This window comes from Methylobacterium sp. WL64 (assembly GCF_008039945.1).
Classification (GTDB): domain Bacteria; phylum Pseudomonadota; class Alphaproteobacteria; order Rhizobiales; family Beijerinckiaceae; genus Methylobacterium.
Genome location: NZ_VRVA01000005.1, coordinates 111,215 through 155,472 on the forward strand (window position 1 = coordinate 111,215; position 44,258 = coordinate 155,472).

The 44,258-nt window shown below is 69.9% G+C and carries 42 protein-coding genes (1 of these 42 cut by a window edge); 21 read left to right on the top strand and 21 right to left on the bottom strand.

The annotated features are described in order from the left end of the window. The 3 genes from FV242_RS04655 to katG form a co-directional block, all read right to left on the bottom strand. Positions 1-393 carry the 5' end (the start) of a DNA repair exonuclease gene (locus FV242_RS04655; RefSeq protein WP_147938096.1) on the bottom strand. 846 nt of this gene lie to the left of the window's left edge, so 393 of the gene's 1,239 nt are visible here — the first part of the coding sequence; its start codon is at positions 391-393; the stop codon falls past the left edge of the window. Positions 394-704: 311 nt separating this feature from the next. Further along, positions 705-1,724, bottom strand: a complete 1,020-nt coding sequence (locus FV242_RS04660; RefSeq protein ID WP_147938097.1) for a helix-turn-helix domain-containing protein — start codon at positions 1,722-1,724, stop codon at positions 705-707. Positions 1,725-2,092: 368 nt separating this feature from the next. After that, positions 2,093-4,414 carry a catalase/peroxidase HPI gene (gene katG, locus FV242_RS04665; protein WP_147938098.1) on the bottom strand — a complete coding sequence of 774 codons (2,322 nt, stop codon included), beginning with the start codon at positions 4,412-4,414 and terminating at the stop codon, positions 2,093-2,095. Between the two features lie 438 nt (positions 4,415-4,852). On the opposite strand from katG, the gene FV242_RS04670 reads away from it, so the two are divergent. Then, positions 4,853-5,632 (top strand): endonuclease/exonuclease/phosphatase family protein, encoded by a 780-nt coding sequence (locus FV242_RS04670; protein ID WP_246692489.1) that lies wholly within the window; start codon positions 4,853-4,855, stop codon positions 5,630-5,632. On the opposite strand, the gene FV242_RS04675 is transcribed toward FV242_RS04670, so the two are convergent. The 5 genes from FV242_RS04675 to FV242_RS04695 all read right to left on the bottom strand — a co-directional run bounded on the left by FV242_RS04675 (position 5,550) and on the right by FV242_RS04695 (position 8,936). After that, positions 5,550-6,986 (bottom strand): phospholipase D-like domain-containing protein, encoded by a 1,437-nt coding sequence (locus FV242_RS04675; RefSeq protein WP_147938099.1) that lies wholly within the window; start codon positions 6,984-6,986, stop codon positions 5,550-5,552. The genes FV242_RS04670 and FV242_RS04675 overlap by 83 nt on opposite strands. Before the next feature lie 66 nt (positions 6,987-7,052). Then, on the bottom strand, positions 7,053-7,367 hold the full coding sequence (locus FV242_RS04680; RefSeq protein ID WP_147938100.1) for a hypothetical protein: 315 nt from the start codon (positions 7,365-7,367) through the stop codon (positions 7,053-7,055). Positions 7,368-7,487: 120 nt separating this feature from the next. Beyond that, positions 7,488-8,294, bottom strand: a complete 807-nt coding sequence (locus tag FV242_RS04685) for an enoyl-CoA hydratase (RefSeq protein WP_147938101.1) — start codon at positions 8,292-8,294, stop codon at positions 7,488-7,490. Positions 8,295-8,360: 66 nt separating this feature from the next. Continuing rightward, on the bottom strand, positions 8,361-8,576 hold the full coding sequence (locus tag FV242_RS04690) for a hypothetical protein (RefSeq protein ID WP_147938102.1): 216 nt from the start codon (positions 8,574-8,576) through the stop codon (positions 8,361-8,363). 81 nt (positions 8,577-8,657) lie between these two features. Next, positions 8,658-8,936, bottom strand: coding sequence for a hypothetical protein (locus FV242_RS04695; protein ID WP_147938103.1), 279 nt, complete (start codon positions 8,934-8,936; stop codon positions 8,658-8,660). Between the two features lie 169 nt (positions 8,937-9,105). Between FV242_RS04695 and FV242_RS34315 the strand changes: the two genes are divergently transcribed. After that, complete coding sequence (locus FV242_RS34315) at positions 9,106-9,330, top strand: hypothetical protein (protein ID WP_187278327.1); 225 nt, start codon at positions 9,106-9,108, stop codon at positions 9,328-9,330. A 76-nt stretch (positions 9,331-9,406) separates the two neighbouring features. On the opposite strand, the gene FV242_RS04705 is transcribed toward FV242_RS34315, so the two are convergent. Beyond that, entirely contained in the window at positions 9,407-9,889 is a 483-nt protein-coding gene (locus tag FV242_RS04705; RefSeq protein ID WP_147938105.1) for an AMP-dependent synthetase, read from the bottom strand. A gap of 273 nt (positions 9,890-10,162) precedes the next feature. Here FV242_RS04705 and FV242_RS04710 point away from each other — a divergent pair, with 273 nt between their 5' ends. Further along, positions 10,163-10,618 carry a hypothetical protein gene (locus tag FV242_RS04710; RefSeq protein ID WP_187278328.1) on the top strand — a complete coding sequence of 152 codons (456 nt, stop codon included), beginning with the start codon at positions 10,163-10,165 and terminating at the stop codon, positions 10,616-10,618. Between the two features lie 4 nt (positions 10,619-10,622). Here the strand turns inward: FV242_RS04710 and FV242_RS04715 are convergent, their stop codons facing one another. Then, positions 10,623-11,312: a uracil-DNA glycosylase gene (locus FV242_RS04715; RefSeq protein ID WP_147938106.1), complete on the bottom strand. Its 690-nt coding sequence runs from the start codon at positions 11,310-11,312 to the stop codon at positions 10,623-10,625. Between the two features lie 241 nt (positions 11,313-11,553). Between FV242_RS04715 and hemH the strand changes: the two genes are divergently transcribed. Both hemH and FV242_RS34320 read left to right on the top strand, forming a co-directional pair. Continuing rightward, positions 11,554-12,636, top strand: coding sequence for a ferrochelatase (gene hemH, locus FV242_RS04720; RefSeq protein WP_147938107.1), 1,083 nt, complete (start codon positions 11,554-11,556; stop codon positions 12,634-12,636). A gap of 94 nt (positions 12,637-12,730) precedes the next feature. Beyond that, a complete protein-coding gene (locus tag FV242_RS34320) occupies positions 12,731-12,889 on the top strand; it encodes a hypothetical protein (RefSeq protein ID WP_187193581.1) in 159 nt (52 codons plus the stop codon). A 245-nt stretch (positions 12,890-13,134) separates the two neighbouring features. Here FV242_RS34320 and FV242_RS04725 read toward each other — a convergent pair whose 3' ends face one another. Next, on the bottom strand, positions 13,135-14,049 hold the full coding sequence (locus FV242_RS04725; protein ID WP_147905777.1) for a peptidylprolyl isomerase: 915 nt from the start codon (positions 14,047-14,049) through the stop codon (positions 13,135-13,137). 249 nt (positions 14,050-14,298) lie between these two features. Here FV242_RS04725 and secA point away from each other — a divergent pair, with 249 nt between their 5' ends. The 7 genes from secA to FV242_RS04760 all read left to right on the top strand — a co-directional run bounded on the left by secA (position 14,299) and on the right by FV242_RS04760 (position 27,304). Then, a complete protein-coding gene (gene secA, locus FV242_RS04730; protein ID WP_147905778.1) occupies positions 14,299-17,196 on the top strand; it encodes a preprotein translocase subunit SecA in 2,898 nt (965 codons plus the stop codon). Between the two features lie 13 nt (positions 17,197-17,209). Beyond that, on the top strand, positions 17,210-17,881 hold the full coding sequence (gene bioD, locus FV242_RS04735) for a dethiobiotin synthase (RefSeq protein WP_147938108.1): 672 nt from the start codon (positions 17,210-17,212) through the stop codon (positions 17,879-17,881). A 270-nt stretch (positions 17,882-18,151) separates the two neighbouring features. Further along, entirely contained in the window at positions 18,152-20,101 is a 1,950-nt protein-coding gene (locus FV242_RS04740; protein WP_147938109.1) for a potassium transporter Kup, read from the top strand. A gap of 140 nt (positions 20,102-20,241) precedes the next feature. Then, positions 20,242-21,642, top strand: a complete 1,401-nt coding sequence (ahcY, locus tag FV242_RS04745) for an adenosylhomocysteinase (RefSeq protein WP_147938110.1) — start codon at positions 20,242-20,244, stop codon at positions 21,640-21,642. A 395-nt stretch (positions 21,643-22,037) separates the two neighbouring features. Continuing rightward, the gene (locus FV242_RS04750) at positions 22,038-24,587 is read left to right on the top strand and encodes a PAS domain-containing sensor histidine kinase (RefSeq protein WP_147905782.1); all 2,550 of its coding nucleotides are present in this window, start codon (positions 22,038-22,040) and stop codon (positions 24,585-24,587) included. Positions 24,588-24,881: 294 nt separating this feature from the next. Further along, positions 24,882-26,114 (top strand): MFS transporter, encoded by a 1,233-nt coding sequence (locus FV242_RS04755; RefSeq protein ID WP_147905783.1) that lies wholly within the window; start codon positions 24,882-24,884, stop codon positions 26,112-26,114. 131 nt (positions 26,115-26,245) lie between these two features. Continuing rightward, on the top strand, positions 26,246-27,304 hold the full coding sequence (locus tag FV242_RS04760) for a GSU2403 family nucleotidyltransferase fold protein (RefSeq protein ID WP_147938111.1): 1,059 nt from the start codon (positions 26,246-26,248) through the stop codon (positions 27,302-27,304). A gap of 24 nt (positions 27,305-27,328) precedes the next feature. Here the strand turns inward: FV242_RS04760 and tolB are convergent, their stop codons facing one another. The 4 genes from tolB to tolQ all read right to left on the bottom strand — a co-directional run bounded on the left by tolB (position 27,329) and on the right by tolQ (position 31,269). After that, positions 27,329-28,687 (bottom strand): Tol-Pal system beta propeller repeat protein TolB, encoded by a 1,359-nt coding sequence (gene tolB, locus FV242_RS04765; protein ID WP_246692246.1) that lies wholly within the window; start codon positions 28,685-28,687, stop codon positions 27,329-27,331. Between the two features lie 81 nt (positions 28,688-28,768). Further along, the gene (gene tolA, locus FV242_RS04770) at positions 28,769-30,070 is read right to left on the bottom strand and encodes a cell envelope integrity protein TolA (RefSeq protein ID WP_147905785.1); all 1,302 of its coding nucleotides are present in this window, start codon (positions 30,068-30,070) and stop codon (positions 28,769-28,771) included. 10 nt (positions 30,071-30,080) lie between these two features. After that, a complete protein-coding gene (locus tag FV242_RS04775) occupies positions 30,081-30,527 on the bottom strand; it encodes an ExbD/TolR family protein (RefSeq protein ID WP_147905786.1) in 447 nt (148 codons plus the stop codon). A gap of 25 nt (positions 30,528-30,552) precedes the next feature. Beyond that, positions 30,553-31,269, bottom strand: coding sequence for a protein TolQ (tolQ, locus tag FV242_RS04780; protein ID WP_147905787.1), 717 nt, complete (start codon positions 31,267-31,269; stop codon positions 30,553-30,555). 328 nt (positions 31,270-31,597) lie between these two features. Between tolQ and FV242_RS04785 the strand changes: the two genes are divergently transcribed. Next, positions 31,598-32,386, top strand: a complete 789-nt coding sequence (locus tag FV242_RS04785; RefSeq protein ID WP_147938112.1) for an HpcH/HpaI aldolase/citrate lyase family protein — start codon at positions 31,598-31,600, stop codon at positions 32,384-32,386. Between the two features lie 9 nt (positions 32,387-32,395). Here FV242_RS04785 and ybgC read toward each other — a convergent pair whose 3' ends face one another. The 3 genes from ybgC to ruvB form a co-directional block, all read right to left on the bottom strand. Further along, positions 32,396-32,842 carry a tol-pal system-associated acyl-CoA thioesterase gene (gene ybgC, locus FV242_RS04790; protein WP_147938113.1) on the bottom strand — a complete coding sequence of 149 codons (447 nt, stop codon included), beginning with the start codon at positions 32,840-32,842 and terminating at the stop codon, positions 32,396-32,398. A 143-nt stretch (positions 32,843-32,985) separates the two neighbouring features. Further along, positions 32,986-33,711, bottom strand: a complete 726-nt coding sequence (locus tag FV242_RS04795) for a DUF4142 domain-containing protein (RefSeq protein ID WP_147905790.1) — start codon at positions 33,709-33,711, stop codon at positions 32,986-32,988. Positions 33,712-34,076: 365 nt separating this feature from the next. After that, complete coding sequence (ruvB, locus tag FV242_RS04800; protein WP_147854170.1) at positions 34,077-35,126, bottom strand: Holliday junction branch migration DNA helicase RuvB; 1,050 nt, start codon at positions 35,124-35,126, stop codon at positions 34,077-34,079. A 269-nt stretch (positions 35,127-35,395) separates the two neighbouring features. On the opposite strand from ruvB, the gene FV242_RS04805 reads away from it, so the two are divergent. Then, entirely contained in the window at positions 35,396-35,635 is a 240-nt protein-coding gene (locus FV242_RS04805; RefSeq protein ID WP_147905791.1) for a hypothetical protein, read from the top strand. A 110-nt stretch (positions 35,636-35,745) separates the two neighbouring features. Beyond that, positions 35,746-36,078, top strand: coding sequence for a hypothetical protein (locus FV242_RS04810; RefSeq protein ID WP_147938114.1), 333 nt, complete (start codon positions 35,746-35,748; stop codon positions 36,076-36,078). Here FV242_RS04810 and FV242_RS04815 read toward each other — a convergent pair. Then, positions 36,050-36,406, bottom strand: coding sequence for a hypothetical protein (locus FV242_RS04815; RefSeq protein WP_147938115.1), 357 nt, complete (start codon positions 36,404-36,406; stop codon positions 36,050-36,052). The two genes, FV242_RS04810 and FV242_RS04815, sit on opposite strands and share 29 nt — an antisense overlap. A 78-nt stretch (positions 36,407-36,484) precedes the next feature. Between FV242_RS04815 and FV242_RS04820 the strand changes: the two genes are divergently transcribed. Both FV242_RS04820 and FV242_RS04825 read left to right on the top strand, forming a co-directional pair. Next, positions 36,485-37,381, top strand: a complete 897-nt coding sequence (locus FV242_RS04820) for a diguanylate cyclase (RefSeq protein WP_147938116.1) — start codon at positions 36,485-36,487, stop codon at positions 37,379-37,381. A gap of 214 nt (positions 37,382-37,595) precedes the next feature. Then, positions 37,596-38,264 (top strand): response regulator transcription factor, encoded by a 669-nt coding sequence (locus FV242_RS04825; protein WP_147905795.1) that lies wholly within the window; start codon positions 37,596-37,598, stop codon positions 38,262-38,264. A gap of 304 nt (positions 38,265-38,568) precedes the next feature. On the opposite strand, the gene FV242_RS04830 is transcribed toward FV242_RS04825, so the two are convergent. Further along, positions 38,569-39,792 carry a DNA topoisomerase IB gene (locus FV242_RS04830; protein WP_147938124.1) on the bottom strand — a complete coding sequence of 408 codons (1,224 nt, stop codon included), beginning with the start codon at positions 39,790-39,792 and terminating at the stop codon, positions 38,569-38,571. Between the two features lie 236 nt (positions 39,793-40,028). On the opposite strand from FV242_RS04830, the gene FV242_RS04835 reads away from it, so the two are divergent. The 4 genes from FV242_RS04835 to FV242_RS04850 all read left to right on the top strand — a co-directional run bounded on the left by FV242_RS04835 (position 40,029) and on the right by FV242_RS04850 (position 43,414). Further along, positions 40,029-41,192 (top strand): glycosyltransferase family 4 protein, encoded by a 1,164-nt coding sequence (locus FV242_RS04835; RefSeq protein WP_147938117.1) that lies wholly within the window; start codon positions 40,029-40,031, stop codon positions 41,190-41,192. A gap of 2 nt (positions 41,193-41,194) precedes the next feature. Further along, positions 41,195-41,854 carry a methyltransferase gene (locus FV242_RS04840; RefSeq protein ID WP_147938118.1) on the top strand — a complete coding sequence of 220 codons (660 nt, stop codon included), beginning with the start codon at positions 41,195-41,197 and terminating at the stop codon, positions 41,852-41,854. Positions 41,855-42,067: 213 nt separating this feature from the next. Next, positions 42,068-42,640 carry an NAD(P)H-dependent oxidoreductase gene (locus tag FV242_RS04845; protein ID WP_147905798.1) on the top strand — a complete coding sequence of 191 codons (573 nt, stop codon included), beginning with the start codon at positions 42,068-42,070 and terminating at the stop codon, positions 42,638-42,640. Positions 42,641-42,787: 147 nt separating this feature from the next. Next, on the top strand, positions 42,788-43,414 hold the full coding sequence (locus tag FV242_RS04850; RefSeq protein ID WP_147938119.1) for a cytochrome b: 627 nt from the start codon (positions 42,788-42,790) through the stop codon (positions 43,412-43,414). A gap of 104 nt (positions 43,415-43,518) precedes the next feature. Here FV242_RS04850 and FV242_RS04855 read toward each other — a convergent pair. Next, positions 43,519-44,258, bottom strand: a 740-nt coding sequence (locus FV242_RS04855; protein WP_246692596.1) for an AprI/Inh family metalloprotease inhibitor, incomplete at its 5' end; no start/stop codon positions are given.

The following is a 44,258-nucleotide window of genomic DNA, read 5'->3' on the forward strand; positions in this document are numbered from 1 at the left end:
GGCGACCCGCACGGCCTCGAGACGCAGGGTCTCGGCTCGGGCCGCCGGGAACACGTGCACCGAGGGCGGCAGGGTGATCGAGCGGGTGATCACGCTCTCGGCGTCGTGGTTGCCGCGGACCAGGAGGGTCGGGATGCCGGCCCGGTCGAGGCGCGCCACCTGCCGGGCGAAGAACAGCCCGATCGTGTTGTCGGCCCAGTCGCCATCGTAGATATCCCCGGCAACCACCACGAAGGCGACCCGCCGCTCGATCGCCTGCGTCACCAGATCCTCGAACGCCTGCCGCCCGGCCGTGGCGAGACGCCGGGCGAGCTCCGCGTCCCGGGTCGCGAGGCCTGAGAGCGGGCTGCCGAGATGCAGGTCCGCCGCGTGGATGAAGCTGAAGCCCGACATCGGTCTCCGGGGCGCAATCGGTGAGCGGGGGTCTTAGGCCGCCGGGGCGTGCGGCCTCAAGCGTGGCGCTCCGATTGCTGCACAGGCACGAAAAGCCGGTGACCGTCCTGAGAGGCTGGGCACGATCGGCCCGGCAAACGTGATCTCCCAGCGGGGTACATTCCTGACCGGGTGCTTCCGGGCAAGGAATGCCTGTGCCGGACATCGGCCGGGGCTTCCGCCGGCGCCGACCGGTCGGCCCGAATCATTGGGAGCGCCAAGTGGGCGCCGTCTCACGGCGTCGGTCTATCCGGCACGCCGCCGTGCGGGCATCACGTTTCGCGCAGCCACTTCCAGACGTGTTGCTCCGTCCCCTGGCCGCCGATCCGTTGGGCCACCCGGCGCTCGCCACGCCAAGCCTGCGGTGGGGCGCCGTAGCGGTTGCGGAAGCTGCGGCTGAGCTGCGAGATGGTGTTGAACGCGAACACCTCGGCCAACCGGCTGATGGTGCGCCGCTCCATCGGATCGGCGAGGGCGTCGCGCACCGCCCGCAGGCGCTCGCCCTGCACGAAATGCATCACGCCGCCCTCCGGCTCGAACAGCCGGTAGAGCGTGGACCGCGAGACCTGCATCTGCTCGGCGATGAACTCGGGCGACAGCGTCGGCCGCGACAGGTTTTCCTGCACGATGACCCTGGCGAGCGCGAGCAGGGCGCCATTGAGCTCGCGACCTTCCAGCACGTCCGCGGCCTGCGAGCGATCGAGAAGGCGGTGCAGGAAGGCCACGAACTCATGGGCGAGAGCCGGGGCCTCGTCGGCGCGCGTGGTCGGCAATCGGCGGTAGATGTCCGAGATGCGCGCGGCCAGCAACCGGTTGCGGGTCGCATCGAAGAGCAGGCCGTGCTCCTCGAGCGGCAGCCCGTGGAGGCGGTTGCAGGGTACGGCGATGCCGATCGCATCGGCTCGGTCGAGCATCCCGTCGAGCAGATGACGGCGGCCGATGAGGGTCACGGTGCCGGGCGAGGCCGAGACCGGCTTGCCACCGACAGTGCCCTGGAAACGGCCGGATCGGTAGAGCTGGACGATGTAGTGGTCGGGACCGGCCTCGACGCGTCGGCGGTCCCGCTGGAGCCGCTGGGTCGAGAGCAGCGTGCGATGCGCGACGAGGTCATCGATCGGGTACGCGATGTTGCTGCCGAACGGCAACGGGGCCGAGGGCGTCGTCGGACTGACCGCGTACATCGGCGCCAGGAGGGTGCGCCATCGCTCGAAGGCCTCCCCGGGCGGCAAGCCCGAGGTCGTCAGGAAGAAGTGCGGCAGACCCGGCTCAGCCGTCGTGTCGTCTGCACTCACGCGGCCCGATCCATCACTATCCGACCCGTGCAACGGCGGAGGTTGATCATTCGGCCCTCGGTGGGGCAACTCAAATGCGTGTGTGCAGTCCGCGGAGCGCGAAAGTGTCGCAAGCAGGGCGTCCCTTCGAGGCCGGCGCGAAGACCCGTCCTTTCGTCCGCCGATCCAGAAACGGCGGCGGCGTCCCCGGATCCGCCCCGCTGACTGTTCCGATCCTCGCCTGAGACCATGATCCGGGCGTGTCACGTCCGTCCGATCGCACCGACGACGTAACGGTGCCGTGACACCGGCTTTGCCGTCACCCGTTTGGCGATGCCCCCGTCACACCCGGCGGTGCGACGGGGGCACGGAGTGTTGCGCCGCGTCGTTCAGGCCGCCATGGGCCCGTAACGGCGGTGGCCCTTCACGTCGTAGCGATCGAGCATCATCACCTTGTCCCAGACCCGCACGAAGTCCGCCACGAACCGCTGCTGACCGTCGCGGCCGGCATAGGCGTCGGCGATGTTGCGCAGTTGCGCGTTCGCCCCGAAGACGAGGTCGTTGCGCGTCGCCTCGAACCGGGCCTGCCCGGTCTCACGGTCCTTGAGGACGAAGGACGTCCCGTCCGAATCGACCTTCTCCCAGACAAGGTTCGTGTCGGTCAGGGTCCGGAAGAAGTCCGTCGTCAGCACGCCCACCCGATCGGTGAAGATGCCCTGGTTCGATCCGTCGTGGTTGGCGTTGAGGGCCCGTAGGCCGCCCGTCAGCACCACCCATTCCGGGGCGGTCAGCGTCAGCAGGTTGGCCTTGTCGAGGAACATCTCCTCCGGCGACAGGCGCGGTGCCATGTCCCTGAACCCGCCGTCGACGTAGTTGCGGAAGCCGTCGACGAGGGGCCTCAGCCACTCGAACATCTCGATGTCGGTGAGGTCCTGCGTGGTGTCGACCCGGCCGGGCGTAAACGGCACGCGCGTCTCGACGCCCGCATCCCGGGCAGCCTTCTCGACGGCGGTACAGCCGGCGAGCACGATGAGGTCGGCCAGCGAAACCTGCTTGCCGTCTCCGCGCCCGCCGTTGAACGTGGCCATGACACCGCGCAGCGCCTCGACCACGGGTGCGGCCCGGCGATTGACGGCCCAGTCCTTCTGCGGGGCGAGGGCGAGACGGCCGCCGTTGGCGCCGCCGCGCTTGTCGCTGTCGCGGTAGGTCGAGGCCGCCGAGAAGGCGGTGAAGGCCAAGTCAGAGACCGAGACGCCCGTGGCCAGGATCGCTTGCTTCAGGGCGGCGATCTCGGCTTCCCCCACCGGGGCGTAGGCGGCATCGGGAATCGGATCCTGCCACAACAGGCCGTCCTCGATCGTCACCTCCGGGCCGAGGTAGCGGTGCTTGGGGCCCATGTCGCGGTGGGTGAGCTTGTACCACGCCTTCGAGAAGGCCTGCGTGAAGGCGTCGAAGTCGTTGAGGAACTTCTCGCAGACCTTGCGGTACTCCGGATCGACCTTGAGGGCGATGTCGGAGGTCATCATCATGAGCGGGTGCATCTGCCCCGCGACATGGGCGTCGGGGGTTTTGGGTGCATTCGGGTCCTTCGGGGTCCATTGCAGGGCGCCGGCCGGGCTCTTGGTCTGCTCCCAGTCGAACTTGAAGAGGTTCTCCAGGTAGGCGTTGTCCCACTGGGTCGGGTCGGGGGTCCAGCTGCCCTCGATGCCGTTGGTCATCGTGTCCTTGCCGGCCCCCGTGCCGTTCGGGTTGTGCCAGCCGAGCCCCATCGCCTCCATCGGCGCCATCTCCGGCGGCGGCCCGATCTCCTTGGCGGGGGTCATGCCGTGGCTCTTGCCGAAGGCATGGCCGCCGGCGATCAGCGCCACGGTCTCCTCGTCGTTCATGGCCATGCGGGTGAACGTCACCCGGATATCGTTGGCCGAGCCCTGCGGATCCCCGTTCGCGTAGGGCCCCTCGGGGTTGACGTAGATCAGCGCCTGGTGCGAGGCGGCGAGTGGGTTCTCCAGGTCGTAGTCGGCGTCGCCGTTCTTGCCGCGCCAGCGCTGATCGCGGTTGACCATCTCGTCGAAGCTCGACACCGAGCCCATCTCGACCACCTCGGGACCCCAGTAGGTGGCGTCGTCCGCCTCCCAGGCGTCGAGACGTCCGCCGGCAAAGCCGTAGGTCGGCAGGCCCATGATCTCCAGGGCGCAATTGCCGGTGAGCACCATCAAGTCGGCCCAGGACAGGGCGTTGCCGTACTTGTGCTTGAGCGGCTGCAGGAGGCGGCGCGACTTGTCGGTATTGCCGTTGTCCCACCAACTCGAGATCGGCGCGAAGCGCTGCATCCCGGTGCCGGCTCCGCCCCGCCCGTCCGCGATGCGGTAGGTTCCGGCCGAGTGCCAGGCCATGCGGATCATCTGCGGGCCGTAATTGCCGTAATCGGACGGCCACCAGGCCACCGACGACGTCAGGAACTGCTTGATGTCGTTCTTCAGCGCGTCCAGGTCGATCGTCCGGAAGGCGCCGGCGTAGTCGAAATCCGGCCCCAGCGGATCGGCCGCCAGCCCGTTCTGGTGCAGGAGCTCGACCCTGAGCCGGTGCGGATACCAGTTCTCCAGGGCGGGACGGCTGCCGAAGGCCCCGCCGACGCGGTCGCCTCCGAACGGGCATTGACCCGCCATCGGGTACGACTGGGTATTGGTCTTGTCGATCGTCGTCGTGGTCATGAATGTCCCCCCTTGGCGCAGGACCGGCGTCACTGGACCGCTCGGTCCGCCAGCCTGTCGCCGACAGCAGCGATCGGCGTGCCGCTCTCGCGAACGGCCGCGCAGGAACGATGCTGCACCGCAAGCGACATCAGCCGCCCGCCTCGAAAATCAAGGTGCCGACGCCACCCATACCGGTACGCCGGCTGGCCGTACGCCTCAGGAAGACGCACCTCACGATTGCGCGAGTCAATGGCGCACAATGGAAGCGTCGGCCATCACTCGGCCGATCCACGCTGCCGACCGGCAGGACGCCATGCGTGCCGACGGTGGGGAAACCGCGCAGCCGCCCGTGGCAAAAGCCGATTGGCCTCGCACCGGAGCGAACGCCTAAGCCCCCGGCGCGTTGAAGCGCGGCGGTGGCGACGGAGCCCGCCGGTGAGGTACGAGTCCGGCCCGATGAACAGCTTCGCCCATCCGGACCGCTCCGGCCTCGCCCCGGCCCTCCCGATCCGGCCGGCCGAGCGCAGCCGCCGGCCCTTCAAGATCGTGAGCTGGAACCTGCTCCGGCGCACCGGCGCCGCGGTGGACGACGTGGCCGCCCTGGTCGCCCAGGAGAAGCCGGACTTGCTGCTGATGCAGGAGGCGACCCGGGCGATCGGCTTCCTGCGCGACCGGATCGGCGGTCACTACGCCTGGGCGCCGCTGCCGGGGCGGATCCACGGGCTCGCCATGTGGAGCCCGAAGCCGTTCGCGACGCCGCCCCGGGTGATCGAGCTCCCGGCCGGCGCCCTGGTGCACCGGGTCTGCCAGGTGCTCGATCTCGGCGAGTTCGGTGTGGCCAACGTCCACCTGTCGCACGGGCAGATGCTCAACCGCCGCCAGCTGCGCCGGATCGTCGGCGAATTGCCGCCGCGGGCCGCGGTGCTCGGCGACTACAACATCGTCGGCCCGGCGCTGATCCCGGGCTTTCGCGACGTCGGCCCGCGGAGACCGACCCACGCGATGGTCGACGTGCTGCCACTGCGGCTCGACCGCTGCCTGGCCCGCGGCCTGATCTGCCACGAGCACGCGGTGCTGCCGCGCGGGCCCTCGGACCATAAGCCGATCGTGGTCCATCTCGGGCCGGCGCCGGAGGCGCACGCCCCCGCGCGCCTCAAAGGTATGGCAGCAGCAGTCGCACGCCTGCGTCGCGCAGACGGATCGGCAGGGCGCGGGCGGCGAGAACCTCACGGCTGAGCCGCGTCTCCATCTTGCCGCGCATGAAAGTATCGAGCCGGGCCGCGAGGTCGGCATCGATGATCTCGACGTTCAGCTCGAAATTGAGACGAAAGCTGCGCATGTCCCAGTTGGCGCTTCCGATGAAGCACCAGACGTCGTCAACGACCATCACCTTGGAGTGATCGAACGGCGGCTCGTCGAGCCAGACCCGCACGCCGGCCCGGAGCAGCGGATCGAGATGCGCCCGGGTCGCCCAGTCGATGAACGGATGGTCGCTCACCCGCGGGATGATCAGGTCCACGGTGATGCCCCGGGTCGCCGCCTGGGCGAGGGCGCCGGTCACCAGCTCGTCGGGCAGGAAGTACGGGGTGACGAACCGGACGGTCCGGCGGGCGCAGGACAGCGCCTGGAGGATCACCTGCTCGATCTTCTCGACGTCGGCATCCGGCCCCGAGGTAACGACCCGGGCGACGCTGGTCCCGACCGGCGCGAGGTCGGCGACCCACGGCTCGGAATCGAGGATCTCGCCGTCCACGAAGGCCCAGTCGGCCGCGAACGCCACGGCCAGCTGCTCAACCACCGGCCCCCGGAGCCGGTAATGCGTGTCGCGGATCGGGTGCTCCGGCTTGAGCGCCACGCGGTTGGGCTGTGAGATGTTCAGCCCACCCGTGAAGGCGACGCGCCCGTCGATGATCAGCAGCTTCTTGTGCGAGCGCAGGTTGAGGAACGGCATCCGCCAGGGCAGGGCGGAGTGCATGAACAGGGCCGCCGGCACCCCGAGGCTGGTCAGGCGATGATAGACCGGTGCCCGGAAGTAGCCGCCGCCGATCCCGTCGATGATCACCCGGACCTTGACGCCGCGGGCCTGCGCCTCCGCCAGCGCCGTGCAGAATTCCCGGCCGACGGGATCGTCGCGGAAGATGTAGCTCGACAACCCGATGCTGGCCTTCGCCGCGCGGATCTCCGCCAGCATGGCCGGGTATCCGGCGTCGCCGTTGCGGAACATCTCGACGTGGTTGCCCGAGAAGGCCGGCAGGCCGGTGATGCGCCGGATCGCCCGGTCGAGGGGCCAGAGCGTCTCTGGCACCACGGCATCATCGGTGTCGGGGAGCTGCGTCGCGTCGGTGGGCTTGGTGCGCAGCTTCCGGGCCCGCCGGGAGACGCGGTTGATGCCGAAGGTCAGGTAGAGGGCGGTGCCGAAAATCGGCGAGAGCCAGGCCAGCCCGATCCACCCGACCGCGACACTGACCCGGCGCTTGCGCAGCAGGGCGTGCAGGGTGACGCCGAGCGCCAGGGCAATGCCGATGAGCGCCGCGACATCCGCCCGCAACAGGGCGGTGGACTGCAGCCATCGATACAGCGCGTCTTCCAAGGTCTCGGCATCCGGTTCGTGTCAGACGCCGCCGGATATAACCGAAGGAAACGTGGGCGAGCGGATTTAATACGCCCGCAGGGATGGCTGCGCGCCGCCATCGGCGGCACCGAGCGGGCGGGCACAGCGATAGGGGCCGCTGCCGTCCAGCGCCGCGTACAGGATCCGGCCACCATCCGCGATGCACCGCGCCTTGGCCTCGGCATAGGGCCGGTGGAAGCTCCAGATCGTGATCATCGGCCCGACGGTGCCCAGGCAGACGCCGCCGAACAGCAGGGCCGCGGCCCAGGTCGCGCGGTCGGGCCGCGGACGCGGCGGCCGGGGCGGCGGCATCGCACCGACGAAGGCGAGCGTCAGTCCGAACAGGTCGAGGGTGCTCATCAGCCGTTCCGCGAGGACGTGCCGAGACCGGCAGGACAGGGTGTGCCCCGATCCTAGGGCAGGGCGGAGCTCGAGCCTACGCGTCGCGAGGCACCGGGCCTGCGTCGTATCGCGCCGGGCTCACGGCTCCCAGCGCGGCGTCCGCTTGGTCAGGAACGCGTCGATGCCTTCCTGGGCGTCGGCCATCATCATGTTCCGGGTCATGACCTCGGCGGTGTAGCCGTAGGCCTCTTCCAGGCCCATCTCGATCTGGCGGCCGAACGCCTCCTTGCCGACCGCCAGAACCCGCCGGGCCTTCCCGGCGATCTTCCGGGCCATGGCGGCCACCGCGTCTTCCAGATCCGCGGCCGGCACGGCGCGGTTGACGAGGCCGATTCTGTGCGCCTCCTGCGCGTCGATCGGCTCGCCGACCAGCAGCATCTCGAGGGCGGCCTTGCGCGACACCGCCCGCGACACGGCGACCATCGGGGTCGAGCAGAACAAGCCGATCTGCACGCCCGGCGTGGCGAACCGGGCCTCCTCGGCGCAGATCGCGAGGTCGCAGGTGGCGACGAGCTGGCAGCCGGCTGCGGTCGCGATGCCGTGGACCTGGGCGATCACCGGCTGCGGCAGGCGCGTGAGGCTCAGCATCAGGCGGGCGCAGGTGCGGAACACCGCCTCGGTCGCCGCTCGCGAAGGATCGGCGCGCATCTCCTTGAGGTCGTGGCCGGCGCAGAAGGCCGGGCCGGCGCCGCGCAGGATCACCACGCGCACCCCGGCATCCTCCCGGATCGCGTCGAGTTGCGCTTGAAGGGCGCCCATCAGGGCCATCGACAGGGCGTTGCGCGCCTGGGGACGGTTCAGCGTGAGGGTGGCGACGCCGTCGGCATCGTGGCGCAGCAGGACGGGGGCGTCTGCGGGTGCTTGGGCGGTCAGGGCTGCGGACATTCCGGGATCCTCACTTGAGCTGAGTCGCGCGAAGGGGCGCACATGTGCTCCCGCGGCCGATGCGGGTCATCGTTGCCTGGGGCCGATGCCCCCTGGGATCCGGTTGCGATCGGCATGGCCACGATCGTCTATGAGCGTTTCCTCGCCGGCAACGTGTCCCATGGTGACGGGGATGGCGGTCATGGCCCAGAGCGGCGAGATGCGGTTGGCCAGCTTCGTATCATCATTTTCGCGGCTCAAGATCAGTTTGCTTCGCTTGCCGCTCGAGCTTTTCCCGATCACGTTGCAATCGGAAACAGCGCTAAGCCCTTGATTCGACGTGCTCGCTAACGCCGAACCGGCCTCCACTTCGGCGGCGAGCGCTCAAGTGTCGAAGACCGAGACACGGTGGGCGACCCGCCGAGCGTCCAGCAGATGTTCCGAGTTGCGGGCCCAACGCCGCTCGAGGTCGGCCGGCCGAACAGGATGGCCGCCGCGCTTCACGCGCTCGGCCACGCGGGTCCGCGATTGGAGGAGGCGCGCGATCCCGACGAAGACGAGGTTGATCTGGAAGCCCGGTGCGCGGGTCTCGGCCGGGGAAGCGCGCTGGCGTCGACCGGCCGAGGTCGTTGCGAGGCCGAAAGTCTGCCGCCCGTCTCGCAAAGCCCGGCCATGCTCGATGGCGAGGCGGCTCGCACCGGCAGCAACGCGAAGGCGTCCGGATTTACGGCCGCGATTGGTCCAACTGCATAACGGCGGGCCGGGATTGATTTGCCAGCAGCAGTCGGCCCGGCAAAACCCCGGCGCTGCGGTGTCATAGATCGCGGATGACTTGGTCGCCTGCGACATCGAACCGGACCCGTTGCGGCCGTCCGTCCGGGTATTCCTTCACGAGCAAGTCTTCGGGCGTATCGTCCTCGACGGAGCAGACGGGAAACCCGGCCTGCCGATGTTCGCGAGCCGCGGAGCCAACGTCGTCGCGGACGCTCAGGAGATCTCGCCGGAGGGCGTTGCTCGAATCACCGGGCTTCGTGGCCTCGATCGCCGTCATGCGTGAACGCTTCGATCGGATCTGTGATGCGCGTATCACCGATCCGCAGCAGATGCCTCACGGCGCCGAAGCCAATCGCTCCTCAATCCTGCTCGGCCAGGGCGAGATCCAGGCTGGCGAAGTCGGCGCCGGGACCGTTCCACCACACGGACGGATAGGAGGCGAGGCGGCCCATCACGCCGGCATAGGCCTCGGCCAGGACCGTATCGGCGATTACCAGCGTCGCGGCCGAGAGGGCCAGGCTGTCGGCGAGGGCCTCGCCGCGCCGGCTGCCGTCGATGGCGACGACCCGGATCCCGAGCCGGGCCAGGCCGAGCCGCATCGCCTCCGCCTGGCCGAGGTCGCGGACGAGGAGCGCTACGGTCGCGCCGGCCCGGAGGCCTTCGCCGTAAGCCCAATGCGCGACCCGGTTGGGGCAGATCGCCGGGGCGGTCTGCGCGTGGTGCGGATGCCGATCCCCGGAAGCGCCGCCGGAGCGGAGGCGCCGGCCCGGATCACGGGTGGCCGGATTGGGAACCGGCGTCGGGACGGAGATGTCTGCGACAGTGGAGTTCACGCCAAACATACGCTGCGAACCGCCTGGATCTGGTTAAACGGTGGACCTTGGCGTGACGCGAGCCGGTTAACACTCTGTCTCACGAACGCAGATCATCGGAACACTGGGCTGTTTTCCGGTCCGCGGACCCCTGCGACTGCGCCTATGCCGAATCGTTGATGAACGGCCGACCGCAATTTGCATGCGAATTCGGTCGCATTGGCGATGTGCCCGGTCCGGCCTATGTCCGGCTCCACGCGGGCGGCCCGGAAGAGGTCGCCCCGGACCGAGGAACACCGTCCCATGAACCGCCCCACGCGCCGGGTCGCCCCCAACGCCACAGCCCTCTCCCTGACGCTCGCCGCCGCGACGCTCGCCGCCTTGCCGGCGCAGGCGCAGATCCGGAACGCCCCGTCGCCGCGCGCGCTCGAATTCGCCGCCTACATCTTCGCCGCCTCGAACGTCTGCGGCTACCGCATCGGCAACGCGGCCTTCGAGGGCCTGCTGGCGAAGCAGAACGTGCGGGTGGACGACGTCCAGCCGCGCGGCCCGTTCGGCAACCGCGTCCAGACCATGTTCACGCTGATGTCGAACCAGATGGCCCAGAACCGGGATCAGGCCTGCATCGCGGTGGCCGGCGAGTACGGGCCCGAGGGCTCCATCACCAAGAACGTCCTGCTGCCGGCCGGCCAAGCCGCCGACGCGCCGGCTCCGGCGGAGCCCGTAAAGCCGGCAGAGCCCGCAAAGCCGGCGCAATAACCGGTCAGCCGAGGCGCCAGTCGATCGGCGCCACCCCGCGCTCACCCAGCCAGCCGTTGGCGCGGCCGAACGGGTCCGAGCCCGGGAAATCCCGGGCGCGGTTGAGCGGCGAGGGGTGCCCGCTCTCGAACACGCCGTGGCGCGCCGCATCGATCAGCGGCACCCGGGCGCGGGCCTGAGCGCCCCACAGCAGGAAAACCGCCGGTTCCGGACGCGCCGAGACCGCCGCGACGGCCTCGTCGGTCAACGCCGACCAGCCATAGCGCAGATGCGCGCCGGCCTTGCCGGCCTCGACGGTGAGCGCGCTGTTGAGGAGCAGCACGCCCTGCCGGGCCCAGGCCGTCAGGTCGCCGCCGGCGGACCGTTCCGAGCCGGCCTCGGCCAGGATCACCCGCAGCGAGGCCGGGACGCGGCCGGATCCGACATACGAGAAGGCAAGGCCGTTGGCGTCGCCCGGCGTCGGGTAGGGATCCTGCCCGAGGATGACGGCGCGGACCGCCGGCAGCGGCGTCTCGGCGAGCGCCCGGAAGATGTCGGCCGGCGCCGGCAGAACCCGCGCGCCCGCGGCGATCCGGGCATCGACCCGGGCCGCGACGGCGTCGGCCGCGTCGCCGACGAAGAACGGCAGCGCCAGCCACGGCGACCCGGAGGCGCGGAAAGCCGCCAGTGCGGCGGCCACGGGGGTGTCGGACATCGGGTCTCGCGGTTGCGGGCCGGGACGGCGGTGGCTAGGGAGGAACGGTCGATCATGCATGGCACGTCCGGTGCAGCATGTCGCAGCCGGCCTTCGCTGGGCGGCGCGGCACCCTACATGGGATTGCAGCGCATACCGGGAAGCCTCTGACACCGGGAAGCCTCCGGCCCAAGCGCGTGCGCCGGCTGCCGGGTATCTGAAGCCAGAAGAAGGACTCGGCGCGCGGCGCCGGAACGCTGCCATGAACGAACGCGTCGAACCCGCCGCGCTGGCGGAAGGCCGGCCCCTCTCCACAATGGTCCCCGCTGCGGGCGGCATGCCGGCCGACCATCCGAAGGTCGCCTGGGGCCGCGTCGGCGTCTTGCTGATGAACCTCGGCACCCCCGAGGGCACCAGCTACTGGCCGATGCGGCGCTACCTCAAGGAGTTCCTGTCGGACCGGCGGGTGATCGAGGTGCCGCGGCTGATCTGGTGGCCGCTGCTCAACCTGATCATCCTGACCAAGCGACCGGGGCCGAAGGGCCGCGACTACGCCAGCGTCTGGAACAACACCCGCAACGAGGGCCCGCTCAAGACCACCACCCGGGGCCAGAGCGAGCGCCTGCAGGCCGCGATGGGGGATTCCGTCGTGGTCGACTGGGCGATGCGCTACGGCAAGCCGGAGGTCGCCGACCGGCTCCAGGCGCTGCTCGACCAGGGCTGCGACCGGATCCTGCTGGTTCCGCTCTATCCGCAATATGCCGCCGCGACCTCGGCCACCGCCTGCGATCAGGCGTTCCGCGCCCTGATGGACATGCGCTGGCAGCCGACCGTACGGGTGTCACCGCCCTATCACGACGATCCGGTCTACATCGCCGCGATGGCCGATTCGATCCGCGAGGGCTTGGCAAAGCTCGATTTCGAGCCCGAGGTGATCCTGACCTCGTTCCACGGCGTGCCGCGCAGCTACCTGCTCAAGGGCGACCCGTACCATTGCCAGTGCCACAAGACCGGGCGCCTGATCCGGGAGGCCCTGGGGATGTCGCCCGAGCGCATGCGGGTGACGTTCCAGTCGCGCTTCGGCAACGAGGAATGGCTCAAACCCTACACCGACGAGACCGTGACGGAGCTGGCGAAATCCGGCGTGAAGCGCATGGCCATCGTCGCCCCGGGCTTCACGGCCGATTGCCTGGAGACGCTGGAGGAGCTCGACGGCGAGAACCGCCACTATTTCGAGGGCAACGGCGGCGAGCGCTTCGCCTACATCCCGTGCCTGAACGATTCCGACCTGGGCATGAAGGTCATCGAGCACGTCGTGCGCCGCGAGCTTCAGGGCTGGCTCTGACGCGAAAACGTCCGCGCACCGCTTGCGGACGGCCCGGACCGGCCTATCATCCTCCAAAGCTGGACGCCTCGCAGATCCGGCGTTGGAGGATCACATGGCCTTCTTCATCGGGATCGCGTGTCCCTGGCTGCTGATCGCGGTGCTCGACCGGATCGCCGAAGGCCGCCGCACGGCCGAACTCGCCGCGCTCGGGGTGACCGTACCGGTGGCGCCCACCCACTCCGCCTACCTGCATCCCGACCGGCCGTATTGAGGCATCCGGGCGCGGAAGGACTGACCGTCTGAAGGCGTGAGCGTTCGCTAGTCGTTCGACCACCCTCCTGGTCATCCCGGGGCCGCGAAGCGAAGCCCGGGATCCAGAGACGCAGACCGATCCGGCCTAGCGCTGTCGGTGGATCTGGCCTCCGGGTTCGCCTGCGGCGCCCCGGAAGGCCACGATTTGTTATCCGATCCCGTTCCCTGACGAGAGGATGGGGAACACCTTTCGTCCCGACCGGCTCACGGCTTCTTCGTATCCGGCGCCGGCTGCGCGGCGGCCGGCGCAGCGTCGGTCCGGTCGATCTTGGCCTCGGCGCGCAGCTTCAGGATCATGTCCTGCTGCGCCTTGCGGACGATGTGCTGGTCGATCTGTTCCTTCAGCTCGTCGAAGGTCGGCTGCGGCTTGGTCCGCTTCTCCTCGACCTTGATGACATGCCAGCCGAACTGGCTCTTCACAGGATCGGAGACCTGGCCGGGCTTCATCGCGAAGGCGGCGTTGGCGAAGTCCGGGACCATCCGCTCCTTGGTGAACCAGCCGAGATCGCCGCCCTCTGCCTTGGAGCCAGGATCCTTCGAGGCCTCGGCCGCGACCTTGGCGAAATCCTCGCCGCCCTTGATCCGGGCCGCGATCTTCTTCGCATCGCCCTCGTTGTCCACCAGGATGTGGCGCGCGTGCACCTCCTCCTCGGGCTTCATCAGCTTGACGGTCTGATCGTAGATCGCGTGCTCGGCCTCAGGGGTCACCGCCCGCTTGGCCTCCTGTTCCAGGTAATCGTCGAGCAGGAGCTTGTCGCGGAAGTAGGCGAGCTTGCGCTTGAACTCCGGCGTGTCGCCGATCTTGGCGGCCTCGGCCGCCTGCGCGCCGACCCGCAGGTCGACCATGTAATCCACCAGGAGGGACTTCTTCTGCGCCTCGTCCACCCCCGGGAGCGACAGGGCCGGGTCGTCGGACGCGATGGCGAGGTCGCCCTGGGTGATCGGCTTGCCGTTGACGCTCGCCACCACGGTGTCGGGGCTCGGCGCAGTCGCCGTGTTGGCCGCGGGCGTCGATGTCGAGGACGGGGCCGCCTGGGGCGCCTGGGCCAGCGCGGATCCCGGTATCGCGAGCATGAGGGCGAGCGCGCTCGCGCGCCGGAGGAGGGCGGTGTTCGGCATGCTGGCGTGGTCCTCGGCTGACGTCTCGTTGCCGCCCCTGTCGAGGCCGGGCGGCGGGCCGCGGCACAGGTGGCGCGCGTCGCGCGAGAAGGCAAGCGCTGCCGTTTCGGCCTTCCGGCGCCGAGCCTATCGGAGCCTGCCTCTTTCAGGTGCGTCGGCGGATGTTTACCTCTATAAGCCCGGCCAACTCCGCCAAGGCCGGCCCGCCACGCTCACCCGTCGGCGGGCTCGCGCGTCTGCAGGTCAACGATGCTCGGCTCGATCGCCAAGAAGATTTTCGGCTCCTCCAACGACCGCCGCGTCAAGGGCTACCGCCCGCGGGTGGCGCTGATCAACGCGCTGGAACCGGAGATCCAGGCCCTGTCGGACGACGCGCTCCGGGCGCGGACCGACATGCTGAAGGCGGAGCTGGCCGCCGGCAAGAGCCTCGACGACATCCTGGTCCCGGCCTTCGCCACCGTCCGCGAGGCGGCCAAGCGGGTCTTCGGCCAGCGCCATTTCGACGTGCAGCTGATCGGCGGCATGGTGCTGCACGAGGGCGCCATCGCCGAGATGAAGACCGGCGAGGGCAAGACCCTGGTGGCGACCCTGCCGGTCTACCTGAACGCCCTGGAGGGCAAGGGCGTCCACGTCGTCACCGTGAACGACTACCTCGCCGCCCGCGATGCCGAGTGGATGGGCCAGCTCTACCGGTTCCTCGGCCTCACCGTCGGGACCATCGTGCACGGGCTCGACGACGAGCAGCGCAAGGCGGCCTACGCCTGCGACATCACGTACGGTACCAACAACGAGTACGGCTTCGACTACCTGCGCGACAACATGAAGTACGAGCTGTCTCAGCTCGCCCAGCGGGGACACAACTTCGCGATCGTGGATGAGGTCGATTCGATCCTGATCGACGAGGCCCGGACGCCGCTGATCATCTCCGGGCCAGTGGACGACCGCTCCGAGCTGTACGTCTCGGTCGACGCGATCATGCCCCGGCTGGTGCGCGAGCATTACGACCTCGACGAGAAGCAGCGCACGGTCTCGCTCACGGAAGCCGGCAACGAGTTCGTCGAGGAGACCCTGCGCGAGGTCGGCCTGCTCAAGGACGGCGACCTGTACGACGCCCACAACGTCAGCCTCGTCCACCACGTGAACCAGGCCCTGCGCGCCAACACCCTGTTCACCCGGGACAAGGACTACATCGTCAAGAACGACGAGGTGGTGATCATCGATGAGTTCACCGGTCGCATGATGCAGGGGCGGCGCTACTCGGAGGGACTGCACCAGGCCCTCGAGGCCAAGGAGCGCGTGACAATCCAGCCCGAGAACCAGACGCTGGCCTCGATCACGTTCCAGAACTACTTCCGCCTCTACGGCAAGCTCGCCGGCATGACCGGTACGGCCTCGACGGAAGCGGACGAGTTCGCCGAGATCTACAAGCTCGACGTGGTCGACATCCCGACCAACAAGGAGGTCGAGCGCGTCGACGAGGACGACGAGGTCTACCGCACGGTGGGCGAGAAGTACGAAGGCATCATCGCGGAGATCGACAAGGCGCATAGCCGCCACCAGCCGATCCTGGTCGGCACCGGCTCGATCGAGAAGTCCGAGCACCTGGCCGAGATGCTGAAGAAGGCCGGCTACACCCTGCTCGACTATTCCGATCCGAACGCGCTCACCGACGTCTACAAGGCCGCCCGCGAGGGCCGGGTTACCAAGCGCTTCGCCGTGCTGAACGCCCGCTTCCACGAGCAGGAGGCCTACATCGTCGCCGAGGCCGGTGTGCCCGGCGCGATCACCATCGCCACCAACATGGCCGGCCGCGGCACCGACATCAAACTCGGCGGCAACCTCGAGATGCGCATCGAGAAGGAGCTCGGTCAGCTCGCCGACGGTCCGGAGCGCGACGCCGCCATCGACGCCATCAAGGCGGAGATCGCCGACAACCGCGCCAAGGTCCTGGCCTCCGGCGAGCCGGCCGACCCCGAGGCCGGCCGCAAGAAGGCCCTGCCGGGCGGCCTCTACATCATCGGCACCGAGCGCCACGAATCCCGGCGCATCGACAACCAGCTCCGCGGCCGCTCCGGCCGCCAGGGCGATCCGGGCCGCTCGAAGTTCTACCTGTCGCTTCAGGACGACCTGATGCGGATCTTCGGCTCCGACCGCATGGACGGGATGCTGCAGAAGCTAGGCCTGGAGCAGGGCGAGGCGATCATCCACCCCTGGATCAACAAGGCGATCGAGAAGGCGCAACAGAAGGTCGAGGCGCGCAACTTCGACATGCGCAAGAACGTGCTCAAATACGACAACGTCATGAACGACCAGCGCAAGGTCGTGTTCGAGCAGCGCCGGGACTTCATGGCCCAGGAGAGCGTGCGCGAGACCGTCGACGAGATGCGCGAGGGCGTGATCGACGACTTCGTCGCCCGCTACATCCCGCAGAACGCCTACGCCGAGCAGTGGGACGTCGCGGCCTTGCGCGAACAGGTCCGCGACGTGCTGAACCTCGACGCGCCGGTGGAGGATTGGGCCAAGGAAGAGGGCATCGCGGACGAGGAGATGCGCGAACGCCTGCTCAAGGCCGCCGAGACGGGCTACGCCGAGCGGGCCGAGAAGAACGGCACCGAGATCACCGCCTACATCGAGAAGCAGGTCCTGCTCCAGACGCTTGACCACCTCTGGCGCGAGCACCTTGTGACCCTCGACCACCTCAGGCAGGTGATCGGTTGGCGCGGTTTCGCCCAGCGCGACCCGCTCAACGAGTACAAGTCCGAGGCGTTCGACCTCTTCAACAGCCTGGTGACGTCCCTGCGCGAGCAGGTGACGGCGCAGCTCTCCCGCGTCGAGATCGTGCACCAGCAGCCCGATCAGCAGCAGGGCTTCCCGGGTGGCACGCCGGAGCTGCCGCCGATGTTCGCCCAGCATCTCGACCCGGTGACCGGCGAGAACGAAATGGATTACGGCGAGCGCGGCTCGGGCAGCGACGGCGGCGGCGGTCCCGCCTACGGCTACGCGGCCCAGGGCCTCTCGGTGGATGGCGCGGTGCTCGAGCGCGACCCGAACGATTCCGCCACCTGGGGCCGGGTCGGGCGCAACGAGCCGTGCCCGTGCGGTTCGGGCAAGAAGTACAAGCACTGCCACGGCACGTTCCAGGCCTGAGGCGGCCGGCATCATGGCCGCCCGCACGGTCTTCGTCGCCGGCGCCGGCACCGAGATCGGCAAGACCTACGTCACCGCGGCGCTGACCCGGCGCCTGCGGGCGCAGGGCCGGCAGGTCCGGACCCTGAAGCCCCTGGCGAGCGGCGTGCCGCCGTTGAGCGATCCGGCCTTCGCGGAGAGCGACACGGCGCACCTCCTCGACGCGCAGGGCCTCGCTGTCGAAGCCGAGACCGTTGAGGCCTGCTCACCCTGGCGGTTCTCGGCCCCGCTTGCGCCCGATCAGGCGGCCGCCCTGGAGGGCCGGGCGCTGGACCTGCCCGAGCTCGTCGCCTGGTGCCGGGCGCAGATCGCCCGCACCGAGGGCACGCTGCTGATCGAAGGGGTCGGCGGGCTGATGAGCCCGGTCACCGGGGCCGCGACCGGCCTCGACTGGCTGCGGGAGCTGGCCGTGCCGGCGCTGCTCGTCTCCGGCAGCTATCTCGGGGCGATCAGCCACGCGCTCACCGCCTGCGAGACCCTGCGGCTGCACCGCGTGCCGCTGCTGGCCGTCGCCATCAGCGAAAGCGAGGGCGCGCCCGCGCCGCTCTCCACCGTCGCCGCGTCGATCGCCCGGCATGCCGGCGTGCCGGTGTTCGGCCTGCGGCGGGGCGAGCCGTGCCCGGACGCCCTGGCCGATCGGGTATGACCGGGTACGGGCCGGAAAGCGCCTGTTGCGCGCCGTCCCGTTCCCGGGTCGCAGTCCGCTGACGGTCCGACCGTCCGGGAAAAGCGGCGTGGTCCCTTCGCCGGCGACGACCACGCCGTTGGAGACGCGATACGGCTTCCCGGTGATCGTTCGACCCATGGCGAGCCCTTTGACCGGGAGCCTATCCGAACGCGACCGCTTCCACTCGGACGGACAGCGCTCTACCTGTGCCGCCAGGGCCGGCGCGTTTGAGCCCGCGGGAGACGTGCGTTGAGTCAGTCCCTTGCACCCGCGGCGGCTCCGGATGCGCGAACCCGCGCGGGCGACGACAACGATGCCTCCCAGAAAAGCCGGCTCAAGCCCGCCCTCGTCTTCGGCGCGCTCGGCGTCGTCTACGGGGATATCGGCACCAGCCCGCTCTACGCCTTCAAGGAGGCCGTGAAGGCGGCCACCGCCGGGGGCGCTACGGTCCCGGCCGCCGCGACGGGCGCGGTGTCGCTGATCCTGTGGTCGCTGATCCTGATCGTGTCGCTGAAATACGCGGTGCTGATCCTGCGCGCCGACAACAAGGGCGAGGGCGGCATCGTGGCCATGCTGGCGCTGCTCGGCGCCCGGCAGGCGCAGCCCGGAACGTTGAAGGCCGTGCTGCTGGTGGTCGGGCTGATCGGTGCCGCGCTGCTCTACGGCGACGGCGCGATCACCCCGGCGATCTCGGTGCTCTCGGCGATCGAGGGGCTGAAGGTCGACGCGCCGTCGCTCGGGCACTTCGTCGTGCCGATCACGATCGCGATCCTGGTCGTGCTGTTCGCCGTGCAGCACAAGGGCGTCGCGGTGATCGGCCGGGTGTTCGGCCCGGTGATGCTGGTCTGGTTCGTGGTGCTGGCGGCCCTCGGGATCGTCGGCATCCTGGGCAAGCCCGAGATCCTGTCGGCGCTGAACCCGCTGCGCGCCGTCGATTTCATGCTGCATGCCGGCTGGCACGTGAGCTTCGCGATGCTGGGCGCGGCCTTCCTGGCGGTTACCGGCGGCGAGGCGATGTACGCCGATCTCGGCCATTTCGGCGCGATGCCGATCCGGGCCGCGTGGTTCGTCCTGGTCCTGCCGGCGCTGGTGCTCAACTATTTCGGGCAGGGCGCCCTGCTGCTCGCCGCGCCCGACGCGATCGAGAACCCGTTCTTCCGCCTGTGCCCGGATTGGGGCCACTACCCGCTGATCGCGCTGGCAACACTCGCCACCATCATCGCCTCGCAGGCGATCATCTCCGGGGTGTTCTCCCTGACCCAGCAATCGGTGCAGCTCGGCTTCCTGCCGGCGATGCGCATCGTCCAGACCGCCCGGGAGGAGCGCGGCCAGATCTACGTCCCGATGGTGAACTGGCTACTCGCCGCCGCGACCCTGGTGGCCGTGGTGCTGTTCGGGTCCTCCGACGCGCTCGCCGGGGCCTACGGCATCGCGGTTTCGATGCTGATGGCCATCACCACGCTGCTCGCGGCGCTGATCGCGCTGCGGTGGGGCTACAACCCGATCCTCGTCTTCGCGGTCAACGGCATCTTCCTGGCCATCGACGCCGTGTTCTTCGCGGCCAACAGCGTGAAGATCCTGGAGGGCGGCTGGTTTCCCCTGGTGCTCGCCGGTTTCGTCGCGCTGATGATGCTCACCTGGAAGAAGGGCAACGAGCTGGTCGAGCAGGCCCGGGTCGCGCTGCGCCTGCCGGAGGATGCGTTCCTGGCCGGGCTCCAGCACCGCGACCTGCTGCGCCTGCCCGGCACCGCGGCCTTCCTGTCGGCGGCCGAGCACGGGATCCCCCTCCACCTGTCGCGCTTCGTCGAGCGCAACCACGCGCTGATGGAGCGCATCCTGATCATCACCGCGCTCTACGAGGAGACCCCCACGGTCCCGGTGGAGCAGCGCGCCCACGTGACGATCCTGGCGCCGGACTTCTACCGGGTGATCCTGCGCTACGGCTTCATGGAGGAGGCCTCGATCCCGGAAGGGCTGGCCTGCGCGGTCGCGTCCCGCCACCTGCCCGCGAACGTCGTCGACGACATGACCGTGTTCGTCGGGCACGAGACGATCATCCCCAAGGACGACCATCTCGGCATGGCGCCGTGGCGCGAAAACCTGTTCGCCTTCATGCAGCGCAACGCCGAGCGCACCGGCGCCTTCTTCGGCGTGCCGACCCGGCAGGTGGTCGAGGTCGGCACGGAGATCGAGATCTGAGCAGGCGAAAAGAACCGGCGGCGAACGCCCTCGCAGCCTGGAACGCATAAAGACATGTTTATGTCTTGATTGCTTCGTAACGTTCGAAGTGGTAGGGGCTGGCCCCGAACCGCAACGCGAACACACGGAGCCGCCGACTCATGGCCAAGGATTATATCGTCAAGGACATCGGGCTGGCCGATTACGGCCGCAAGGAGATCTCGATCGCCGAGACGGAGATGCCGGGCCTGATGGCGGTCCGCGAGGAATACGGCGCTGCGCAGCCCCTGAAGGGCGCCAAGATCGCCGGCTCGCTGCACATGACGATCCAGACCGCCGTGCTGATCGAGACCCTGAAGGCGCTCGGCGCCGACATCCGCTGGGTCTCCTGCAACATCTACTCGACCCAGGACCACGCCGCCGCCGCCATCGCGGCCGCCGGCATCCCGGTCTTCGCCGTGAAGGGCGAGACCCTAGAAGAGTACTGGGACTACACCTCGCGCCTGTTCGACTGGCATGACGGCGGCATGCCGAACATGATCCTCGACGACGGCGGCGACGCCACCATGTTCGTCCATCTCGGCCTGCGCGCCGAGCGCGGCGACACCGCCTTCCTCGACAAGCCGGAGAGCGAGGAGGAGGAGGTCTTCTTCGCGCTGCTCAAGAAGAAGCTGGCCGAGAAGCCGAAGGGCTGGTTCGCCGGCCTCGCCGACAGCATCAAGGGCGTCTCCGAGGAGACCACCACGGGCGTGCACCGCCTGTACGTGCTGGCCAAGGAGGGCAAGCTGCTCTTCCCGGCGATCAACGTGAACGACTCGGTCACCAAGTCGAAGTTCGACAACCTCTACGGCTGCAAGGAGTCGCTGGTCGACGGCATCCGCCGCGGCACCGACGTGATGATGGCCGGCAAGGTGGCCATGGTCGCCGGCTTCGGCGATGTCGGCAAGGGTTCGGCCGCCTCGCTGCGCAATGCCGGCTGCCGCGTGCTCGTGTCGGAGATCGATCCGATCTGCGCGCTCCAGGCCGCCATGGAGGGCTACGAGGTCGTGACGATGGAGGACGCCGCAGCGCGCGCCGACATCTTCGTCACCGCCACCGGCAACAAGGACATCATCACCCTCGATCACATGCGGTCGATGAAGGACCGGGCGATCGTCTGCAACATCGGCCACTTCGACAACGAGATTCAGGTCGCCGGCCTGAAGAACCTCAAGTGGTCCAACATCAAGCCGCAGGTGGACGAGATCACCTTCGCGGACGGCCACCGCATCATCCTCCTGTCGGAGGGCCGCTTGGTGAACCTCGGCAACGCCACGGGTCACCCGTCCTTCGTGATGTCGGCCTCGTTCACCAACCAGACGCTGGCGCAGATCGAACTCTGGACCAACACGTCCAAGTACCAGAAGCAGGTCTACACCCTGCCCAAGACCCTCGACGAGAAGGTTGCAGCCCTGCACCTCGAGAAGATCGGCGTGAAGCTCTCCAAGCTGCGCCCCGACCAGGCCGCCTATATCGGCGTCTCCGAGGCCGGCCCGTTCAAGTCCGAGCATTACCGCTACTGAGCCGGCTCCGGCCGGCGGCGCCTCCGGTTCGGCGCGCGAGCCAAACCGGAGGTTGAATTCCTAACCGGATCTATAAGGGCCGGGACGGCGTTCGGCGCCTCCATCACCAAGCAAAATAGGGCCCGGCGCGCTGCGTCGGGCCCTTTCGTTTGTCAACCCGTTTGAGCGCCAATGCACTGTGTCTTCTGAGTGTCGTTAACGGATGATTGTGAGCCCTCGGCGTATAGCCACGCTTCGTTCCCCTTCCGGCTGGATTCCGCCGCACGGTAAGGTGCAGCCGAATCTTAGATCGGTGGGTCCGCGAGGGTTCGAGAGAATCGTCGCGGGGACGGTGCGTTTCGCGCCGCGCGGTTGCACGCGCATGTCGGATCGCCAGGGGTGGGGGCAGGGCTATCATGGGTGTCGGTCGTGCCGCGCACGTTCGAATCTGCGTGGGTGCGCTCACATTGACGGCGGCGAGCGCTGCGCTCGCCGAACTGCCCGAGACCGCGACCACGCACGCGCCGCGTGAGATGCACGGCGTCGCCGCCCTGGCGATCTTCGGCGGCCTCGTTGCCTTTGCGGTGATTCTCTCGCTGCTCCACCTCTACGAGCGCGCACGCTGGACCCGCCGGGAGCGGGAGCTGGCCGGCGCCCTCGACGTGCTCCGCGGCGCCCACGATCGCGCCGAGATGCTGCTCAACGCCGAGCGCCAGGTCATCGTCACCTGGGACCGGCGCAGCGAGCCGGTGGTCGAGGGCGATATCAGCCTCGCGATCTACGGCGAGCGGCCGACCTCGGGCTATGCCCGCCGGGTCCTCGCCTTCGGCACCTGGCTGGTCGCCTCCGACGCCGCCGCGGTCGAGGCTGCGGTGGAGACCCTGCGGGCGCGGGGCACGAGCTTCTCCCTGAGCCTGCGCACCCAGACCGGGCGCAGCATCGACGCCCACGGACAGGCGGTGGCCGGCCGCGCGCTGCTGCGCCTGCGCGAGACCAGCCAGGAGCGCTGCGAGATCGCCGACCTGCGCGCGACCCTGGACGAGACCCGCCGCGGCCTGTCGGCGCTGGCCGGGCTCCTCGACGCGATCCCGCAGCCCGTCTGGCGGCGCAACCGGGACGGCGGCCTGAGCTGGGTCAACGCCGCCTACGCGGCGGCCGTCGAGGCCGAGACCCGCGAGGCCGCTCTCGACGGCGGCGTCGAGCTGTTCGACCGTCCGGCCCGCGAGGCGATCATCCGCGACGAGGCGGCGCGCGCCGCAGGCCTGACCCGGACCGTCCCGCGGCTCTCGGCCGTGGTGGCCGGCAGCCGGCGCATGCTGGACGTGTTCGAGACCACCCTGGACAGCGGCCGGGTCGGGATCGCCATCGACGTCTCTGAACTGGAGAGCGTCCGCGCCGACCTGCAGCGCCAGATGAATGCGAACGTCCGCACCCTGGACCAGTTGCCGACCGCGGTGGCGATGTTCGACGTCTCGCAGCGGCTGATCTTCCACAACGCCGCCTACCGCCAGCTCTGGGACCTTGACCAGGCCTTCCTCGACAGCCGCCCCTCCGACGGCGAGATCCTCGACCATCTCCGGGCCGAGCGGAAGCTGGAGGAGCAGGCCGATTTCCGCGGCTGGAAGCACGGGGTGCTCGCCGCCTACCGGGCCGCCGAGGCCAACCAGAGCTGGTGGTACCTGCCCGACGGACGAACGCTCCGCGTCGTGGCCGACCCCAACCCGCAGGGCGGCCTGACCTACCTGTTCGACGACGTCTCCGACAGCCTGAACGCCGAGACCCGCTACATCGCCCTGCGCCGCCTCCAGGCCGAGACCCTCGACACCCTGGCCGAGCCGGTGGCGGTGTTCGGCGCCGACGGGCGCATGACGCTCGCCAACCGGGCGTTCTGCACCGTCTGGCGCCTCGATCCGGCGACCGTCGAGGAGCGGCCGCATGTCGATGCCGTCATCGCGGCCTGCCGGTCGCTGGCGCCGGCCGAGGAGCCGTGGCTCGACATCCGCGACGCGGTGGTCGGCCTCGAATCACGCACCGCCCAGTCCTGCCGCCTGGAGGTGGTGGACGGCACGGTTCTCGACTGCGCCGCGCAGCCGCTGCCCGAGGGCGCGACCCTGCTGACCCTGATCGACGTCACCGCCAGCGTGAACGTCGAGCGGGCGCTGACCGAGAAGAACGACGCGCTCGAGAAGGCCGCGCAGCTGCGCGACACTTTCGTGCATCACGTCTCCTACGAGCTACGCTCGCCGCTCACGAACATCATCGGCTTCACGCAGTTGCTCGGCGACGAGACGGTCGGGGCGCTCAACGACCGTCAGCGCGAATATTCCGACCACATCATGCGCTCGTCGGCGGCGCTCTTGGTCATCATCAACGACATCCTCGACCTCGCCTCGATCGATGCCGGCTCGCTGGAGCTTCAGCGGGAGGAGGTCGACGTCCAGACCACGATCGAGGCCGCCCTGCGCGGCATCGAGGACCGGTTGGCCGAATCCCACATCACCCTGGCCCTCGACGTGCCCGAGGATATCGGCAGCGTCCACGCGGACGGGAAGCGCATCCGCCAGATCCTGTTCAACCTGCTGTCCAACGCCGTCGGCTTCTCGGACGCCGGGCAGCGGGTCGAGGTCCGCGCCCGCCGGGAGGCCCAGGAGCTGATCCTGAGCGTGCGCGACCACGGCCGCGGCATGCCGCCGGAGATCGCCGATTCGGTCTTCAACCGCTTCGAGAGCCACACCCTGGGCACCCGCCATCGCGGGGTCGGGCTCGGCCTGTCGATCGTGCGGTCCTTCGTCGAACTCCATGGCGGGCGGGTCCTCCTCGAGACCGCACCCGGGGCCGGCACCCAGGTGACCTGCATCTTCCCGCTCTTCCCTTTTGACGGGTTGCAGCGCGAGCATCCCGAACGACGACCCGCCACGACCCCGACCGTGATCGCCGCGCGCAAGCCGGGCCTGGCGGTCCACTGAGGCGCTGTTTCACCGGTCCTTCCCGATCTCCCACCTCGTCCGGACGGGACGCAGCGAAGCGGAAACCGCGACGGGGGCCTCCAACCGGCGGGCGCTCCCCGGAGGGCTCCTGCGCAGCCACTGACGCGGTACCTCAGGATCTCGGGATCGGGATCTCCGTCGATTCGAGCCCTCGGTCGGCCGGGGGGTGCCGTCGAACGCGCCCCGACCAGGGCGGCGAACAGGACGCTCCGTTTGCCTGAGCGGGCCCTCCGCCGGGCTTGATTAATCCCCCCGCCGGGCTCAGCAGGGCGCATGTCCGAAAAAGATCGTTCCGGCTGGGCCGTCTTCGGGATCGGGGACTTCCGGCTGTTCGGCTCGGCCCGCTTCCTCACCGGCCTCGCGTATCAGATGCAGGCGGTGGCGATCGGCTGGTTCGTCTACGACCTGACCCATTCCGCGCTGGCGCTGGGCCTCGTCGGGCTGGCGGGTTTCCTGCCCGCGGTGATCTGCGCCCTGATCACCGGCCACGTGGCCGACGCCTATGACCGCCGCCTGGTCGGCGCTGCGGCCTTCGGGCTCCAGAGCTTCGCGAGCTTCGGCCTGCTCGCCTACGCGCTGGCCGGCTTCCAGGCGATCTGGCCGATCTACGCCCTGGTGATCGTCGTCGGCACCGCGCGGGCCTTCGCCAACCCGGCCCTGCAGGCGCTGCTGCCGACCCTGGTGCCCGGGCCGCAATTCGGATCGGCCATCGCGTGGAACGCCTCGCTCTGGCAGAGCGCGTCGGTGATGGGCCCGGCGCTCGGCGGCCTGCTCTACGCGCTCGGGCCGTCGGTCGTGTTCGGCGGCGCGGCGGCGAGCTTCGCGCTGGCGAGCGTCCTGACGGGGCTGATCCGGTTCCGGCCTGCTGCCGTGACCGAGCGGCCGCCGATCACCTGGGCGGCCCTCTCGGCCGGCATCGGCTACATCCGCTCGCAGCCGGTAGTGCTGGGTGCGATCAGCCTCGACCTGTTCACCGTCCTGCTGGGCGGCGCCACCGCGCTCCTGCCGATCTATGCCGGCGAGGTGCTGCATGTCGGCCCGCTGGGGCTCGGCGCGCTCCGCAGCATGCCGGCCTTCGGGGCGGTCGCCATGGCGGTCCTGCTGGCCTACCGCCCGCTGCGCCGCCATGCCGGCGTGCGGATGCTGCGGGCCTGCGCGCTGTTCGGTGCGGCCACCGTCGTGTTCGGCCTCTCGACCTCGCTGCCCCTGTCGATGGCCTGCCTGTTCGTCACCGGCGCCGCCGACATGATCTCGGTCTATGTCCGCCAGACCTTCGTGCAGGGCGAGACCCCGGATGCCATGCGGGGCCGGGTCTCGGCGGTAAACACGGTGTTCATCGGCGCCTCGAACGAACTCGGCGAGTTCGAATCCGGCGTACTGGCGGCCGCGATCGGGGCGGTCCCGGCGGTGGTGGCGGGCGGCGCCGCGACGATCGCGGTCGCGCTGCTCTGGGGCCGGTTCTTCCCGGCCTTGCGGGCGCGGGACCGGTTGCTGGTGCGGGGGTAGCGGCCGGCCATTATCCCTTCGAGGTCAGTATCACAATCAGAAAGGGATAATGCATTCCCTTTCAATACCTTGCGCCGTACGCGACGTGTGCTATCAAACCAAGCTCGTCGAAAAGGGCTTGGGATCGAGCCATGCTGTTCACCGACTTGAATGGCGATCAAGCCCGACAGACGATCGACACGGAGCAGGTCTTCGGCGCCTACGTTGCGGCCCGCACCGAGCTCGTTCACCGCTATGCGGGTTCGATGGCTTGGAAGACGGTGGGCTCGCATACGTACCTGTATCGGAAGCGACAGGGCGTCTGGAAATCTCTCGGTGCCCGCTCGTCCGACACGGAGGAGATCCACCGCGGCTTCCATGACGGCCGCGCGGATCTGCAGGATCGAATCGCAAACCTCGCTGCCCGCATGGACGCGATGGCCCCGGTCAATCGCGCGCTCCGCCTCGGGAGAATGCCCATCATCGCGGCCCGTGTCCTGCGCCGCCTGACTGAGACGCGGCACTACGGTCCCGTCGTCGGGGTCGTCGGTACCAACGCCCTATACGCCTATGAACGCCTCGGAGGCGTTCAGATTGCAGGCCCGCAGCTCGCGACGGGCGCCATCGATCTGCTGTACGATGCCCGAAAAAGCCTGCGCCTCGTTGCGCCGGAGACGGCGGCAGGCGGGTTGCTGGCCGAACTGCGAAAGGTCGATCGCTCGTTCACCGTCGTCGGGAATCCCGGCTTCCGCGCCGTCAACCGCGACGGTTACTTGGTCGATCTGATCATGCCGGCCGGGAAGGATCCGATACGGCCTCCGGTTCTCAATCGCATCGGATCGGCCTCGGATGAATTGCAGGCGGTCGAGATCGAGGGGCTCGCATGGTTGGTCAACAGCCCGACGACCGCCGTCACGGCGATCGATGCCAGGGGCTATCCGGTGCAGATGTGGGTCATCGACCCGCGCGCCTTCGCGCTCCACAAGGCATGGCTCTCGACCAGGGGCGACCGCGATCCGCTGAAACGTTCGCGCGATGCCGCACAGGCGGGTCTCGTCGCATCCCTGATTCGGACGCGGCTGCCCCGATTGCCGTTCGACGACCCTGCGCTCAGACCCCTACCGCGCGCCCTGCGCGATCTGGCCGATACGATCGGCAAGCCACCGGCGCCCGAAGATGCCGACGCTAAACGGTCGGAGCCCGACTGGTAGCCGGGCTCCATAATTCCAAACGACTCAGCGTCCCGCCAGCAGCGGCGACCAGGTCGGGTCGGAGGCGTAGGAGGGCGTCGGGACCGACTGCTCCACCTTGCCGGTGATGTCGACCATGAACAGCTTGCCGCCGCCTTGGCCGCCCGGGTCGCGGAAGAACAGCACGTACTGGCCGTTCGGCGCGAAGGTCGGCCCCTCGTTGTGGTAGCCCTCGGTCAGGACGCGCTCGCCGGTCCCGTCGGGCTTCGAGACGCAGATGGCGAACCCGCCGTTGCGCTGGCGGGTGTAGGCAATCAGGTCGCCGCGGGGCGACCAGGCCGGCTGGGAGGCCGAGCCCGCCCCGAAGGTGATGCGGTGCGGGTTCGAGCCGTCCGCGCCCATCACGTAGACCTGCTGCGAGCCGCCGCGATCCGATTCGAAGGCGATCTGCGCGCCGTCCGGGGCGTAGGTCGGCGAGGTGTCGATGGCCATGCCGTTGGTGATCGAGCGCTGGGCCTTCGAGGCGATGTCCATGGTCACGATGTCGGCGTTGCCGCCCTGCTGCACGCTCATGACGAGCTTGCGGCCGTCGGGCGAGAAGCGCGGGCTCGCGCTCATCGAATCGACGTTGCCGAGGGCTTGGCGGGCGCCGGTCTCGAGGTTGATCACCTGCACCCGCGGCTGATGCCCGGTGGCCTGCGCCATGAAGGCGATGTCCTGCGTGGCCGGCGAGTAGCGCGGCGCGACGATCGACATCTCGCCGCTGGTGATCGCCCGGACGTTGGCGCCGTCCTGGTCCATCACCATCAGGCGCTTGCGCCGGTTCTCCTTGGGGCCGCTCTCGTCCACGAAGGCGATACGGCTGTCGAACCAGGGGCCGAGGCCGGTGATCTTCGTGTAGACCGCGTCCGAGATCAGGTGGCCGGTGCGCCGGGCGTTGGCGGTGTCGGTGCCGTATTGCTGACCGGTCATCTGCTGGCCCGAGCTCACGTCCCAGAGGCGGAACTCGACCTTCAGCTTGCCCGCGGCGTCCCGGGACACGCGCCCCGTGACCAGGCCCTGGATGCCGGTGGCGCGCCATTTCTCGAAGTTCGGCGCGGCGTCGAAGTTCGGCTGTTCGGGGAAGCGGGCGTGGTCGAGGGGCGTGAAGTAGCCGGAGCGGCGCAGGTTGTTGGTCACCACGCCGGAGACGAGGCCGCCGAGGCTCGGGTCGCCGCCGAAATCCGCGATGGCGATCGGCAAGGGCTGGAAGTTGCCGCCGCCGATGCGCAGCTGCAGCTGCGCCTGGGCCGGGGCCGCGAAGCCGACGGCGACCGACAGCAGCGCCAGCAACGCGACGATGGGCGCGATCAGGTGCGCGGCTGAGGGCGCCAGAAGGCGCCCGGCGGAGGAAGTGCTGTGCATGGGTCGGACCCGAAGTGGCGATCAGACGAAGTGGCGATCAGACGGGGAGGCGGGTGACGGCAGGCGACGCGGAGGGCGATCTCAGGTCGCCGTGAACTCGAACTCCGCGTTGATGGCCTTCCAGTCGTTGTAGTACGGCGCGTAGGTGGCCGGAATGTTATACGGCGCGCAGCGGCGCACCGCCCGGAGCGCGGCTTGCGCGATCGACTGGTCCACCCCGCTGGAGCCGCCCCGCATGATCCGCGGTTCGGTGCTCAGCGAGCCGTTCGGGTTCAGCCGGATGTCGAGCACCGGCAGAACCACCCCCTGGGCGGCGCCCGGAGGCGCGGAGTAGCAGCGCTCGATCTGCTGCTGCAGCAGCCCGACCAGGGCGTCGCGCAGGGACGGCGACAGGCGCTGCGCCGTGCCGGTCGCGGCGCCCAGAGCCGCGACCTTCTGCACCGTGTGGCCGGTGGCCCCGGTGGATTGCGACGGCGCCTTCGAGGCCAGCACGGAGCGGATGTCGCCGGCGTTGAACTTGTCGGCGAGCTCGGCCTGCTTGCGCGCCTTGGCCTCGCCGTCGGCCTTGGCCTTGGCGTCCGCCATCGCCTTGGACTTCGCCTTGGCGGCGGCCTCGGCCTTGGCGGCGGCTTCCGCCTTCTCGTGCGCGGCCTTGGCCTCGGCCACCTCCTTCTGGCGCTCGGCTTCCGCCTCGGCCTTGGCCTCGGCAGCCTTCCGGGCGGCTTCCCGGGCGGCCTCGGCCTTGGCAGCATCCGCCTTGGCCTTGGCCTCCGCCTTCGCGGCGGCGGCCTTCGCGGCCGCAGCCGCGGCTTCAGCCTCCTGCCGCTCGATCAGCTTGTCGAGTTGCTCGCGCTTCTCGGCTTCGGCCTTGGCGGCCGCCTTCGCCTCGGCCTTGGCCGCCGCGGCCTTCTCGGCCGCCGCAGCCTTGTCGGCCGCAGCTTTCTCAGCCGCCTTCTCGGCGGCCTTGGCGGCAGACTTCTCCGCCTCGCGCTTCTCCTCGGCAGCCTTGGCGGCTTTCGCCACCTCCTGCGGATCCGGCTCGGCGCGCAGGGGCATCTCCTCCGCGTTGGCGAGCTTCATGTCGGCGGTGCGGGTGGGCGCGGTCGGCGCGTCGGTCTTGGCGTTCTCGGGCTCGCGATCCTCGACCTTCTCGGCCTGGCGATCGGCCCGCGGCTGGGCATTCGGCATCGGCTTGTCGGCCTGGCGCTCGCCCTTGGTGATCTCGGAGAACTGGTTCTCGGTGATCACCTCGACGGGGACGCCCTCCTGGGCCTCCGGCAGGGCCGGAGCCGCCACGCTGAACAGCGCGAAGGCCAGCAGCGCCACGTGGGTGCCGGCAGAGATCCAGACACCCGGTTCCTTGCGGTCGAAGTGGAACTCCACGGTCCGGACCCTACTGATGCTCTGGCTCGGTCACGAGGGCGACCTTCTTGAAGCCGCCACCGGTCACGATCGCCATCACCTGGGCGACGCGGCCGTAATCGACCCGCTTGTCGCCGCGAACGAACACACGCTCCTCGGTGCCGGACTTCGACGTCTCGAGGAGCTTCGGGATGATCGTGTCGTCGGTCAGCTCGTCCTCACCCAGGAAGACCTGGCCGGTCTGCCGGATCGAGATCGTCACCGGCTTCACGTCGGAATTGAGCGGCGAGGCTTTCGACTGCGGCAGATCGAGGGGAACGCCCACCGTCATCATCGGCGCCGCGACCATGAAGATGATCAGCAGCACCAGCACGACGTCGATGAACGGCGTCATGTTGATCTCGTTGATCGGCCCGCCGCGCCGGCCCCTGCGCCGCCGCCGCTTGCCGCCGTGGGATGCACCCGCCGCCATGCTCATGGATCAATCTCCTGGATCGGCCCGGTCAGGCGGCGAGCGACAGGCGCTCGTCGATCTGGCGGGAGAGGATCGCGGAGAACTCGTCGGCGAAACCCTCCAGCCGCGATTGCGACTTCGAGACCTCGGCCTGCAGCTTGTTGTAGGCGAGCACCGCCGGGATCGCGGCGAACAGGCCGATCGCGGTGGCGAACAGCGCCTCGGCGATGCCGGGGGCGACGACGGCCAGCGAGGTGTTCTTCGAGGCCGCGATCGAGGTGAACGCGGTCATGATGCCCCAAACGGTGCCGAACAGGCCGATATACGGGCCGGCCGAGCCGATCGAGGCGAGGAACAGCAGGCGCGATTCGAGCCGCTCGACCTCGCGCTGGATGGTGACGTCGAGTTGCTTCTCGATGCGCTGCGACAGGGACTGGACCTGACGGCCCGAGCCCTCGAACGAGCGCTTCCACTCGCGCATGGCGGCCACGAACACCGCCGCCAGCCCGGTGGCCGGACGGTCGTTGAACGAGCGGAACAGCTCCTCCAGGGAGCGGCCGGACCAGAACGCGTCCTCGAACGCGTCCATCTCGGCTTTGGTGCGGCGGAACAGCAGCGTCTTATCGACGATGATCGACCAGCACCAGACCGAGGCGCTGAGCAGCCCGACCATCACGATCTTCACGACGAAGTGGGCCTGCAGGAACAGTCCGAGCAGCGTCATGTCGGCGACAGGCGCGGCCTGCATCGCGTCGGCTGGGTTCATCCGTCGAGATCTCCTGCTCCGGATCGCGATGCGCCGGGCGAGGCCCACGTCCGCCGGATCCGTGAGCGATATCAATGCTATCGTCCGCGAATCTGTCGAAAGTAAGGGCCGTCTTCACCCCGTAATCGGGCGGCATCGCACCGACTTCGTTAAGGGCGCGACAAGGTTAAGGATCGGTTTCGATCGGGGCGATCCTAGGGCATTCCAGGACATCGGCCGCAGTATGGGTCGCGACGCGCCCGCCCGAGACTGGACCTCGCGAAACCAGGCCCGTTATCCTCACCCCTACGGCGAACCCGTCGCCGCGAGCCTCAGTCCAGGACGTGTCATGACCCTGCCCGTTCCGAGCCTCCACGGCCTGCTGCCCGCGGGGCCGGCCCGATTTCTCGGCTGGTCCTGCATCGCCGACCCGACCATCGCCGGAGCCCTGGCGCGCGCCGGCTTCGACGCCGTGCTGCTCGACCAGCAGCACGGGGCGCACGGCTATCAGTCGTGCTGCGCGGCGATCACCGAGGTGGCGCTCGCCGGCAAGCCGAGCCTGGTGCGGATCCCGGTCGGCGACTTTGCCATGGCGTCGCGGATGCTGGATGCCGGCGCCGCGGGCATCGTCGCGCCGATGATCAACAGCGTGGCGGACGCACAGGCGCTAGCGGCCGCCACCAAGTATCCGCCGGTCGGGCAGCGGAGCTGGGGGCCCGACCGCGCCATGTGGATGTCGGGCCTGAGCGACGCCTCCGAATACCTCGCCGGCGCCAACGCCCGGGCGCTGACCATCGCCATGTGCGAGACCGCGGAGGCGATCGACGCGCTGGAGCAGATCCTGGCCCTGCCGGGCATCGACGGCATCCTGGTCGGCCCCGCCGACTTGTCGATCGCCCTTTCCAAGGGAATGGCGATCGACCCGTCCGGCGCTGCGGTCACGACTGCCCTCGGCGAGATCGTGCGCAAGACCCGGGCTGCCGGCAAGCTGCCCTGCGCGTTCTCGCCGTCGCCCGTGCGGGCCCGGGAGATGGTTGCGATGGGCTTCCAGCTGGTCTCGGTCGAGTACGACGCGATGACCATCGTCAACGCCTTCGCCAAACTCCTGCGCGACGCCGACCCGACGCGGGTCGCCTGACCGGACGCGTCAGGCGGCTCCGGGAGGGGCCAGGAGCCGGCGCAGGGCCTCCGGCAGCCGGATGGCGCGTCCGTCGCGCACGCAGGCGACAAGGACGTCGGCGGCGACCAGCAGATCGTCGCCGCGCCGGACCTCCTGGGCGAGCTGCATCGAGGCGCCGCGCAGCTGCCGGGTCCGGGTCACGATGGTGAGCTGGTCGTCCATGCGGGCGGGGCGGATGAAGTCGAGCGCCATGCGCCGGACCACGAAGACGAGGCCGCTGGCCTCTCGATGCAGATCGGACTGATCGCCCGCCAGATCCCGGAGCAGCTCGGTCCGGCCACGCTCCAGGAAGCGCAGGTAGCTGGCATGGTAGACGAAGCCCGAGAAGTCGGTGTCCTCGTAGTAGACGCGCACGCCCAGGCGATGGGGGGCGTCGTCCGTCGGCGCGCCGGTGGCGGAGGTCTGTGCGCTCATCGAACATCGTCTACGGCACGATGCGGCAGCGGGGGAAGCAGCCGTCACGCCTCGCCGGGTGTGTGGGATAAAACCGGTACCCGTCCGACACGACGAGGGCCGCCCTGGGGCGGCCCTCGCGTGATCGGGTCTGGACTGAACGATCAGCCGCCGATGCGGGCGGCCAAGCTCGCCGAGTGGGCGTGCTCGTCGGCGATGTAGGGCAGCGCCTCGCTGGCGAAGCGGCGGCCCTGGGCGCTGTCGCCCGACTTGGCGTAGGCGTCGTAGAGCGCCAGCGTCTGGGCGTCCGAACGGGCCTGCTGGTCGATGTAGGCGCGGTCGAACGAGCGGCCGCTTCGGGCCGACTGGAGCTGCGACAGGCGGGCCTGACCGCGCTCGCCGAGGGCGACGCGACGGCCGGGCTCGGTCGGGCTGTTGTCGACGATGCCGACTGCGCCGAGCGCGCCGCCGACGATGCTGGTCCCGAGGTTCGCCGCGATGGTCACGGGCGCCAGCACGAAGCCGACCGGATTGCTCAGGTCCGTCTTGATGCCCTGGTTGTCCGAGACGACCGTGCCGTTGCGCGACAGCGAGGTGTTCGCCGGCAGGAGGGCGTCGGTGGTGGCCTTACGCTCGACCAGAACGCGATGGGCGTAGTTCCGAACGCGCGGGTTGCGCGAACGCTCGAGGGCGATGCGGCTCGCCTCGATGCTGGTCGCATCCGAACGCAGCGCCTCGGCGCGGAAGGCCGGGGTCTCGGTCGCGGCGGCGCCGACGCCCTGCTGGTTGGCGAAAGGCAGAATCCGGATCGGGAGCGCGTCCTGCGCGAGCGCCGGGGTCGAGAGCGCGGCGGCGGAGAGGCCGAGGACGGCGAGCGTGAGTGTCTTCATGGAGGAAGGAAGTCCCTGGTGTTCTTATTGATGGCTCAAGGATCGGCCGGGATACCGTGGCAAGAGCAACAGTCCCGCAATCCTGCCAGCGCCACGCAGACTGGCGCGGTCGCCATCTCAACTGCCGCGTTTTGCAGCTGTTCCGCCGCCAAGATCGCGTTTGCGTGAACCGACGGGAGCGGGATTACGCAAAAGCTTGGCAATAGTGTCCGCTGGCCCGCGGAGAAACACCCGCCGGTTGAGGCGCTTGGCCTTGGTGCGGCGCACAAGTCCGCGCCGATCGCCGTTGCGGGTGCAGATGGCAACCTATGAACGAGGCGTGAACCAGCCCCGTCCCGACCGCATGGACGGTACGGAGATCCGGCTCAGGCGGCGTCGCCGTCGTCGAACAGGCCGTCCTGCTGACGTCGCGGCTCGGCAAAGCCCATGTGCCGGAACGCGTGCTTGGTGAGCACCCGGCCCCGGGGCGTGCGCTGCACGAAGCCGCGTTGGATCAGATAGGGCTCGATGATGTCCTCGATCGCGTCGCGCGGCTCGGACAGGGCGGCCCCGATCGTCTCGATCCCCACCGGGCCGCCGCCGAACGAGGTGGCGATCAACGTCAGGTACTTGCGGTCCATCACGTCGAGGCCGACCGAATCGACGTCGAGCAGCTTCAGCGCCCGGTCGGCGATGGCGCGCGTCACCGTCTCGGCCTCGGCCACGATCGCGAAGTCGCGCACCCGCCGCAGCAGCCGGCCGGCGATGCGCGGCGTGCCCCGGGCCCGCCGGGCGATCTCGTTGGCACCTTCCGGCGACATGCCGAGCCCGAGCACCCGGGCGCCGCGGGCGACGATCTTCTCAAGCTCGTCGATCTCGTAGAACTCGAGACGGATCGGGATGCCGAACCGGTCGCGCAGGGGCGTCGTCAGCAGGCCCGCCCGGGTGGTGGCGCCGACGAGCGTGAACTTCGGCAGCTCGATCTTCACCGAGCGCGCCGCCGGCCCCTCGCCGATGATCAGGTCGAGCTGGTAGTCCTCCATGGCCGGGTAGAGGATCTCCTCCACGGCCGGGTTGAGCCGGTGGATCTCGTCGATGAAGAGCACGTCGCGCTCCTCGAGGTTGGTCAGCTGCGCCGCGAGGTCGCCGGCCTTCGCGATGACCGGGCCCGAGGTCGAGCGGAAGTTCACCCCGAGTTCGCGGGCGACGATCTGGGCCAGCGTGGTCTTGCCGAGCCCGGGCGGCCCAACGAACAGCACGTGATCGAGGGCCTGGCCGGTCATCTTGGCCGCCTCGATGAAGATCTGCATGTTGGCGCGTGCGGCCTTCTGCCCGATGAATTCGGACAGGCTCAGCGGCCGGATCGTCTGATCCACGTCCTCGGCGCGCTTCTCCGGAGTCAGGAGCACGTTGGTCGGGGGCTTGGGCTTGCTCATGGACCTTCGCTCGTGGACCGGCTCGCCCGCTGGTTCAGGGGTCCGCGGGAGCCGTCGCGTCCGGGCCGTTCCTCCTAATACGCGCGCGCTGCGAAGTCTAAGCGTCCGAGCCGTCTCGGCGCCGGACCGGCGCCGTGCCGCAGCACACGGTCACGCCCGCCGCCGGCCGGGAAGGCGCGGCCTCGATGAAACCGAATTGGTGCGCCGCGCATTTCACTGACGAATCCTTAAACTCGGCCGCAGGGCGCTGCTCCACCATGAATATCCGCATGCATCTCCGATCGATGGCTTTCGGGGCGGCCAGCGCCGTCCTGCTCCTGTCCGCTGTTACGCAGGCCGAGGCCGCCCCGGCCGGCACCGAGACCAAGGTCGCCGAGGCCAGCCCGCAGCAGGTCCATCCCATCTCCGCCGTCGAGCGCGAGGACGACGCGACCTGCAGCCGTGCCCGGCGGCGTCTCTGGATCGAGGGCGAGGGCTGGGTGGTCCGCCGGATCACCACCTGCCGCTGACATCGCGCCGCCGCGTTACGCATTCTGCCGGGGCTGCGGCCCGGAACGGGCAGTGATCGTGTCGGTTCCCCACGATCGTTCCTGAAGCGCCGCGTCCCGGAGCCGCCCGCATGATCACCCGGACAGCCCTCACGCTCCTCGCCGCCCTCGTGGCCGCACCCGCCTCCGCGCAGGGCGTCTACGCCTACGGGTCGGGCCAGGACGGCTTTGCAGGCCCGTTCGTGCGCGGCACCTATATCGGCGCGCCCCTAACCCGGGTGCCGCGGCCGAGCCAGATCGTGCCCGCGCCGTGGAGCTACGGGACCTACGGGGTCCCGACCGTCACCGGCATCGCGGCCGCGCCGGCCCTTCCGCCGACCCTCACGGTCATCAACGCTGCCCAGCCGACGGCCCGCCGCGCTTCCGGCGCGCAGATCATCTCGGTTCAGGTTCCCCGGCGCTGAGCGCCGCGAACCAGTCGGCGTAGGGCGTATTCCGGACCAGGTGCCGGTTCAGGTCAGGGGCGTCGTCGTGCCACCAGACCGGGCCGCGCTCGCCCAGCCCGGTCTTGGCTTCGTCGACCGCGGCCCGGGCCGCGGCCATCGCGGCGGCGGCATCGGGCTCGCCCTCGCGCTCGGCGCGCTTGGCCGCCTTCACCGCCCGGCGCGCATCCATCAGCCCGGCCACCAGCGCTGCGCGACGCGCCTCCGGCAGGTGCGGGTCGGCGCGCCGCCACAGGCGACCGCGGACCACGATATAGCGCAAGTCAGGGGTGGTTATGACGGCGCTCATGGTGGAATTCGCACTCTCTGTTCGGTCGAAATTAAGTCTTGCTCTGGTAGACACCCGAGATCGGGTCCGGGTCATGCCATGCAGATCGTCGTCGTCGATTCGAGCCGCGTCGTCCTCCAGATCATCGCATCCCTGATCGAGCCACGCGGCCACGAGGTCCACGCGTTCACGGATTCCGAACAGGCGCTGCGACACCTCGCCGCCACCCCGTCGGTCCGCGTCCTGATCACCAGCGTCGAGGTCCGGCCGCTCTGCGGCCTCGAACTCTGCTGGTCCGCGCGGCTGCTCGCCGAGGAGCGCAGGCCGCTGCACGTCATCACCATGTCGTCCGCCCGCAACGTTCGCAGCCTGGCCGAGGCCCTCGACAGCGGCGCCGACGACTTCATCGAGAAACCGCCGAGCGCCGAGGAGCTGAACGCACGCTTGCGCGCGGCCGAGCGCATGATCACCATGCAGGAGGAGCTGATCCGCCTCGCCGAGACCGATCCGCTCACCGGGGTCTTCAACCGGCGCGCCTTCTTCGACCGGGCGCGCCTCGCCGCCGAGCAGAGCGGGCGCCCGGCCCGGATCTCGGCGATCCTGGCCGACATCGACCATTTCAAGCGGATCAACGACGAGCACGGCCACGATGTCGGCGACGTCGCCATCAAGGCCATGGCCGAGCTCATCGCCGGGGCCGGCATCGGCGGCCGCCTGGGCGGCGAGGAATTCGGCATCGCCCTCCCGGGGTTGAGCCTTGAGGAGGCGACCGCCCGGGCCGAGCGTCTGCGAGAAGCCGTTCAGGCTCTGCGTATCCGCGGCAGCCGGCATGCAATCGGCTTCACCTGCAGCTTCGGCGTGAGCACCTGGGTCGAAGGCGACGACGTCAACGCCCTGCTCAAGCGGGCCGACCTCGCGCTCTACGCGGCCAAGAGCGGCGGGCGTAACCGCGTCGTGCCGTACCAGGGCGAGGCCACCTTGGCCGTCGCAAGCTGAGACGGCCGAGCCGCCCCAGTCTGGGACGCATCGCCGCGGCATGGTTAAAGACGGCAACCCATATTGGCACACCAAATTGGAGCACGAAGACAGGAATCGCCCGATTCCGCGAATATAAAGCTTAATATTCGCCCCAAACTCGTGGAATGGATCTTGGAACTACGCATCCGATCCCGGCCCCTTTGTATCGCCGGGAGACGAAAGGTGCGAGGTCATGAGTACGGCCGTTGGCGTCCTGATCCTGGATGAACCGCAGGACCTGAGCGCGACTGTGCGCGCCACTCTGGAGCATATGCCGGAGTTTCACACGATCGGCGAAGAAGACTTGGACCGGGCCGATGCCGGATCCGCGGTCGCGCTGATCTTCCTCGACGAGATCCGGCTGGCGGATGGGATCGCGCGTCTCGTCGGCTTGAAAGAGCGGCAGCCGAACCTGCGCACCCTCGTAGCTTTTGGGGCACTCACCGCCGACGACCTCCGGGCGCTGCTGGCGGCGGGTGCCGACGCCTTCGTGGCCCGGTCGAAGTCACCGCGGGAGCTGGGCGCCGCCCTGCTCGCCCTGGCCGAGGGATCGGAGTGTCTCGTTCCCCCGGAGCAGCAGGCCGCGATGCCGGCGGAGCAGGGCGACAGCCTCGGGCTCACGCCGCGCGAGGCGGAGGTGCTGCGCTTCCTCAGCTCGGGCTTCAGCAACAAGGAGGTTGCCCGTCGCCTCGCGCTCAGCGTGCGGACCGTGGAGACGCACCGGCTCAACCTGCGCCGGAAGACGCAGACCGGACGGCTCAAGGACCTGGTCTCGCTGGCGCGCCAGCTCGGTCTGGCCCCGGTGGTCGACAGCGACCCGAACCGTCGCGGCGGGTCCGGCGGCAACCAGTCCCGGCATTGACCGGGATCCCGGGCAGCCCAACGCGGGGGCTGCCCCCCTACGTCCTTGCCCGGGCGCCTGCAGCGCGACCGGAATGCGATTCGGGACCCAGCACGAGACGATGCGAAGCGTCCACCTTGGTCTTGATCGTGCCGCCGCGCGGCCCTTTCTCCTCCGGGTTCCGGATCAACGTTCCGGGCGTCCGGGATAGGAGCGTGCGTCAGACACCGGGGGCAGCGAAGACGGCCAACGCGTGTCGCCACCGCGTGAATCGGTCGGACACAGGCCTCACGGCGCCGCCGCGCCGTCCACCACGAAAAACGTCTTACGTGGCACCGGCTTGCGCCGCGGTGCGGGACCGCCCGGCGGTTTTTTTGACCAGGGCTGCCGCCTTGGCCCGGGCTGCCGTCTTGCTCCGTTTGCGGGCCGGAGCCGCGCCGGGCTTGACCGGCTTGCCCGCCTCGGCGGCGTCCCGCGAGGCGGCGAGCCGTGCCTGCAGCAGGCCGAGCACCGCGGCCTCCTCGGAGCGGAGCTTGCCGAGGTCTCCGCTCAGCTCGGTCTCGACCGCGTCCTGCACCTGAATCAGGAGGTCGCCTTCGAGGTAGCAATCGAGGACCTGGGGGTGGATGTAGCACTTCCGGCAGATCGTCGGCGTGTTGCCCAGGCGCCCGGCGACGCTCTCGATCGCCGCGCGGACGTTGCGCTTGGCCCCCGCCTCGCTGTCGAAGCTCTCGAACTCGCGCAAGGCCAGCGCCGCCAAGACCGTCCCGGCCCAGGTCCGGAAATCCTTGGCGGTGAAATCCTCGCCCGTGACCTCGCGCAGATACGCGTTCACGTCCGACGAGGTCACGTCGCGCTGCACGCCCTCGCCGTCGATGTACTGGAACAGCTCCTGCCCGGGCAGGTCCTGGCAGGCCTTCACGATCCGGGCGACGCGCCGGTCCTTCAGCGACACGTCCCAGGTCTTGCCGCTCTTGCCCTTGAACCGGAACGACAGTTCGGCCCCCGTGATTCGGACATGCGGATCGCGCAAGGTCGTCAGGCCGTAGCTCTTGTTGGTGCGGGCGTAATCGTCGTTGCCGACGCGGATCAGCGTGGTCTCGAGCAGGTGGACCACCGTGGCCAGAACCTTCTCGCGGCACAGGCCCTGACGCTTCATGTCGGCATCGACCCGCTGGCGGATGCCCGGCAGGGCGTCCGCGAAGGCCATGATCCGCGAGAACTTGTTCTCCTCGCGGGCCTGCCGGAAGTCGGCGTGGTAGCGGTATTGCTTGCGCCCCTTGGCATCCCGGCCGGTGGCCTGGATGTGGCCGTTGCTGCGCGGGCAGATCCAGACATCGGTGTAGGCCGGGGGGATCGCCAAGGCACGGATGCGGGCGAGGATCCGCTTGTCGCGCACCGGCGCGCCCTTCGCATCCAGGTAGCGGAAACCGGTGCCGCTGCGCTTGCGGGTGAGGCCCGGCAGGCCGTCATCGACGTAGACGAGGCCGGCTTCCTCGGCCGCCGCGCGCAGGGTTCCGCCGCTTTGGTCAGTCTCGGTGTCCGCCATGGCCGCCCCTCCCGGATACGCCGCCGGGGTGACACCCGGCGAGAAGGCCCCGGTCAACCGGCGGCGCAGGTGGGCCGTTCCGGGCCTGCGCATCCGCCGCAGGCCGGCGCCGTGGGCCATGCGAAAAGCCTCGTTCCGCAAGCGGGCCGCCGGCTTCCGGAAAAAGACGATGCGGATCAAGGCGCTAGCGCATCGTGCCGGTTCCGGTATCCGGCCCGATGCGCTAGACAGGATTGATGGACCTCGAACCCGCCCGCGACCCCCTCACCAATCCCAAGCGAAGTCTGGTCTTCGTGGTCACCGAGGATTGGTTCTTCGCCTCCCACTTCCTGCCGATGGCGCGTGCCGCGATCGGCATGGGCCTGTCGGTCGCCGTCGTCACCCGGGTGCGGGCGCACCGCGCCGCCATCGAGGCGACGGGGGCCCGCGTCGTGCCGCTGGAGGCCGAGCGGGCAAGCCTCAACCCGATGACCGCCGGCTATGCGGCCGGGCAGCTCGCCGGGATCCTGAAGGCGCTCGAGGCCGACATCGTCCACTGCATCGCCCTGCGCAGCATCCTGGTGGGCGGCACCGCGGCCGCCATGGCCGGCATCCCGGCGCGGGTCTACGCGCTGACCGGGCTCGGCCTCGTCGGCGCCCGCGCGGACCGGATCGGGCGCGTCGCGCGCCTCGGGCTGAAGGCGCTGATCCGGGGTCCGCTGGCGTCGGCGCGGACCCGCTTCCTGTTCGAGAATCCGGACGACGCGCTGGCGCTCGGCCTCGACCCGTCCGATCGGTCCGTGACGGTGGTCGGCGGCGCCGGCGTCGCCCTCGCCGCGTTCGCACCGCAGCCGATGCCGCCGGTACCGCCCCTGAAGGTCGCCCTGGTGGCGCGCATGCTCTGGTCCAAGGGCGTCGACGTGGCCGTGGAGGCGACCCGCCTGGCCCGGTCCCGGGGCGCAGCCGTGGAGCTCGCCCTGTACGGGGCGCCCGATCCGTCGAACCGCCGCTCGATCGACGCGGCGACGTTGCGGGGGTGGAGCCGCGACGGCGTCGCCTGGCACGGCCCCACCGAGGATGTCGCCGCCGTCTGGGCCGGACACCATGTCGCCTGCCTGCCGTCCCGGGGCGGGGAGGGGCTTCCGCGGACCCTGCTCGAAGCCGGCGCCTGCGGCCGGGCGCTCGTCACCACGGATGTCCCGGGCTGCCGGAGCCTCGTGCGCGACGGCATCGAGGGCCTGCTCGTGCCCCCCGGCGACGCCCCGGCCCTGGCCGACGCCCTGGTCCGGCTGTGCAACGATCCGGCCGAGGTCGCGACGTTCGGCGCGGCGGCGCGGTCGCGGATCGAGGCGGGCGGCTTCACCGAGGCCGCCGTCACCGATCAGGTCTGCGCCGTCTGGCGCGACCTGCTGGACGACTGACCATGCGCGCCCCGGACGATCCGCAGGGCTTCATCCAGGCCAACACGCGGCTGCTGCCGGTTCCCTACGCGCCCGAGATCCGCCTCCACGTCGCCGACGAGGCGACCGAGCTCTGGCAGAAGACCGAGGACGAATTGCAGGCGATCGGGCTGCCGCCGCCGTTCTGGGCCTTCGCCTGGGCGGGCGGGCAGGCGCTCGCCCGCTACATCCTCGACCATCCCGAAATGGCCCGCGGGCGCCGGGCCGTGGACTTCGCTTCCGGCTCCGGCCTGGTGGCGATCGCCGCAGCCCGGGCGGGCGCGCGGCACGTCGTCGCCAGCGACCTCGACCCGTTCGCCGTGGCGGCGATCGGCATCAATGCCGCCGCCAACGGCGTGGCCGGCCGGATCGCCCCGGTCTCGGCCGACCTCCTCGGGACGCGGCCGGAGGCCGACCTCGTGCTCGCCGCCGACGTGTTCTACGAGCGCGACCTCGCCCAGGCGGTGACGGCCTGGCTCATCGACCTGCAGGCGGGCGGGGTGACGGTGCTGATCGGCGACCCGGGGCGGACCTACCTGCCGCGCGAGCGCCTGGAATGCCTGGCGACCTACGCGGTGCCGGTCTCCCGCGCCCTCGAAGACGCCGAGATCAAGCAGAGCCACGTCTGGCGGCTGCAGGGGTGAGACGATGGCCTGCGCGTCGCGCGTCCAATCGATCCGGCCGCGGCATCGAGGCTTCATCCCAGGCCGGAATGCGTTACCGTGCAGCCGGACCGCGAGATGCGGGCGCGCCTCCGAAAGATGCGTCGCCGGGCGCTCGGCGGGCTCGAGATTTGCGCGTATCCCGCCTTCGGGCGCGCGGCGTCTGAAAGATTATGTCCAGGTGAGCGTCGAGTCGTGAGCGTCAAGCCGAGCCTTCCCCGTGTCGTCGCCTTCTCCGGGAGTGCCAAACGACCGTCGCGGACCCGCGATCTCGTGACGGCGGTCGGCGCCGAGCTCGGGCGGCTGCGCCGGATCGAGCTGACCGTCTACGATCTGGTCGATGCCGGCCCGGGCATCGGGGCGTCGCTGCGCGAGGACCTGCCCCTGCCGGCGGCGCACCTGATCGCGGCGATCGAGGGCGCGGACGCCCTGATCGTCGGGACGCCGGTCTACCAGGGCGGCTATGCCGGGCTGTTCAAGCACGTCTTCGACTTCGTCGATCCGGCGCGGATGGCGGGTATGCCGGTGGTGCTCACCGCCACGGGCGGCGGCCTGCGCCACGCCCTGGTGGTCGAGCACGGCCTGCGCCCGCTGTTCGGCTTCTTCGCGGCCCACGTCGCACCGACCTCGGTCTATGCCGGCCCCGAGGACATGGCCGACGGGCAGATCACCGACGCCACCGTGGCGGCCCGCCTCGCCGCGGCGGCGGTGGAGCTGGCCGCGCTCTTGGACGTGGCCCGGGCGATCGACGCCGGCGCGGCGGCCTGACGCGGGAGCGTCGCCGGTTTGCAGCGGGCCGGGAGCGGTTCTACACCGTCAGCCTGGCATCGTTCTAAACCGTGATCGGGCCCGGCGTGGATTGAGTGCGCCTGTCCGTTCCAGCCCGCGGTTGACGAAGCCCATCCGCGAGGGATCATGGCAGGTTCAACCATCTCGGCCGGCAAGAAGGCGGACCGGAAGGCGGGCGCGCCGCTTCCCGCCACCTACGTCACGGCGTCCGGCCTGCCGCGCCACCATCCGGTGTCGCAGGCGCTGCACTGGGTCACGGCGGCCCTGGCGCTGGCGGTCCTGCCGCTGGCCTGGGTGGCGGTGAGCCTGCCGCCGGACCCCGCCAAGGGCAGCCTGTTCGTGCTCCACAAATCGGTCGGGCTGACGATCCTGGCGATCGTGGTCCTGCGGATCGTCTGGCGCATGATCCGGCCGGCGCCGCCGGATCCCCAGGCGCCACGGCTGCTGACGCTGATCGGTCGCGTCAACCATTGGCTGCTCTACGCGATCTTCCTGATCATGCCGATCAGCGGCTACCTGCTGAGCGCGCTCTCGGGACGGTCCACGCCGTATTTCTGGCTGTTCACCATCCCGGGCCTGACCAAGGACGACGGCGCGCAGAAGATCGCCGAGTCGATCCACCTCGTCGGGCAATGGTTCGTCTACGCCCTGGTGCTGCTGCACGTCGCCGGCACGGCCTGGCACCTCATGATCCGCCGGGACGGCCTGCTGGAGCGGATGCTTCCGGTCCAGGACGGGCGCGGATTGCGTTGAGGCGGTCGCCGCCGGGGTGGATACCGGCAGGGCGTCGGCGAGCGCGTCACATCCAGGACTGAACGCCGTCCCCGATCGCACCGCGACCGGGAAGGGCGCTCGGATCAGTCGACCCGGCGCAGCACGAAGGTCGTCCCGACCTCGGGCTCGCGCCGCCAGCGGCCGTCGCCGCTCGGCACCAGGTCGATGGTGTGGCCGCGCTTGGCGGTGAGCGTCATGCGGCCGTTGGCGTAGCGCCAGCGGACGGGATCGAACACTTCGAGCCCGCCATCGTGGCAGCCCGGGACCACGTGGACGCCGCCGCCGGCCCCGTCGAGGGTGATCCGGCAGGTGTCGCGCTCCTGGAATCGATCGAGGGCGTAGGTGCCCGGCGCGGGCCCCGGCGCCGCCGTGGCGGTCGCGGCCGTGGTGCGCTGCAGTTCGGCGGGCACCGACGGCGCCGTCTGCAGCGGAGCGTTCGTTGCGGGCGCCGCCTCGATCCCCGCGATGGCGGGGGGAGCGGGCGGGCGCATCGCCGCGATGTCGAGGGGCACCAGGCTGTAGGTCTCGCCGCCGTCCGGCTTGGCGACGAGGCTGCGCTGGTCCGGCCGCCGGACGAATTCGAGGATCGGGCGGACGTTCCGGTCCACCAGGCGCACGCCCCGGTCGCTGAACAGCCAGCCGGCGACGCCGTTCACGATCGGCAGGGCGCGCCGGCACCCGGCCGGGAAGCTGATGCGCTGGCCGGCCTCGCCGTTCTCGCTCCGCAGGGTCATGACGCAGCGGCGGTTGGTGCCGTCGCGCGACAGGTCCCAGGTCCCCGGCACCTCGCTGAGCCGCTCGGGGAGGCTCGGCGGGGCAGGGG

Excerpts from the sequence above, each read along its gene's own strand:
- katG (WP_147938098.1), bottom strand. The coding sequence starts at position 4,414 with ATGACCACGACGACGATCGACAAGACCAATACCCAGTCGTACCCGATG.
- FV242_RS04670 (WP_246692489.1), top strand. The coding sequence starts at position 4,853 with ATGAACAGCTTCGCCCATCCGGACCGCTCCGGCCTCGCCCCGGCCCTC.
- FV242_RS04680 (WP_147938100.1), bottom strand. The coding sequence starts at position 7,367 with ATGAGCACCCTCGACCTGTTCGGACTGACGCTCGCCTTCGTCGGTGCG.
- FV242_RS04685 (WP_147938101.1), bottom strand. The coding sequence starts at position 8,294 with ATGTCCGCAGCCCTGACCGCCCAAGCACCCGCAGACGCCCCCGTCCTG.
- FV242_RS04705 (WP_147938105.1), bottom strand. The coding sequence starts at position 9,889 with ATGTTTGGCGTGAACTCCACTGTCGCAGACATCTCCGTCCCGACGCCG.
- FV242_RS04710 (WP_187278328.1), top strand. The coding sequence starts at position 10,163 with ATGAACCGCCCCACGCGCCGGGTCGCCCCCAACGCCACAGCCCTCTCC.
- FV242_RS04715 (WP_147938106.1), bottom strand. The coding sequence starts at position 11,312 with ATGTCCGACACCCCCGTGGCCGCCGCACTGGCGGCTTTCCGCGCCTCC.
- hemH (WP_147938107.1), top strand. The coding sequence starts at position 11,554 with ATGAACGAACGCGTCGAACCCGCCGCGCTGGCGGAAGGCCGGCCCCTC.
- FV242_RS34320 (WP_187193581.1), top strand. The coding sequence starts at position 12,731 with ATGGCCTTCTTCATCGGGATCGCGTGTCCCTGGCTGCTGATCGCGGTG.
- FV242_RS04725 (WP_147905777.1), bottom strand. The coding sequence starts at position 14,049 with ATGCCGAACACCGCCCTCCTCCGGCGCGCGAGCGCGCTCGCCCTCATG.
- secA (WP_147905778.1), top strand. The coding sequence starts at position 14,299 with ATGCTCGGCTCGATCGCCAAGAAGATTTTCGGCTCCTCCAACGACCGC.
- bioD (WP_147938108.1), top strand. The coding sequence starts at position 17,210 with ATGGCCGCCCGCACGGTCTTCGTCGCCGGCGCCGGCACCGAGATCGGC.
- ahcY (WP_147938110.1), top strand. The coding sequence starts at position 20,242 with ATGGCCAAGGATTATATCGTCAAGGACATCGGGCTGGCCGATTACGGC.
- FV242_RS04750 (WP_147905782.1), top strand. The coding sequence starts at position 22,038 with ATGGGTGTCGGTCGTGCCGCGCACGTTCGAATCTGCGTGGGTGCGCTC.
- FV242_RS04755 (WP_147905783.1), top strand. The coding sequence starts at position 24,882 with ATGTCCGAAAAAGATCGTTCCGGCTGGGCCGTCTTCGGGATCGGGGAC.
- FV242_RS04760 (WP_147938111.1), top strand. The coding sequence starts at position 26,246 with ATGCTGTTCACCGACTTGAATGGCGATCAAGCCCGACAGACGATCGAC.
- tolB (WP_246692246.1), bottom strand. The coding sequence starts at position 28,687 with ATGCACAGCACTTCCTCCGCCGGGCGCCTTCTGGCGCCCTCAGCCGCG.
- FV242_RS04775 (WP_147905786.1), bottom strand. The coding sequence starts at position 30,527 with ATGAGCATGGCGGCGGGTGCATCCCACGGCGGCAAGCGGCGGCGGCGC.
- tolQ (WP_147905787.1), bottom strand. The coding sequence starts at position 31,269 with ATGAACCCAGCCGACGCGATGCAGGCCGCGCCTGTCGCCGACATGACG.
- FV242_RS04785 (WP_147938112.1), top strand. The coding sequence starts at position 31,598 with ATGACCCTGCCCGTTCCGAGCCTCCACGGCCTGCTGCCCGCGGGGCCG.
- ybgC (WP_147938113.1), bottom strand. The coding sequence starts at position 32,842 with ATGAGCGCACAGACCTCCGCCACCGGCGCGCCGACGGACGACGCCCCC.
- FV242_RS04795 (WP_147905790.1), bottom strand. The coding sequence starts at position 33,711 with ATGAAGACACTCACGCTCGCCGTCCTCGGCCTCTCCGCCGCCGCGCTC.
- ruvB (WP_147854170.1), bottom strand. The coding sequence starts at position 35,126 with ATGAGCAAGCCCAAGCCCCCGACCAACGTGCTCCTGACTCCGGAGAAG.
- FV242_RS04805 (WP_147905791.1), top strand. The coding sequence starts at position 35,396 with ATGCATCTCCGATCGATGGCTTTCGGGGCGGCCAGCGCCGTCCTGCTC.
- FV242_RS04810 (WP_147938114.1), top strand. The coding sequence starts at position 35,746 with ATGATCACCCGGACAGCCCTCACGCTCCTCGCCGCCCTCGTGGCCGCA.
- FV242_RS04815 (WP_147938115.1), bottom strand. The coding sequence starts at position 36,406 with ATGAGCGCCGTCATAACCACCCCTGACTTGCGCTATATCGTGGTCCGC.
- FV242_RS04820 (WP_147938116.1), top strand. The coding sequence starts at position 36,485 with ATGCAGATCGTCGTCGTCGATTCGAGCCGCGTCGTCCTCCAGATCATC.
- FV242_RS04825 (WP_147905795.1), top strand. The coding sequence starts at position 37,596 with ATGAGTACGGCCGTTGGCGTCCTGATCCTGGATGAACCGCAGGACCTG.
- FV242_RS04830 (WP_147938124.1), bottom strand. The coding sequence starts at position 39,792 with ATGGCGGACACCGAGACTGACCAAAGCGGCGGAACCCTGCGCGCGGCG.
- FV242_RS04835 (WP_147938117.1), top strand. The coding sequence starts at position 40,029 with ATGGACCTCGAACCCGCCCGCGACCCCCTCACCAATCCCAAGCGAAGT.
- FV242_RS04840 (WP_147938118.1), top strand. The coding sequence starts at position 41,195 with ATGCGCGCCCCGGACGATCCGCAGGGCTTCATCCAGGCCAACACGCGG.
- FV242_RS04850 (WP_147938119.1), top strand. The coding sequence starts at position 42,788 with ATGGCAGGTTCAACCATCTCGGCCGGCAAGAAGGCGGACCGGAAGGCG.